General features: G+C 44.8%; 56 protein-coding genes (1 of these 56 running past the window's edge). 34 read left to right on the forward strand and 22 right to left on the reverse strand.

Annotated features, from left to right (window positions below; all coding sequences use genetic code 11):
- Positions 1–1,193: the 5' portion of an MFS transporter gene (locus IM753_RS00265; RefSeq protein WP_194108370.1), read on the reverse strand. The gene continues 328 nt to the left of window position 1, outside the view; only the first 1,193 of its 1,521 coding nucleotides appear in the window; the start codon lies at positions 1,191–1,193; its stop codon lies off the left edge, out of view.
- Positions 1,194–1,490: 297 nt separating this feature from the next.
- Between IM753_RS00265 and IM753_RS00270 the strand changes: the two genes are divergently transcribed.
- A complete protein-coding gene (locus IM753_RS00270) occupies positions 1,491–1,889 on the forward strand; it encodes a type II toxin-antitoxin system HicB family antitoxin (protein WP_062499086.1) in 399 nt (132 codons plus the stop codon).
- A 136-nt stretch (positions 1,890–2,025) separates the two neighbouring features.
- Positions 2,026–2,970, forward strand: a complete 945-nt coding sequence (locus IM753_RS00275) for a LysR substrate-binding domain-containing protein (RefSeq protein WP_194108371.1) — start codon at positions 2,026–2,028, stop codon at positions 2,968–2,970.
- A gap of 94 nt (positions 2,971–3,064) precedes the next feature.
- On the opposite strand, the gene IM753_RS00280 is transcribed toward IM753_RS00275, so the two are convergent.
- Positions 3,065–3,370 (reverse strand): HU family DNA-binding protein, encoded by a 306-nt coding sequence (locus tag IM753_RS00280; RefSeq protein WP_065255596.1) that lies wholly within the window; start codon positions 3,368–3,370, stop codon positions 3,065–3,067.
- 344 nt (positions 3,371–3,714) lie between these two features.
- On the opposite strand from IM753_RS00280, the gene IM753_RS00285 reads away from it, so the two are divergent.
- From IM753_RS00285 to IM753_RS00335, 11 genes are all read left to right on the forward strand, one after another.
- Complete coding sequence (locus IM753_RS00285) at positions 3,715–4,413, forward strand: hypothetical protein (protein WP_227713029.1); 699 nt, start codon at positions 3,715–3,717, stop codon at positions 4,411–4,413.
- Between the two features lie 376 nt (positions 4,414–4,789).
- The gene (locus IM753_RS00290) at positions 4,790–5,317 is read left to right on the forward strand and encodes an Rrf2 family transcriptional regulator (RefSeq protein WP_194108372.1); all 528 of its coding nucleotides are present in this window, start codon (positions 4,790–4,792) and stop codon (positions 5,315–5,317) included.
- Positions 5,314–6,537, forward strand: coding sequence for an IscS subfamily cysteine desulfurase (locus tag IM753_RS00295; protein WP_194108373.1), 1,224 nt, complete (start codon positions 5,314–5,316; stop codon positions 6,535–6,537). Before IM753_RS00290 ends, IM753_RS00295 begins: the two co-directional genes overlap by 4 nt.
- 3 nt (positions 6,538–6,540) lie before the next feature.
- Positions 6,541–6,867 carry a hypothetical protein gene (locus IM753_RS00300; protein WP_194108374.1) on the forward strand — a complete coding sequence of 109 codons (327 nt, stop codon included), beginning with the start codon at positions 6,541–6,543 and terminating at the stop codon, positions 6,865–6,867.
- A 210-nt stretch (positions 6,868–7,077) separates the two neighbouring features.
- Positions 7,078–7,464, forward strand: coding sequence for a Fe-S cluster assembly scaffold IscU (gene iscU / locus IM753_RS00305; protein ID WP_194108375.1), 387 nt, complete (start codon positions 7,078–7,080; stop codon positions 7,462–7,464).
- Positions 7,465–7,496: 32 nt separating this feature from the next.
- Positions 7,497–7,817: an iron-sulfur cluster assembly protein IscA gene (iscA, locus tag IM753_RS00310; RefSeq protein WP_065255601.1), complete on the forward strand. Its 321-nt coding sequence runs from the start codon at positions 7,497–7,499 to the stop codon at positions 7,815–7,817.
- A gap of 3 nt (positions 7,818–7,820) precedes the next feature.
- On the forward strand, positions 7,821–8,363 hold the full coding sequence (gene hscB / locus IM753_RS00315; RefSeq protein ID WP_194108376.1) for a Fe-S protein assembly co-chaperone HscB: 543 nt from the start codon (positions 7,821–7,823) through the stop codon (positions 8,361–8,363).
- Positions 8,364–8,630: 267 nt separating this feature from the next.
- The gene (hscA, locus tag IM753_RS00320; protein ID WP_065255603.1) at positions 8,631–10,502 is read left to right on the forward strand and encodes a Fe-S protein assembly chaperone HscA; all 1,872 of its coding nucleotides are present in this window, start codon (positions 8,631–8,633) and stop codon (positions 10,500–10,502) included.
- Between the two features lie 127 nt (positions 10,503–10,629).
- Positions 10,630–10,971 carry an ISC system 2Fe-2S type ferredoxin gene (fdx, locus tag IM753_RS00325; RefSeq protein WP_062499074.1) on the forward strand — a complete coding sequence of 114 codons (342 nt, stop codon included), beginning with the start codon at positions 10,630–10,632 and terminating at the stop codon, positions 10,969–10,971.
- Positions 10,972–11,171: 200 nt separating this feature from the next.
- Complete coding sequence (locus IM753_RS00330; RefSeq protein ID WP_065255604.1) at positions 11,172–12,338, forward strand: hypothetical protein; 1,167 nt, start codon at positions 11,172–11,174, stop codon at positions 12,336–12,338.
- A gap of 23 nt (positions 12,339–12,361) precedes the next feature.
- On the forward strand, positions 12,362–12,553 hold the full coding sequence (locus IM753_RS00335; protein ID WP_062501566.1) for a hypothetical protein: 192 nt from the start codon (positions 12,362–12,364) through the stop codon (positions 12,551–12,553).
- Positions 12,554–12,594: 41 nt separating this feature from the next.
- Here IM753_RS00335 and IM753_RS13150 read toward each other — a convergent pair whose 3' ends face one another.
- Positions 12,595–12,900 carry a transporter substrate-binding domain-containing protein gene (locus IM753_RS13150; RefSeq protein ID WP_194092844.1) on the reverse strand — a complete coding sequence of 102 codons (306 nt, stop codon included), beginning with the start codon at positions 12,898–12,900 and terminating at the stop codon, positions 12,595–12,597.
- Positions 12,869–13,483 carry an ABC transporter substrate-binding protein gene (locus IM753_RS13155; protein WP_194108377.1) on the reverse strand — a complete coding sequence of 205 codons (615 nt, stop codon included), beginning with the start codon at positions 13,481–13,483 and terminating at the stop codon, positions 12,869–12,871. The genes IM753_RS13150 and IM753_RS13155 overlap by 32 nt, the downstream gene beginning before the upstream one ends.
- Positions 13,484–13,854: 371 nt before the next feature.
- Between IM753_RS13155 and fba the strand changes: the two genes are divergently transcribed.
- Complete coding sequence (gene fba, locus IM753_RS00350; RefSeq protein WP_062500626.1) at positions 13,855–14,892, forward strand: class II fructose-bisphosphate aldolase; 1,038 nt, start codon at positions 13,855–13,857, stop codon at positions 14,890–14,892.
- A 63-nt stretch (positions 14,893–14,955) separates the two neighbouring features.
- A complete protein-coding gene (ruvA, locus tag IM753_RS00355; RefSeq protein ID WP_062500624.1) occupies positions 14,956–15,582 on the forward strand; it encodes a Holliday junction branch migration protein RuvA in 627 nt (208 codons plus the stop codon).
- 43 nt (positions 15,583–15,625) lie between these two features.
- Here the strand turns inward: ruvA and IM753_RS00360 are convergent, their stop codons facing one another.
- Both IM753_RS00360 and tsaA read right to left on the reverse strand, forming a co-directional pair.
- Complete coding sequence (locus IM753_RS00360) at positions 15,626–16,177, reverse strand: DUF2059 domain-containing protein (protein ID WP_065255609.1); 552 nt, start codon at positions 16,175–16,177, stop codon at positions 15,626–15,628.
- Between the two features lie 58 nt (positions 16,178–16,235).
- Positions 16,236–16,940 (reverse strand): tRNA (N6-threonylcarbamoyladenosine(37)-N6)-methyltransferase TrmO, encoded by a 705-nt coding sequence (gene tsaA / locus IM753_RS00365; protein ID WP_194108378.1) that lies wholly within the window; start codon positions 16,938–16,940, stop codon positions 16,236–16,238.
- A gap of 151 nt (positions 16,941–17,091) precedes the next feature.
- On the opposite strand from tsaA, the gene IM753_RS00370 reads away from it, so the two are divergent.
- The 3 genes from IM753_RS00370 (at position 17,092) to IM753_RS00380 (ending at position 19,082) form a co-directional block, all read left to right on the forward strand.
- Positions 17,092–17,865 carry a ferredoxin--NADP reductase gene (locus IM753_RS00370; protein ID WP_065255611.1) on the forward strand — a complete coding sequence of 258 codons (774 nt, stop codon included), beginning with the start codon at positions 17,092–17,094 and terminating at the stop codon, positions 17,863–17,865.
- Positions 17,866–17,939: 74 nt separating this feature from the next.
- Complete coding sequence (locus IM753_RS00375; RefSeq protein WP_065255612.1) at positions 17,940–18,368, forward strand: hypothetical protein; 429 nt, start codon at positions 17,940–17,942, stop codon at positions 18,366–18,368.
- Between the two features lie 126 nt (positions 18,369–18,494).
- Positions 18,495–19,082, forward strand: coding sequence for a murein L,D-transpeptidase family protein (locus IM753_RS00380; RefSeq protein WP_065255613.1), 588 nt, complete (start codon positions 18,495–18,497; stop codon positions 19,080–19,082).
- 18 nt (positions 19,083–19,100) lie between these two features.
- On the opposite strand, the gene IM753_RS00385 is transcribed toward IM753_RS00380, so the two are convergent.
- Positions 19,101–19,580, reverse strand: coding sequence for a pyrimidine dimer DNA glycosylase/endonuclease V (locus tag IM753_RS00385; RefSeq protein WP_065255614.1), 480 nt, complete (start codon positions 19,578–19,580; stop codon positions 19,101–19,103).
- 6 nt (positions 19,581–19,586) lie between these two features.
- On the reverse strand, positions 19,587–20,009 hold the full coding sequence (locus IM753_RS00390; protein ID WP_065255615.1) for an HIT family protein: 423 nt from the start codon (positions 20,007–20,009) through the stop codon (positions 19,587–19,589).
- Between the two features lie 401 nt (positions 20,010–20,410).
- Between IM753_RS00390 and IM753_RS00395 the strand changes: the two genes are divergently transcribed.
- Positions 20,411–20,863: a thioesterase family protein gene (locus IM753_RS00395; RefSeq protein WP_065255616.1), complete on the forward strand. Its 453-nt coding sequence runs from the start codon at positions 20,411–20,413 to the stop codon at positions 20,861–20,863.
- A gap of 94 nt (positions 20,864–20,957) precedes the next feature.
- Here the strand turns inward: IM753_RS00395 and hemE are convergent, their stop codons facing one another.
- From hemE to IM753_RS00435, 8 genes are all read right to left on the reverse strand, one after another.
- On the reverse strand, positions 20,958–22,064 hold the full coding sequence (hemE, locus tag IM753_RS00400; RefSeq protein ID WP_194108379.1) for a uroporphyrinogen decarboxylase: 1,107 nt from the start codon (positions 22,062–22,064) through the stop codon (positions 20,958–20,960).
- A gap of 61 nt (positions 22,065–22,125) precedes the next feature.
- A complete protein-coding gene (proB, locus tag IM753_RS00405; protein ID WP_194108380.1) occupies positions 22,126–23,241 on the reverse strand; it encodes a glutamate 5-kinase in 1,116 nt (371 codons plus the stop codon).
- Positions 23,242–23,266: 25 nt separating this feature from the next.
- Positions 23,267–24,481: an Obg family GTPase CgtA gene (cgtA, locus tag IM753_RS00410; RefSeq protein WP_065255619.1), complete on the reverse strand. Its 1,215-nt coding sequence runs from the start codon at positions 24,479–24,481 to the stop codon at positions 23,267–23,269.
- A gap of 290 nt (positions 24,482–24,771) precedes the next feature.
- A complete protein-coding gene (gene rpmA, locus IM753_RS00415; RefSeq protein ID WP_065255620.1) occupies positions 24,772–25,029 on the reverse strand; it encodes a 50S ribosomal protein L27 in 258 nt (85 codons plus the stop codon).
- Positions 25,030–25,069: 40 nt separating this feature from the next.
- Positions 25,070–25,381: a 50S ribosomal protein L21 gene (gene rplU, locus IM753_RS00420; protein ID WP_194108381.1), complete on the reverse strand. Its 312-nt coding sequence runs from the start codon at positions 25,379–25,381 to the stop codon at positions 25,070–25,072.
- Positions 25,382–25,497: 116 nt separating this feature from the next.
- Positions 25,498–26,364: a dihydropteroate synthase gene (gene folP, locus IM753_RS00425; protein ID WP_194108382.1), complete on the reverse strand. Its 867-nt coding sequence runs from the start codon at positions 26,362–26,364 to the stop codon at positions 25,498–25,500.
- 13 nt (positions 26,365–26,377) lie between these two features.
- A complete protein-coding gene (locus IM753_RS00430; RefSeq protein WP_065255623.1) occupies positions 26,378–26,779 on the reverse strand; it encodes a type II toxin-antitoxin system VapC family toxin in 402 nt (133 codons plus the stop codon).
- The gene (locus IM753_RS00435) at positions 26,779–27,030 is read right to left on the reverse strand and encodes a type II toxin-antitoxin system Phd/YefM family antitoxin (protein ID WP_194108383.1); all 252 of its coding nucleotides are present in this window, start codon (positions 27,028–27,030) and stop codon (positions 26,779–26,781) included. The genes IM753_RS00430 and IM753_RS00435 overlap by 1 nt, the downstream gene beginning before the upstream one ends.
- Before the next feature lie 152 nt (positions 27,031–27,182).
- On the opposite strand from IM753_RS00435, the gene hflX reads away from it, so the two are divergent.
- Positions 27,183–28,568, forward strand: coding sequence for a ribosome rescue GTPase HflX (hflX, locus tag IM753_RS00440; RefSeq protein ID WP_194108384.1), 1,386 nt, complete (start codon positions 27,183–27,185; stop codon positions 28,566–28,568).
- A gap of 571 nt (positions 28,569–29,139) precedes the next feature.
- On the opposite strand, the gene IM753_RS00450 is transcribed toward hflX, so the two are convergent.
- The 3 genes from IM753_RS00450 to hrpA all read right to left on the reverse strand — a co-directional run bounded on the left by IM753_RS00450 (position 29,140) and on the right by hrpA (position 34,051).
- Positions 29,140–29,343: a hypothetical protein gene (locus tag IM753_RS00450; protein ID WP_194108385.1), complete on the reverse strand. Its 204-nt coding sequence runs from the start codon at positions 29,341–29,343 to the stop codon at positions 29,140–29,142.
- On the reverse strand, positions 29,340–29,708 hold the full coding sequence (locus tag IM753_RS00455; protein ID WP_194108386.1) for a hypothetical protein: 369 nt from the start codon (positions 29,706–29,708) through the stop codon (positions 29,340–29,342). The genes IM753_RS00450 and IM753_RS00455 overlap by 4 nt, the downstream gene beginning before the upstream one ends.
- Positions 29,709–29,836: 128 nt before the next feature.
- Positions 29,837–34,051, reverse strand: coding sequence for an ATP-dependent RNA helicase HrpA (hrpA, locus tag IM753_RS00460; protein ID WP_194108387.1), 4,215 nt, complete (start codon positions 34,049–34,051; stop codon positions 29,837–29,839).
- A 188-nt stretch (positions 34,052–34,239) separates the two neighbouring features.
- On the opposite strand from hrpA, the gene tolQ reads away from it, so the two are divergent.
- From tolQ to IM753_RS00490, 6 genes are read left to right on the forward strand one after another with little or no spacing between them, the layout of a single operon-like run.
- Positions 34,240–34,929 (forward strand): protein TolQ, encoded by a 690-nt coding sequence (gene tolQ, locus IM753_RS00465; protein ID WP_065255640.1) that lies wholly within the window; start codon positions 34,240–34,242, stop codon positions 34,927–34,929.
- An 8-nt stretch (positions 34,930–34,937) separates the two neighbouring features.
- The gene (gene tolR / locus IM753_RS00470; protein ID WP_083108354.1) at positions 34,938–35,405 is read left to right on the forward strand and encodes a protein TolR; all 468 of its coding nucleotides are present in this window, start codon (positions 34,938–34,940) and stop codon (positions 35,403–35,405) included.
- Between the two features lie 17 nt (positions 35,406–35,422).
- Entirely contained in the window at positions 35,423–36,367 is a 945-nt protein-coding gene (locus tag IM753_RS00475; protein WP_115247485.1) for a hypothetical protein, read from the forward strand.
- A 47-nt stretch (positions 36,368–36,414) separates the two neighbouring features.
- A complete protein-coding gene (locus tag IM753_RS00480; RefSeq protein ID WP_194108388.1) occupies positions 36,415–37,725 on the forward strand; it encodes a PD40 domain-containing protein in 1,311 nt (436 codons plus the stop codon).
- Complete coding sequence (locus IM753_RS00485; RefSeq protein WP_194108389.1) at positions 37,691–38,071, forward strand: hypothetical protein; 381 nt, start codon at positions 37,691–37,693, stop codon at positions 38,069–38,071. Before IM753_RS00480 ends, IM753_RS00485 begins: the two co-directional genes overlap by 35 nt.
- 27 nt (positions 38,072–38,098) lie before the next feature.
- A complete protein-coding gene (locus tag IM753_RS00490; RefSeq protein WP_065255630.1) occupies positions 38,099–38,467 on the forward strand; it encodes a hypothetical protein in 369 nt (122 codons plus the stop codon).
- A gap of 54 nt (positions 38,468–38,521) precedes the next feature.
- On the opposite strand, the gene IM753_RS13160 is transcribed toward IM753_RS00490, so the two are convergent.
- A complete protein-coding gene (locus IM753_RS13160) occupies positions 38,522–38,644 on the reverse strand; it encodes a hypothetical protein (RefSeq protein ID WP_255518610.1) in 123 nt (40 codons plus the stop codon).
- A gap of 257 nt (positions 38,645–38,901) precedes the next feature.
- Here IM753_RS13160 and IM753_RS00495 point away from each other — a divergent pair, with 257 nt between their 5' ends.
- The 5 genes from IM753_RS00495 (at position 38,902) to IM753_RS00515 (ending at position 42,233) form a co-directional block, all read left to right on the forward strand.
- Positions 38,902–39,114: a hypothetical protein gene (locus tag IM753_RS00495; protein ID WP_156065051.1), complete on the forward strand. Its 213-nt coding sequence runs from the start codon at positions 38,902–38,904 to the stop codon at positions 39,112–39,114.
- A 252-nt stretch (positions 39,115–39,366) separates the two neighbouring features.
- Positions 39,367–40,287 (forward strand): transaldolase, encoded by a 921-nt coding sequence (locus IM753_RS00500; protein WP_065255641.1) that lies wholly within the window; start codon positions 39,367–39,369, stop codon positions 40,285–40,287.
- Positions 40,288–40,397: 110 nt separating this feature from the next.
- A complete protein-coding gene (locus IM753_RS00505) occupies positions 40,398–40,562 on the forward strand; it encodes a rubredoxin (protein WP_029102102.1) in 165 nt (54 codons plus the stop codon).
- Between the two features lie 6 nt (positions 40,563–40,568).
- Entirely contained in the window at positions 40,569–41,573 is a 1,005-nt protein-coding gene (locus IM753_RS00510) for an alpha/beta fold hydrolase (RefSeq protein ID WP_065255632.1), read from the forward strand.
- 57 nt (positions 41,574–41,630) lie between these two features.
- Complete coding sequence (locus IM753_RS00515; protein WP_065255633.1) at positions 41,631–42,233, forward strand: fumarylacetoacetate hydrolase family protein; 603 nt, start codon at positions 41,631–41,633, stop codon at positions 42,231–42,233.
- A gap of 31 nt (positions 42,234–42,264) precedes the next feature.
- Here the strand turns inward: IM753_RS00515 and IM753_RS00520 are convergent, their stop codons facing one another.
- Positions 42,265–43,476: an NADH:flavin oxidoreductase/NADH oxidase family protein gene (locus IM753_RS00520; protein ID WP_194108390.1), complete on the reverse strand. Its 1,212-nt coding sequence runs from the start codon at positions 43,474–43,476 to the stop codon at positions 42,265–42,267.
- A 143-nt stretch (positions 43,477–43,619) separates the two neighbouring features.
- Between IM753_RS00520 and IM753_RS00525 the strand changes: the two genes are divergently transcribed.
- A complete protein-coding gene (locus tag IM753_RS00525) occupies positions 43,620–44,528 on the forward strand; it encodes an AAA family ATPase (RefSeq protein ID WP_065255635.1) in 909 nt (302 codons plus the stop codon).
- Positions 44,525–45,508 (forward strand): hypothetical protein, encoded by a 984-nt coding sequence (locus IM753_RS00530; protein WP_065255636.1) that lies wholly within the window; start codon positions 44,525–44,527, stop codon positions 45,506–45,508. The genes IM753_RS00525 and IM753_RS00530 overlap by 4 nt, the downstream gene beginning before the upstream one ends.
- A gap of 1 nt (position 45,509) precedes the next feature.
- Here IM753_RS00530 and IM753_RS00535 read toward each other — a convergent pair whose 3' ends face one another.
- Positions 45,510–45,860, reverse strand: a complete 351-nt coding sequence (locus IM753_RS00535) for a helix-turn-helix transcriptional regulator (protein ID WP_227514670.1) — start codon at positions 45,858–45,860, stop codon at positions 45,510–45,512.
- 118 nt (positions 45,861–45,978) lie between these two features.
- Between IM753_RS00535 and IM753_RS00540 the strand changes: the two genes are divergently transcribed.
- A complete protein-coding gene (locus tag IM753_RS00540; RefSeq protein ID WP_065255637.1) occupies positions 45,979–46,572 on the forward strand; it encodes a glutathione S-transferase N-terminal domain-containing protein in 594 nt (197 codons plus the stop codon).
- Positions 46,573–46,693: the final 121 nt, after the last annotated feature.

Below are 46,693 nucleotides of genomic sequence, written 5' to 3' on the forward strand. Positions count from 1 at the left end.
ATAAATAACAGGTTCGTGGCACACGCCAGTATCGCCCCCACCATCATCGCTCGCATGACCCCCATCTGCTGAGCCACCCAGCCCCCAACAAAGCCACCGCCAATACTGGCAATCACGCCCACCACTTTGACCGCATTGGCGATTTGAATTTTAGTAAAGCCCAAATCTTGATAAAATAGGTTGGAGATGTTCCCTGCCACGATGTCCGAGATGCGATACAAGCCAATGAGTGCCAGTAGCAACATCGCCTTTTTGCCATAGCGAGTAAAGAAATCGGTTATCGGAGCAATCCATGTTGCTTGTGCCATCTCTTGGCTGACCATATTTGATGACACCAAAGCATATCCAGTCCCACCCATGGCGATTGCACTGCTGATAAACTGCACACAGCCAAGCAAAAAAGCAACAATCACACTTTTAGACTCTGGCAATATTCCACCCATCAGCCGATAAGTCATGACAAAGGCAAGAACCGAGATAACAAACACCACGCACAGTCTTATATGATCTTCGGTTTTGGCAGTCATAGACCTAACTTGCCTGATGGGTTCACAGATAAGCAAGGTAGTTGCCACACCGATAAGCATGACAGTTGCCATGATAAGATAAGTTTTCTGCCATGCCACATACTGATACATGCCCTCTTGGGAGCCAAACAATTCTGCCAAATACAACGCCCCTGCCCCAGAGACAATCATACCAATGCGATAGCCTGCCACATAACTTGCCGACAGTGCCGTTTGCATCTCACTGGGGGCAGACTCGATACGATAGGCATCTATCACGATGTCTTGGGTCGCCGCCGAAAAGCCGAGCAACACCGCCCCCACCGCCATCACGGACGGGGCAACCTGAGCGGGGTCAGTCATCGCCATCATAATAATGGCAGTAATGATAAACACCTGACATAGTAGTAGCCACGAACGGCGATGACCGAGCATTTTACCAAGCACAGGCAAGGGCAAAGCATCCACCAATGGCGACCAAATAAACTTAAACGAATAACCCAACGCCGCCCAGCTAAACATCGTCACCGTACTGCGGTCAATGCCTGCCTCTCTTAGCCACAAGCCCAAACTAGAAAAAATCAGCAAAATAGGCACGCCTGCGGCAAAACCCAAAAATAGCATGGATAAAGCTTGACGATTAAAATAAGCCGTCTTAAATGCCGAAAAATCAAATTGTTGTATCATTGTATTATATGAGTGCAAAAATCATTTGCCATTTTAGACTATTTTTGGTTATTTTACAAAAAGTTATTGTGATATTTTTAAAATCAGACATGTCCATGCTCACATGTCCACCCCACACATCAAGTCAAATACACCCACCGATAGAAACTATGCCATCTAAATTGCAATATCCACATAAGATACGTTTGGTGAACAAATCAACCATTTAACCTTTTAAAGTTACCGCCAGTCTTAACATATTGCCATTTTATTATAATTATGACAAAATAAAAATCCCTTTTAGCACATCAATCCATCATGAAACTTTTTAGCGTTGCCATTAGACAAGAAGATGATACTTTTTATGCTCAAGTACCTGATTTACCAGAAATTCACGTAATTGGCGACAGCATCGCCGATACGATTGATAAAGTACGTTCTACCTTGATTGGGCATTTACAAAAACTGGCAGATGATGGCAGTGATCTGCCCCAACCTGAGAACATCACCAATCATCTAACCAACCCCAAATTTGCAGGGCAAACATGGGCAATGATTAGCTTAAATTCCATGCTCTTTAACAGCAAGCAAAAATCCTTTAACCTGCACTTGCCCCGTGCCTTACTTACCCAAATCCAAACACAAATCGGCTATGACGAACACGACATTGAAGCCTTTATTTTAAAAGCCATAGAGCATGAACTTGCCAATGCTTAGCGGATAATCTCCATCTTTGTACCGCACAAATGCCGATATTCCCAATCGGCATTTGTTTTTTCTTTTTGGGTATTTTCTTTTTTGGTGGTGGCTTTTATAATGACAGCACTTTATAAATCAGATTAAGGGGCGTATCATGGCGATAGATGTGGTCATCAACCAAAAGCATTTACAAATTCAGCTCAAACAGCTAGAAACCGTCTGGCATACGGTCGTCAATGGCTATAACCTATCCCAAGCCGCCGAACTGCTCCACACCAGTCAGTCCAGCCTATCCAAACAAATCGCTGCCCTAGAAAATCAGCTCAAAGCGGACGTGTTTACCCGTCAAGGCAAACGCCTAACAGGACTTACCCCCATCGGCAAATCGCTACTGCCCCACATCGAAGCGATTTTTGCCGAGATACGCACCATCGAAAATCTAAGCCTTGATTTTAATAACGCCCAAGAAGGCACGCTGACCGTTGCCACCACCCACACCCAAGCCCGCTATGTTTTGCCCAGCATTGTCAAGGTTTTTTTACAAAAATTTCCTAAGGTTAATCTGGTGCTACAACAAGCCGACCCCGAGACCATCGCCCAAATGGTCATTCGTGGTCAAGCCGACATTGGTATTGCCACCGAGAGCCTACTCAATAATGCGGTATTGCGTTGTCATCGCTATTATGATTGGTCGCACGTGGTCATCGCCCCCAAAGACCATGAGCTGGCAGAGCTGGCAGACGTGATGGATGGCGTGGATTTGCCTGAGCTGGCAAGTTTTCCGATTGTTACTTATCATGGCGGTTTTACAGGGCGTGGCACCATTGATAGAACCTTTGAACAGGCGGGGCTAACCCCCAACATCGTGCTTGCCGCCCTAGACTCGGACGTGATTAGCACCTATGTGTCGGCAGGTCTGGGCGTGGGTATCATTGCTGAAATGGCGTACGAGCCTGCCAACTACCCTGACCTTATTGCCATTCCTATCAGTCATTTTGGGCGGTTTACCAGTTGGATTGCGGTGCGTGATGACAGCGACATTCGCAAGTTTGGCGGTGAGTTTATTAAACTGTGTCAAGGTCAATTTGATAAACGCTAAAACTTAAAGAACCAATAAAAAACGCACCGAATAGGGGTGCGTTTTTTCATTTTAAACATTCTAAACAACGTTAAAACTGTTAAAATTGTTAAAATTATTTTTTGCCTTTTTTGGCAGCTTTTTCGGCAGGGTTTACCGCATCTTTTAGACCTTTACCTGCTTTAAAGCCGGGTACTTTGCTGGCAGCGATTTGTAGTGGTGCACCAGTCTTAGGGTTGCGACCGGTACGGGCAGCACGCTCTTTGACGCTAAATGTGCCAAAACCGACCAATACCACGTCATCACCACGCTCTAAGGCACCTTGTACGCTAGAAGTGAAAGCGTTAATGGCTTTGGTGGCTTGTTCTTTGGTAAGACCTGCTTCGCTGGCAACAGCATCTACTAATTCTGATTTATTCATGATTTGTCCTCATGGTGTTGATGATAAGAATGTGAAATGAATTTACATTTTGCCCCATCTTACAATACCGATGAAGCTGGCAAAAGCAAATTCTAAGCCCACAACACACGCTTGGGCTTATTTTGAGTGCATTGTATAAGGGTATTGCCCATTTTACAAGGGGTATGGCAAAATATTTTTATCTTTTTTACAAAAATACCCCATCAAAGGCGGGATATTTACGATAAAAGCCTACTTTTATCCTTTATTTGCCAAAAAATCACGCATTAGTTACATTAAGGTGGTTTACTTTTTTTGGATATCATCTTATCATTAGCATTATTTTGTGAATTGATAATATCTGTATGACCGACCAGCCGACCCATAGCCCCAAGCCTAGCGACCCACAGCCAACCTATCGCACCGATGACAGCGATAATGGCGGTGTCTCTCGTGGACTGTTAAATGTTCTATTGGTGTTTTTAGAATCAGCCATTACTCTAATTCTTCGCTTTGACCCCAAACTGCGGCAGCTTGCCTACCCGCTTGCCGAACGTGGTACGGTGGTCTGCATTCGCACCTACCTGCCCCATGTGCAGTTTTATGCCACGTTTGGCTATCGTGGCGTACTGCTCGATGACCGCCTACCCAATGACAAGACCACGCCTGACATGACGGTCAATGCGTATAGTTTTCAGCTGATTAATGCCATCACCACGCACAAGAGTAGCAATGTTGAATCCTTACAAATTCGTGGCAGTCATGAAGATGTGCATGATTTTAAGGCATTTTTGGTGCAGTTGGGCGTGGGCGGTGTCATTCAAAACTTACTGGGCAAAGTCAAAGGCAAACCTGCTCCCACCCCCGAACAAAAAGCCGAAAAACAAGAAAATTACAAAGCCAAAATCGCCGAGCAGTCTGCTCGCATTGATGAGCTAACCTTACATAACCACAAGCTAAATACCGCTCTCATCGAACTACAAGGCAAACAAAAAAGCACCTTTATCGCTCTTGTTGTGGTGGGGGTCATCGCACTGATTGCCATCATCATGAACTTTGTTTGATTGTTTTTTACCCATAAAAAGGCGAGCTTTCCCGCCTTTTTGTTCATTTTATGGGTTATTTATTTTATTGGCTTGATTTTTGCCCTAACGCCAAACATTCAATTCCTACCCCCCTAGTCGGATTGCAAACCACGTCTGTCATGCTATGATAGCCATGCTATGACAACTATCAATTTTTGGCTTGATTTGGACTATATTTAACAGTTCATTCAAAAGATAAATTTATGATGAATTTTATCAATGGCAAAAATCAATTACTTTGATAAAAAATAATCTTGACTGGATTACTAGGAATTATTATAATAGTCACATATTATTTACCCACGCCTAGCTTAGTTGCCATCAACGTTAGGCTAGGCAATTTGGAAACCATATTATGCGATTGACAACACGTGGACGCTATGCGGTGACCGCCCTACTTGATTTGGCGGTACAAGAAAGTCGCCATCAAGGGGCGGTGTCCTTGTCTGACATTGCAAAGCGTCAATCTATCTCTATCTCTTATCTTGAACAACTTTTCTCAAAGCTACGCAAAAAAGGCTTGGTCAGCAGTACTCGTGGGGCGTCTGGCGGTTATCATCTTGCCAAACCCTTAGACGAGATTGACATCATGAGCATCATCACCGCCGTTGATGAATCCATTAATGCCATGCAGTGTGGTGGTAAGGGCGACTGCCGAGATGGCGAGATGTGCCTTACACACGACTTATGGCACGATTTATCCAATCATATTGAAGCGTATTTAAGCAATGTTAGCCTAGCCCAGCTCCTAGAATCCAAGCACACAGGAGACATTGCTGACCGCCAACAAAAAATCGCCGACGAAAAAGGCGACGAATCCAATTCAATCCATACAATTAACAATTCAATCCATACAATTAACTTAGGGGTCAATCCAGCATGAGCCAATCATCACTTATTTATTTAGATTATGCCGCCACCACGCCAGTCGCCCAAGAGGTTGCTGACAAAATGGTCAAATACATGACTTTTGATGGGGTATTTGGCAATCCTGCCAGTCGTAGCCATGGTTTTGGTTGGCAAGCCGAGGAAGCGGTGGAAAATGCCCGCATGCAGATTGCTGAGACAGTCGGTGCTGACCCTCGTGAGATTGTCTTTACCAGTGGTGCAACCGAGTCGGACAACCTTGCCCTAAAAGGTGTGGCTCATTTTTATCATCAAAAAGGCAAACACATCATCACATCTAAAATTGAGCATAAAGCCATCCTAGATACTTGCCGTCAATTAGAAGAAGAGGGCTTTGAGGTTACTTATCTTATCCCCCAAGAAGCCACAGGCATCATTACACCCAAGCAGGTAGAAGAGGTCATTCGCCCCGATACAATTTTAGTCAGTCTCATGGCGGTAAATAATGAACTGGGCACGGTAACAGATATTGCCAGCATTGGTGAGATTACCCGTGCCAAGGGCGTGCTATTCCATGTGGACGCTGCCCAAGCCGTTGGCAAAATTAAGATTAACCTAGAAGAGCTAAAAGTGGATTTGATGAGTTTTTCAGGACACAAAATCTACGGTCCAAAAGGCATCGGTGCGTTGTATGTTCGCCGTAAGCCTCGTGTGCGTATCAAAGCCGAACAGCATGGCGGTGGGCATGAACGTGGTATGCGTTCTGGTACGCTTGCTACGCACCAAATTGTCGGCATGGGTGAAGCGTTTGCCTTATCAACCATCCGTTTTGATGAAGACCACGCCCACATCACTCGCCTACGTGATAAACTGTGGAATGGTTTGCAGGGCATTGAAGAGATTTATCTTAACGGCAGTTTTGAACAAGGCGTCCCAAACATCCTAAACGTCAGCTTTAACTTCATAGAAGGCGAAAGTCTGATGATGAGCCTAAAAGATTTGGCGGTATCATCTGGTTCAGCGTGTACCTCAGCTACCTTAGAGCCATCTTATGTCCTGCGTGCCATTGGGCGTCCCGATGAACTGGCTCACTCGTCCATTCGTTTTAGTATCGGTCGCTATACCACCGATGAGGACATTGACCATGTTCTTGCCCAAATCACCGATGCGGTAAATAAACTGCGTGAGTTGTCGCCTCTTTGGGACATGTTTAAAGAAGGCGTGGATTTTAGCAAGGTTGAATGGCAGGAGCATTGATATATGAACAAGAAATATTTTTTAAGAAAAACTATCTCGGAGTTATATAATACCCAAAAAGACACTTGTATTAATGCAAAACTATTGTCGGAATTAGAGCAACAAGATATTGAAGAGTTAGATGCTTTTCATGCCCAAGATGTAGTTATGCTTGAATTGCCAGATGAATATTTCTGTGGCATAAGAGCTGACCATTTTGTCATTGAATTTGGTTGGAGCGAACTATTTTATCATGATGAAGGTGAAAATCCAGTTGCTCAAATTTTAATTACAGCAAACCATAAAGGCAAGCGAGCATTAACACTTCTCCATTGCCCAAAAGGCTTTTGATTTTTGATTTAAAATTTTAAGTAATTTACCCCATTCTCAACTTTATACAATGATTGATTTACCAAGGGCGAGTTGCAATTGGTCCCTACAATTCAAAAATCATTATTGAATAATCAATAAGTTGCTAGTTTAAGTTGAGAACGAAGTATAATTTGATTATTCCAAGCCTAACATGCAAGGCAATAATCCCCAAAAACAGAGAGAAAAACCATGGCATACTCAGACAAGGTCATTGACCATTACGAAAACCCCCGCAACGTGGGCAACCTAGACAAAAACGCCAAAAATGTTGGCACAGGCATGGTCGGAGCCCCCGCCTGTGGCGATGTCATGCGTTTACAAATTCAGGTAAGCGATGACGGCATTATTGAAGATGCCAAATTCAAAACCTATGGCTGTGGCTCAGCGATTGCATCAAGCTCACTTGTTACCGAATGGCTAAAAGGCAAAACCATTGATGAAGCTCGCACCATTAAAAACCTAGACATCGCCCAAGAGCTTGCCCTACCTCCTGTTAAAGTGCATTGCTCTGTGTTGGCAGAAGATGCGATTAAGGCGGCGATTGAAGATTATCAAGCAAAATCAGTCATTGCCTAATTTTTAGTAAATTTATCACATAGGAAAGACTTATGATTACTCTAACAAACAAAGCGGTAACACATGTCAAAGACTTTTTGGCAAATCGGGGCAGCGGCGTTGGCATTCGTGTGGGTGTACGAACGGCAGGGTGTTCAGGTCTTGCCTATGTGCTTGAATTTGTAGACGAGCCAAACGATACCGATGAGCGTTTTGATAATGATGGCGTGGGTGTGTTTGTAGACCCAAAAAGCCTTGTTTATTTGGACGGTCTGCAAATGGACTACGTAACCGAAGGGCTAAATTCTGGCTTTAAATTCACCAACCCCAACCAAACAGGCGAATGCGGTTGTGGCGAATCCTTTACGGTGTAACTCATGGCTTTAATAACCAATAATTTTTTTGAATTGTTTGGCTTGCCTGTGGCGTTTGGCATTGACAAATCCGCCCTAAAAGCGACCTTTTTGAACCTGCAAAAACAGCACCACCCCGACAATGCCGACAATATCGCCCAAGCCGAGCAAAACACCGCCTTGATTAACCACGCTTTTGACACCCTAAACCGTGATGACAGCCGTGCAATCTATTTGCTTGAATTATCAGGCGTGGCATTTGATTCAGACAAAACCATTGCCGATGAGCCGTTTTTGATGCAGATGATGAGCCATCGCATGGATTTGGAGGATGCCATGATGGATGGTGATAAGAGTGCAATCAGTCAAATTACAAATGGCGTCCATGCGTTAATGACTCAAACAGCAGATGAATTTAGCAGAGCATACCAAACAAAAGATTGGCAAAATGCTCAAATCATCGCCCAAAAATTGCGTTTTTTGGGTAAATTGCATGATGACATGACAACCGCCTTATCCAAATCATCAAGCCCAAATGATGGGCAAGATGATGATTTATATGTGTGATTTTTAATTGTTTGCCCCATTCTCAACTTTATATAAATGATTGATTTATCAAGGGCGAATTGCAATTCGCCCCTACAACTTGGAAATAGTTATTGAATAATCAATAAGTTATAATTTTAAGTTGAGAGCGAAGTATTATTTTTAAAAATTTAAAAGATTTAAACAACCCATAAAACGCCAAAAATTTTAACACCCAATTTATCCCAAATGAGTAAAACCATGTTAAAATTTTAGCCAACTTGTAAAACCATAAAATACCATAATACCATGTCTCTACTTCAAATCAGCGAACCCAACCAATCCGCCAAACCCCACCAGCACCGCTACGCCTTAGGCATAGACTTGGGGACGACTCATTCGCTTGTGGGCGTGGTACGCTCAGGACGGGCGGACGTGTTGCCCTTTGGCGATAGTCCCCTATTGCCGAGTGTGGTATATTATGGCGACAAGGCAGACACCCCCATTGTCGGCAAGCACGCCTTGACTTACAACGACCCCAAAAATACCATTATCTCCGCCAAACGCTTTATGGGGCGGTCTTTGGCAGACATTAAATTTAGCCACCCTTATGAATTGGTTGGGGGCGACAACGCCATGCCAGCGTTCGTTACCGCACAAGGTGACAAATCGCCCGTTGAAACGTCCGCCCATATCCTAGCCAAGCTCCACAACCACGCCAAGGCAAGCCTACCGCCTGATAGCATACAAGGGGCGGTGATTACCGTGCCTGCCTATTTTGACGAAGCCCAACGCCAAGCCACCAAAGACGCAGGGGCAAGCATCGGGCTTAACGTATTACGCCTATTAAATGAGCCGACCGCCGCCGCCATTGCCTATGGGCTTGACAAATCCGCCAAGACAGGCACTTATCTGATTTACGACCTAGGCGGGGGGACGTTTGATGTGTCGGTGTTGTCCCTAAAAGACGGGGTGTTTGAAGTCTTAGCCACGGGCGGAAATTCGGCTTTGGGCGGAGATGACATTGACCGTTTGATTGCCAATTTCTTTATCAAATCGGCAGGACATGACCCCAAAAACGTGGACAACGCCCAAAAAAGCACCCTTGCCAACCTTGCCAAAAGCTACAAGCAAAAACTCTCCGAGCGTCAAGCGGTGTCGGTAGACGTTGAGATTGACGGTGTGCCATTTAGCACGCTACTAAACCGAGACACGCTCGCCCAAATCTGTGAGCCTGTGATTCGTAGAACGTTGCAACTATGCGAACAAGTGCTAACTGATGCACGCCTTGACAAAACCGCCATTGATGAAGTGGTGCTGGTCGGCGGCTCTACTCGTATGCCAATTGTGCAAAATGCGGTACAGGCGTTTTTTGATAAAAAACCCTTATGCTCTATCAATCCTGACGAAGTCGTGGCACTTGGGGCGACACGGCTTGCTCATCAGCTCATCAACAAACAAGACGATAACCTACTCCTACTGGACGTAACGCCCCTATCGCTTGGGCTTGAAACCATGGGCGGACTGACCGAAGTCATCATTCCACGCAACACCCCCATTCCTGTGGCACGCAGACAGACCTTTACCACGCACACGGACGCTCAGACGGGTATGGTAATTCATGTGGTGCAAGGCGAGCGTGAGACCGTGGCGGATTGTCGCACTTTGGCGAATTTTACGCTAACAGGCATTCCACCCATGAAAGCAGGGCTTGCCCGTGTGGAAGTTACCTTTGCCATTGACGCTAACGGACAGCTGACCGTATCGGCAATGGAGACGACCACCAAAGTCGCCAGTAAAATTGATGTCGTGCCAAGCTATGGGCTGACCGAAGAGCAACAAGAAGAACTTTTAAAAGCAGGTTTCATCCACGCCAAAGCTGACAAAGAAAAGCGTATGCTCATCGAGACCAAAGTAGAAGCCGAGCGTGAGATTTTGGCATTGCAATCGGCATTGGCAGAATTTGGCGACTTACTTGATGACAACGACAAAGCCAAATTAAGCGAAAAAATGACCGCCGTCAAATCCGCCATTGACACCGCCCAAACTGCCGATGATAAGACAATGCTGGATAAGGCGGTGAGCGAATTAAAACCTTTGTCGGATAATTTTGCGTCCGTCATCATGAACCAAAATGTCAAACAGGCATTGGCAGGGACAAAGGCAAGCGATTGGAAATGATTGCATTTCTATCAAGCAGGGGCAATTGCAATTACTCAACCCAGTCCCTAATTGTTAAAAAATTAACCCTTAAAAATCCGTAGGTTGGACAGTTGTCCAAAACCCATTAAAAATAAAAGTGAGTATCATGGTAACAATCACCGTACTTCCCCACCACGAAATCTGCCCAGACGGGGCGACTGTTGAGCTAAACTCAGGCGAAAACCTGCTTGAAGGCTTGCATGAACACGGCATTAACATTGAACACGCTTGCGACTGCTCCAAGGCGTGTACCACTTGCCATGTGGTTGTCCGTGAAGGTTTTGACAGCCTAGAAGAAATGGACGACATAGAAGCTGACCTGCTTGACCGTGCGTGGGGCTTAGAGCCAAACTCTCGCCTATCGTGCCAATGCGTGGTTGCTGACGAAAACTTAACTGTCTATATCCCCAAACACACGCTAAACCACGCCAAAGAAGGTCATCATTGATTAAATTTACAAATAACAACCGCTTTTATACAGATAAAGGCGGTTTTTTTATGTGCTTTTATGTATAATTCCAAACATAATTTACTTATCCATATCTATCATTTTGACATATCCCACCAAAAATCACGCATTTATCATAAAAAATTTCCAAAAAATCCAAGAGTTGGTATAATAAACCTTTTTATGCAGTAGGCATTATTATGGCGACTTTATATTATATCAGCACCAAAAATCTACTCAAACTTGACAACGGCAAAGAGTCCACCATTTCTTGCCAAGCCATCAATCAATACACCAAAAATATCAAACAAATCAAAGACAGAAGAGCATGGAAAACCGAAGGTGCTGGGGCAATGTTTATGGGTACAGCACAAGCAGAACAGGATGATTTTGACGCAATTTACCCCACCGCCATTGCTTTTATGGACGACAACACCTATGTCTATAGTGCCAGATTGCAAGAAGGTACAGCGATTCAGTCCAAACCAATCGGTAGCGACACGGCAAGCGAGGAGCTGATTTTACGCAAGAGCGATTTTCAGGTATTTGATTTGTGCTATGATTCAACGAATAAGCGAATTATCGCCTCGGCAAGCGACACCTCTTACGCCAGTCCTTATGGTGAGCGACATTTGTGCGTATTATCGCTTGACAGTGCTCGCACGCAGTTTGTTACCGAAGGCGAATGCCAAGACAAAAACCCAAGCGTAGACCCCAATAACAGCACTGTGATTTATTATGATTCTTGTGGACTTGCGTACACCCAAGATAACGTTGTGTTTAGTCCCCGTCAAGTCAATCGCTTAGACCTCGCCACGGGTGAACTTGAGACGGTACTGGCAGACGATAAATTTGACTATTTTGCACCCATTATGGACACCCAAGGCAACCTTTATGCCATCAGACGACCCTACCGTGAGCATGATAGCACCGACCCTGTGGGTACTGCCAAAGACCTGCTCACAGCACCTTTTAAAATCCTAAAAGCCATCGTGGGCTGGCTGGACTTTTTTACCAAACGCTATTCAGGCGAATCTTTAAAAACGTCAGGTGCTAACCCCGCTCGCACCAAACCCAAGAGCGAAGAAGAGCTGTTTATTGAGGGAAATCTTGTCAAAGCGGATAAAAATTTGCTAAAAAATCAAGCGGACGGCGAGAAGTTTGCAGGCTTTATTTCCAAAAGTTGGGAGCTGATAAATTGCCTGCCCACAGGTGAGATACAAATCATCAAAAAAGGCGTTATGGCGTATTGTCTTGCAGATGATGATGTTGTCATCTCCAACGGCAAATCAATCGTCAAAATCACTAACGGTCAAGAAGAGCTGATTGCTCATGCTCCCAAAGTTGCCAAACTGATGTGGGTGTAAATTTGCAAAACAAAGGAAAACTTATGGCGATTCAATCCCCTAATTTTAAAGACAAACCCCTAACTTTCATCTTTACAAATTTCCAATGGCTTTTGACGTTGGTTATCCTATCGGGCGTGTTTGGCTCGGTGGTGGGTGTTGGGGCGTGGGTTGGGGTTTGGGCGGTGGTTTTATTAACTCCCATCCTTTTGCTTTTTTACAAACCTTATCAATGAAAAAAGACTTGGAAATACCAAGTCTTTTTAAGCAATTTAACCTATTTTGTGGCAGGTAATCGCTCTGGTGCCACATCAAACCATTTTTCATGAATTTTGGCATAAGTGCCATCGGCGACAATGTTGGCAAGTCCTGCATTGATTTTTTCCATCAACTCGTTTTCAGACTTTGGTGTGATGATAACCATGTCGTAATGCTCAAAAGCCTCACCCTCACCGACGATTTTAAAGTCAACCTCAGGGAACTGCTTGGCATAGTAACGTAGCACACCTTCATCTGCCAATACCGCCTCAGCATTGCCTGTCGCCAATTCTTTAAAAGCTAAGGAATGCGGATGGCTTTCCAATAATACTAGGATTACCTTGACCAATCTCTTCTTCCAATTGCGGAATGTAGGGGCTATCAGCCAATGTTGCAACTTTCTTGCCATTTAAATCTTTTAAGTTTTTGATACTGTTGTTTTCTGCGGAAACAGCAAGTGCATCTCGTCCCCATGCGTAGGTATTAGAAAGTAAGTATTTTGCTTCTCGCTCATCGTTTCTTGAAAAACCTGACATGACAATATGGCTTTGGGCATTATCCAAGCCTTTGACAAGCACTTCCCAATCCTGAGAAATGACATCCACGCCAAAGCCTTGATTTTCAGCGATGGCTTTGATGATGTCCACGTCAAAACCTTGGGCGTTACCATTTTCATCCTTAAAATCATAAGGAGGATAGTTAGCATCGATACCGACCACATAACTTTGAGCGTTGGGTGCAGTGGCACTCGCACTGGCTTGCTCACCCGTGGTCGGGGCTGTTGCGGTAGGTGCTGGCTCGCTCTTAGGCTCACTGGCGGTTTCGGGGGCTTTATCGCTACATGCCATTAATGCCGACAACATCAATGGTAAAATGGCATACTTTGCCTTGGTGCTAAATTTTTTCATCAAGGTGTCCTATAATTAAACAAATGAATTATCCAATCATTTATTGGGTTTTATGATAATACCATGTTCACATGTTTCAAGATAGCCTTGTGGCGACTTTTATTAAATCTCTTTCCAAACTAAAAATAAACCCTTATAAGTATTGGGGTTGAAGTTTTTAAAAATCCATAAAAATCAGGGTTTGGAAAGAAGTCTATTACATTTTATTACAAATAATTTGTTTTAAAAATAATGATTATTGATAAATTTTTATTTGATTTGTTTTTGGTATCCAGAAAATTAACAATAACTGCGTGATTTGATACAAAATACCATGATTTTCACGTTTTTTTTTGATATAATTTGACAAATTTAATCATTTTGGAGCTATCATGGCACTTGTATCCTTACGCCAACTTCTTGACCACGCAGGCGAACACGCTTACGGTTTGCCCGCCTTTAACGTAAACAACCTAGAACAAATGCGTGCCATCATGATGGCAGCAGACGAGACCGACTCGCCTGTCATCGTACAAGCATCGGCAGGAGCCAGAAAATACGCAGGAGCTCCCTTTTTACGTCATTTGATTTTGTCCGCCATTGAAGAGTGGCCACACATTCCTGTCGTCATGCACCAAGATCATGGCACAAGCCCTGCTGTCTGCCAACGCTCCATTCAGCTTGGATTTAGCTCTGTCATGATGGACGGCTCATTGAAAGAAGACGGCAAAACTCCTGCCGATTATGATTATAACGTGGGCGTAACCCGTGAAGTCGTCAAAATGGCTCATGCGTGTGGCGTGTCAGTCGAAGGCGAAATCGGCTGTTTGGGTAGCTTAGAGACTGGTATGGCAGGCGAAGAAGACGGCGTGGGTGCAGAAGGCGTGCTTGACCATAGCCAACTTTTGACATCAGTTGAAGAAGCTCGTCAATTTGTCGCCGATACCAACGTGGACGCTCTTGCCATTGCGGTGGGGACTTCACACGGTGCGTACAAATTCACCCGTCCGCCTACTGGCGATATTTTGGCGATTGACCGCATCAAAGAGATTCACGAAGCCCTGCCAAACACTCACCTTGTCATGCACGGCTCATCAAGCGTTCCCCAAGAGTGGCTAAAAATCATCAACGAAAATGGCGGTAACATTGGCGAGACTTATGGTGTGCCAGTGGAACAGCTTGTAGAAGCGATTAAGCACGGTGTTCGTAAAATCAACATTGACACCGATTTGCGTTTGGCAAGCACAGGAGCGATTCGTAAATTTATGAATGACAATCCTGCTGAATTTGACCCACGCAAATACTTACAAGCAAGCATGAATGCCATGAAAGACATCTGTGTGGCTCGCTATGAAGCCTTTGGTTCGGCAGGTCATGCCAGCAAAATTCGTCCAATCTCATTAGAGAAAATGGTGGAATATTATAAATAATCGATATAAATCGTACATAAGGACGAAGAGATTCGTCCTTATTTGTATTTTAAAGGAAAAACAATGATTGGTATGATTACAGGGCAAGTCGCCCATCTATCCGCCCCTGTCGCTTGTGTCATGACATCAGGCGGAATTGGCTATGAGATAGAAATGCCCATTGGTGGGTTTTGTACGCTGTCTGTCGGCATGAACGTTACGCTTTATACGCAACTGGTCGTGCGTGAAGACGCTCATCTGCTGTTTGGTTTTACTGACAAGTCTGAGCGAGAAATTTTTAAAAAACTCATCAAAATCAATGGCGTGGGGGCAAAAATGGCACTTGCCATACTCTCAACCTTACCGCCTAGCGAACTACACCAAGCGGTAGAATATGGCGATGAGCCCGCCTTAACCCGCGTGGCAGGCATTGGCAAAAAAACCGCCCAACGGCTTATCATTGAATTAAAAGGCAAATTAGACGGCACATCGGACGATTTATTTACCCCAACCACCACCCAAGATGAGCCAACACACACCGCCAACCCCATGCACGCCATATATGAAACCGAAAGTGCATTGGTGAGCTTAGGCTATAAAGAAAAGGAAGCCCAATCCGCCATTAAGACCGCCAAACAGTCGCTGTCCGATGATGAGCTGACCACATCAAACCTGTTAAAGGCAAGTTTAAAGATTTTATCGGGGTTTTAAGTCATTCGCAAAAAAACACCGTCATCACAACGGTGTTCATCAGTCATTCTGCAAAAATCCGCTCTATCTCTTTTTCAATATCTTGTTGCATTTTTTCATTATCGAGATTGGGGTTGTCAATCAGCATTTGCACAACCAACTTTTGTAACTCGTCCATGTATTCAGGTGTCATTATGTTGGTTTTTTGAACAACGCTTTTGCCAATGGGCGTGCTTAGAAATTCATTATAAGCATCAATCTCTTCTTGGGTGTAGTATTTTTTGGCGACATCAATAAAGATTTGGTTTATTTTTTGACGACTTTGCGGTGTTATCACTTGACCTGTAACTTGATTCACATATTTTTCAAATACCATGCCTACTTGTTTGGCTTGCTCTGGAGTTACACCTTCCTTTTGAGCGATTTGGGCTTCAAAAACCTGTCTCTGTGCGTCCAAACTGCCTTTCATGCCAAGATCAAAGGCTTTATCCATCTCTGATAATTGCATGAATTTTATCAACGATTCATCAGACGGCACTTGGGCGGTGGCGTTCATGGTAAAGGTTAGAGATATGCCAAGTAGCATGGCGGTGAGTGATTTTTTCATGAGTTTCATGGGATTGTCCTTAGCTAAAAAATCTTATTTTAAATAAATCTCATTTATTTTTCAAGCCCTAAATCACTCGCACCCCACTCACCACCATCACGCCCTGCTCATTCATCACAAAATCCACGTCCACCGCCCCATATCGCATGGCACACACCACTCCGATTTCAGACTGGCGGTAGGCAGGGCGTGGGTCTTGGGCGATAAGCTCGCCAATGACGGCTTTATCATCAGTGGTTAATAAACCCGATTTTATCAACACATTAAATTCATCATTTGCCTTATTATCAAAGATAACATTCCGACTGGTCGGTTTATCAAACCCTGTCGCTCCACGCACGCCGTCCACATAGGGCAAATACGGCTTGATGTCTAGTATGGGCGTGCCGTCCACCATGTCCGTCCCTGTAATGTGCAAAATCACTTGATTATCAACCACTTCCACCTTATCAAGCCCCACCACTGACAACCCTACCCCAGACGGGCGGTACATACTGCGTGTGGCAAACACCCCAATTTTGTCGTTACCACCCAAGCGTGGCGGACGCACCTGCGGACGAAAATTGGCTTGTTCTTTGTTGTGATGAAATTGCCACAAAACCCACAAATGGCTATACTGCTCAATGCCGACAAAGGCATCAGGTGTGCCATAGGGAGCGACAAAGCGGATATGGCTTTTGACAGCGACCAGATTGGGCTGACGTGGAATGCCAAACTTTTGGGATAGGGGCGAGCGATGATAACCGATAGTCGGCAAAACGTGTGTGTTCATGGTATTTTTGGGTGGTTTATGCTAAAATGACAAATGGATATGCCAATTTTTAAGTAAAATTCGGCATAAAAAATCGCTATTATACACAAAATTTGCTATCATATCATTGTATTTCAATGTAATAATCGATTCTTAATAAGTGGATAATGTCATGTCAAAATTTATTACCGAAACCGTAACCTACGTCCATCACTGGACAGACCGCCTGTTTACCATTAAGACCACTCGTAGCGACAGCTTGCGTTTTAGAAGTGGCGAATTTGCCATGATTGGTATCGAAGTGGATGGCAAACCGCTTGTCCGTGCCTATTCTATCGCCAGCCCCGCTTGGGCAGAAGAGCTAGAATTTTTCTCTATCAAAGTCCAAGACGGCCCTTTGACTTCACGCCTGCAACACATCAAAGTGGGTGACACCCTGCTTGTCTCCAAAAAACCCACTGGCACGCTTGTGCTTGATGACCTACTACCCGCCAAACATCTGTATCTACTTGCCACAGGCACAGGGCTTGCTCCATTTTTGTCGCTCGTGCGTGAACCTGAAATGTACGAACGCTTTGAAAAAATCATTTTGGTACATGGCGTGCGTCATACCGAAGATTTGGCGTATCGGGACTTTTTTGAAAATGAATTGCCCAATGATGAGATTTTTGGCGAATGGGTGCGTGAAAAACTTATCTACTATCCCACCGTAACCCGTGATGAGTTCAAAAACCAAGGGCGTGTTACCGACATCATCAAATCAGGCAAACTCTTTGCCGACATCGGTCTACCCCCCATGAACAAAGACGATGACCGTGCGATGATTTGCGGTAGCATGGCGATGAATGCCGATATGTCTGCTATCTTAGATGACTTTGGTTTGACTGTATCGCCACGCATGGGCGTACCTGCTGATTATGTGGTCGAACGGGCGTTTGTGGGCTGATTTTGCCTAAAATAATCAAAAACTTGGGCTTATCTTAACAAGTCCAAGTTATTTTATTTTACCAAGGAATATTTATGAATATTGAATGTAACAGATGTCATGCTCACAATCATGTCGGTGATATTTTGATTGAATGCATGAATTGCCGTGCTGATTTGAGTGATGTTTATTTAAAGCAAGCTCGCTCCAAACAAGCATTTTTTAGCAACTTATTGAAAATCATCATTGTTGCATTCATTTCATCAGTTATCTCGTTGCTTGCTTACGAATTTTATTTTCAAGACAAAATATTTTCGCCAACGCCCAGACATTCTACAACCGCTGAATACTTAGCCATTAACGAATGTATGCAAAAAATTCAAGTGCCTAGCGGAAAATCACAAGAGCAATTAGACATTTGCTCAGAAGCATTGCAAAAATTACAAATAGAAAATCCCAATTTACAAGAAATTAACCCTAGAATGCTAGACGGTTATGCACAAGTGATTCTTTCACAGCAATAATCATAAATCACTAAACGTACTTTTATGGTGCGTTTTTTGTTTTTACAAAATCCACTTTTCATATTTTTTTCACAATTCATCAACTGTTGCCATGCTATGATAAAATTTTAAATATGGAAAATTTTGATGAAAAAACGCACTGTCTTGCCCTTATTTGCCACTATCATTTTATCCGCTTTTGGATTTAACTTTTATCAAAACTCGCCTGCCAATCCCACGGCACACGCCACCACCTTATCGCCCAGACAGCTTGAACTTGTCAATCAACCACCCCTAAGGGCAGGCACACAGATTGACAAACTCATCGTTTATAAATCAAAACGGGAAATGCACGCTTTACATCAAGGCAGTTTGGTAAAAATTTATCCGATATCGCTTGGCAAAAACCCGATAGGACACAAAGAATTTGAAGGCGACATGAAAACCCCCGAAGGGGTCTATACCATCAACGACCGTAATGCCAATAGTGGTTATCACAAAAATTTGGGCATTTCTTACCCCAACGAATCCGACATTGCCCACGCCAAAGCTCACGGCAAATCAGCAGGCGGAGCGATAAAAATCCACGGCATAAAAAACGGTCTTGGCGACATCATCGGGGCAAATCATCTACTAAAAGACTGGACGCATGGTTGTATCGCCGTAACTGACCGCCAGATAGACGAGCTGTTTATGGCGGTCGTGGAGAATGCGGTGATTGAGATTTTACCTTAATGCTTAAATTATAGCCACTTACAACCAATCAGGACTTGGACGACCCGTATACGCCAAAATATCCGCCTTGCCACAGCGATAATAGGCACGATAGGCACTAACGGTATCATCGACTTGATATTCATCAGGCATGACCTGCGGGGGTGCGATAAAAGGCGTGTCGGCAGAGATGGGGCAGTTTATCAGAATGTGGCGGAGCTTTTGGTCGGTCAGATGAACCTTGTCATAGCGGTGCGTATATTCATCGCACAGGGCTATAAACAGCCGATAAAGCCAGTCATAATGCGACTTTGAGTCACGCACCCACACCGCACATGGGTGGTTTTGGTGTGTGCATTTATACAGCACCGCCCGCTCATCATCGCTAAGGACGTTGTCACACAAATGATGAGCGGTACACAGTAGTTGGGCGTATTCCAATATCATCTTGACCACATGCTTATTACCATGAAAACTGGCACAGCGTATCGGGTCAGGGTCAAGGTAGAAAATATTCAAAACACCCTACTTACTGTCAATGACCGCACGGATTTTACTTGCCAGCTCTGTCAGCTCGTCTTGGTCTGCCATGACACTCTCGTGCTTGCCCAGCTCGTGAACGTGGGTTGGGATTAGGTGCATGTGATAGTGGAACACGCTTTGCCCTGCACTCGCGTGGTTAAGTTGCATTTGGACAATGCCATCCACGCCTAGGGCAGTGCGTTGGGCGGTGATGACTTTTTGGGCGGTTTTGAACACCGCACAGGCATATTCGCACGGCAAATCAGACAGCTCCACCGCTTCACATTTTGGAATGACCAGCACATGACCTGTTGCCTGTGGCATGACATCCATAAAGGCAAGGGTTTTGTCATCTTCATAAACCTTATGGCAAGGAATCTCGCCACGCAGGATTTTGGCGAAAATGTTGGTGTTGTCGTAAGTCATGGACTGCTCCTTTTACAAAAATAAATACCTACATTCTAACACAGACCATGTTAAAATGCCTTGATTTTTAAATTTTTAATAGAGCGTGCCTGCCTTTGATATTTGCAATAAAAATGAGAAAGGTCGCACGTTTTTCAAGGAAAAAACAAAGGCTATGAATTTTCTATCAGACAAGTTTTTATCCGACCATTTAATCGTGTAAATTTTAAGCATTTTACTTAATTTTTTAAATTAAGTGGCTGGATAGCCATTTTTCATGCAAAAACGATTGGTTTTTTCTAAAATATTTCTATATTGTAAATAGTGTTATAAAGGGCAGGCACGTCCTAAAGACACATCCTAAAAAAGATGATATTTTTTGTATTTCGGTGTACAATGGTTAAAAATCTTAGGAAAAGCACATGACCATTCAAACAGACCCTATTTTTAGCAACCATTACAAAGTCTATATCAACCACACAGACGCTGGTGGCATCGTCTATCATGCCAATCATCTGACCTTTTTTGAAAATTGCCGTCGGGATTGGCTGACATCACTCGGTTTTGACGGCTATTTTTTTGACACGGACGGGACGGCAGATGGCACAGACGGACAGCAAGGCAAGGTGCATTTTGTGGTCAGCCGTGCTGATTTGACTTATAAATTACCACTTTTGGTTGATGACAATCTTGTCGTTACCATTGCTGATGTGGTCAAAAAATCCGCCAGTCTCATCATGACTCAGCACATCTACCGCAGTGATGATGATTTTAACCATGGCAAGGTCGCCACCACAGGTGTGATTACCCTTGCCTGCGTGATGAACAGCGAACACGGCATTCGCCCTTGCCGTCTACCCATGGCGTTTCGCTAATGATTTGTCAAATAGCCAAATCACAAAAAATCATTTGACTTAATCATAAAAAACAGGAAGTATTTTCTTCCTGTTTTTATTTTTTTAAAGTAGCTTACAGTCTAAACTCATGCACACTATCCACAAATACCTTAGCGTGTTCGGGTTTGACCCATTGGGTGATGCCATGTCCAAAGTTTGCCACATAGCCCGTTTTGTCATTCACATAGGCATCTGATAGCATGTCATGCACTGCCTTTTTGATGTCGGCAGGCGAGCCATAAAGCGTGGCAGGGTCAAGATTGCCCTGAATGGCTTTTTGGTGTTGTAGCTTTTTATGCTTGACGGTCAAAGTTCTTTGAGCATCATTAAGCTCACGTCTTGCCTTATCTAGGGGCATTGTCCAGTCCAATCCCAAGCAGTCGGCTTGGCTGTCCGCCTGTATGTCAAGCCACAAGCCCCCGCCTTTGGTAAACATCACCACAGGCACATCAGGGTGCTTGGCTTTGAGCTTGGCGATAATTTCACGGTTGTAGTTGTGGCTAAATTCCACAAATTGACGATGACCCAACGCCCCGCCCCAACTGTCAAAAATCTGCACAATCTGAGCCCCTGCGTGTATTTGAGCATCTAAATAATCCACGACAGCGTCCGAGATTTTGGCAAGCAGAGCGTGCAAAAACTCGGGACGGGCGTACATCATCTCTTTGGTATGGCGAAACTCACGGCTAGAACCGCCCTCCACCATATAAGTGGCGAGCGTCCAAGGACTACCACTAAACCCAAACAGTGGCACTTGTCCGTTTAGCTCTTTACGGATATTGGTTACTGCTTTCATGACATAGTCAAGCTGACTATTAACGTCAATTTTTGGCAAGCGTTCAAGGTCGGTTGGGGTGCGGACGGTGTATTTAAACTTAGGTCCTTCACCTTCTTCAAAATACAGCCCAAGCCCAAACGCATCAGGGATTGTCAAAATATCACTGAACAAAATCGCCCCGTCAAGCTCAAAACGGCGTAACGGCTGAATGGTAACTTCGGTCGCCATATCAGTGTCTTTGCACAGACTCAAAAAATCGCCCGCTTTGGCACGCACTTCTTTATACTCTGGCAAATAACGCCCTGCTTGTCGCATCATCCACACAGGTGTGGTATCCACAGGTTCAAAACGCAAGGCACGCAGTAGGCGGTCATTTTTTAAGGGGGCAAATTGCTGGGTCATGGTCATTCCACTGGTTAAGTTAATTTTTAGTTAAGTTAATTTTTAAAATTTCAAATATCTATCATAAAACCGCCATGTCATCACGGTGTACCATAATGGCTTTGTCGTTGTCGCTTAGGTTTAGGATTTGTAGGACTTCATCGGTGTGTTTTTGGGTGATTTGTTTGGCTTGACTGCTATCAAAGCCGATTTGACCCACCGCCAACCGTACTTTTTGGGTGTTTACAATCTCCACCACATCGCCCATGTCAAAATCGCCTTGTACGTCTAGCACACCCACAGGCAATAGCGATTTGTGCTGTTCGGTAATCGCCTTGACCGCTCCGTCATCGATGATGAGCGTGCCTGCCATACGAATGTGCGTGGCAAGCCATTGCTTTTTGGCAATAAGGCGGTCGGCATGGTCGGTCGTGAGCCGTGTACCGATAGACTCGCCGTCCGCCAGTCGCACGATGACATTTTCCACTTTGCCATTGGCGATAATGGTCGGGCAGTTCGCCATGGCGGTCAATCGCCCTGCACGGATTTTGGTGAGCATACCGCCCGACCCCCATTTACCCCCGTCCCCTGCCACGTCAAACAGATAATCCGCCATGGCTCGCTCGCTCGTGATGAGCTTGGCGTTGGGATTGGTGCGTGGGTTGTCGGTAAATACGCCGTCTTGGTCGGTTAGGATAATGTACAAATCCGCCCCTATCATGGTCGCACTCATCGCCCCAAGCGTGTCATTATCGCCAAATTTTATCTCGCCATAGCTGACGGTATCATTTTCGTTAATGACAGGCACGACCCGCCAATCCACCAACTGATTAATGGTTTGGCTAATGTTCAGATAGCGTGAGCGATGAGCTAGGTCGTCATGGGTAAGTAGGATTTGAGATGACTGCACGCCTTTTTGGATTAACGCCTGCCACCATGTCTCAATCAGTCCCATTTGCCCAATGGACGCACAGGCTTGCAAGGCAGGTAATTTTTTTGGGCGTTCTGGCAAATTCATGCGAACCACGCCTTCGGCAACCGCCCCACTCGACACCAGCACCACTTCAATCCCACGAGCGTGCAACGTGGCGATTTGTCTTGCCCATTCATAAATGGCGGTGCGGTCAAGCCCCCGACCATTATTAGTCAAAAGCGATGAGCCGATTTTTACCACGATACGTTTTGGCGAATTATCCATGCTATTTCCTTATATCAGCTCATCATCAGTACGGAGCGTATTCCACCGCCACATCGTAGTCGTCATCATTCCAATCATCATCGTCATCGTCCGATAGCCCTTCACGCTCGGCTTTACGCTTAGCACGGTAGGCTTCTTTTTGGATTTCGGTGTTATGGCGAACTTCTTCTTCTAGACGGGCAAACCGCTCAGCTTGGGCTTTGGCAAACTCTTCATCGTCCGCTTCACGCTCTTGCTCTTCTTCGATTTCGTTCATGAGATGATATTTAATCTCGTCCACGCCTTGTCCGCTAATGGTAGACGTGCGAAACACTTCGCCCTGCCAGTCTAGCTCTTTGACGATATTGTTACAAACTTCATCAATCTCATCATCTTCTAATTGGTCAATTTTGTTTAATACCAAAATTTGGGGCAATTTGGATAATTCGGCAGAGAATTTTTCAAGCTCATTTAGGATAATCCGTGCATTCTCCACAGGATTTGACTCATCAATGGGTTTTACGTCCACGATATGAAGTAGCCGTCTGGTGCGAGCAACGTGCTTTAAAAAGCGAATGCCAAGCCCTGCCCCGTCTGATGCCCCTTCAATCAAACCCGGAATATCCGCCATCACAAAGGATTGGTGCGTCCCCACGTCCACCACGCCTAAGTTTGGTACAAGCGTGGTAAAGGGATAATCCGCCACTTTTGGGCGAGCGGACGACACTTGACGGATAAAGGTAGATTTACCTGCATTCGGCAAGCCAATCAGTCCCACGTCCGCCACGACTTTTAGCTCTAATTTTAAATTTTTGGCTTCGCCAGCAAAACCGGGGATTGCTTTACGGGGGGCTTGGTTGGTGGACGTTTTAAAGCGGGTATTACCAAACCCACCATCTCCACCTTTGGCAACCAGCACCACTTGCCCCACTTCGGTCAAATCGCCAATCACGACATCAAGGTCGGTATCAATAATGGTCGTCCCCACAGGCACTTTTAGATACACATCGTCCGCCCCTTTGCCTGAGCAGTTTTTTGAGCGACCATTTTCGCCCCGTTTGGCCTCAAATTTACGAGTATAGCGAAAATCCACAAGCGTGTTGGTGTTGTCATCGGCAATCACATAGACATCGCCACCCTTGCCACCGTCTCCGCCGTCTGGCCCGCCTTTTGGGACGAATTTTTCACGGCGAAAGCTCACGATACCATTACCACCATCGCCTGCTTTTACGCTGATTACAGCTTCATCAATAAAACGCATAATTTCTCAAAATATTTTTAAATTAACTGGCAATTATATCACATTTTTGTTATTTTAACGAGTGGCAAATCTTAAATTGACATAGGGCAAATTGCAATTTGCCCCTACAATCATACCCCAATCATCATCAATCAAAACCAATTGGCAAATAATATCCGCCCCATACTTACAAAATTTCAAATTTTTTTAAACAATAATACCAAATTAGGATTATGTTAAATAAATTTTCCAAGCAAAACAAAAACCCCACAAGCTTTCACTTATGGGATTTTGAACTGTTTTAACAAAAATTATTTTGCAACAACAGACACATAACGGCGGTTAAATTGACCTTTGGTCTCAAATTTTACCACGCCTTCGGTTAGGGCAAATAGGGTGTGATCACGACCCATACCTACGCCTTCACCTGCGTGAAACTCTGTGCCACGCTGACGAACGATAATGTTACCTGCAATAACGTCTTGACCGCCAAAGATTTTTACGCCAAGCATTTTTGGGTTAGAATCGCGACCGTTTTTGGTGGAACCACCAGCTTTTTTAGTTGCCATGAGAATATCTCCTGTGAATACTTTTTATAAAGTATATAAATTAACCATTGATTGCGTTGATTTTAAGCTCGGTGTACCATTGACGATGACCTTGCTCTTTGTGGTAGTGCTTACGGCGACGGTGCTTAACGATACGCACTTTTTTGCCACGACCGTGAGAAACCACTTCTGCAACCACGCTGGCACCAGCAACCACAGGCTGACCGATTTTTACATCAGAGCCATTCACAACCATTAGCACATCTTCGATGTTTAGGGTTGCACCCACTTCTGCTTTTAGAAGCTCAACTTTCAAAGTCTCGCCAACGCTAACACGGTGCTGTTTGCCACCGCTTTTGATAACTGCGTACATCGCATTCTCCAATAAACCTGTGTGCCGTGGCTATCCCTTGATAGCACTTACTAACGAACACGACTAGGACAAAAATAAGGCGGTATTTTACCTTATATCAGCCCACTTTGCAAGGGTTATTTTAGCATTTGCCACATCTTTATCGCCTGTGCCATGTGAGCGACATCATGCACCCGTACAATGCTCGCCCCCTTTTGAATGGCAAATAGGTGAGCAACCGTGCCTATCACATCTCTGTCGGTTGGGGCGTGGTCTTGGGCAGGGACAAATGTACTTAAAATCTCGCCTAAAAAGCGTTTGCGAGACACACCAAACAGCATGGGCAAGCCAAAATGAGCAATGATAGTATCCAAATGTTGCATCAGCGTGATGTGATGAGCGTGATTTTTGGCAAAGCCCATACCCACATCTATCACGATGTTTTCACGTCTGACCCCTGCATTTAGGGCGTTTTGAATGTCTCTATCCAGCTCGCTTATGACTTCACGCACCACATCATCATAATTGGCAAGGCTGTTCATCGTCTGGGTCATCGTATCAGGCTCGCCCCGTGAGTGCATGATAACCACAGGGCAATCAAGGCGAGCGACCACATCGCACACCCCGTCTCGGCGAAGTCCACGCACGTCATTGACCATGTCCGCCCCTGCACGAACGCCTTGTTCCATGACAGCAGGACTACTCGTGTCAAGTGATAGCCACACATCTTTGCCAAACTCCGCTCGCAACGCCTCTACCACAGGGATAACCCTATCAAGCTCGGTATCAGTTGCCACACTTGGGGCGTTGAGGCGGGTGGACTCTCCGCCAATGTCAATAATATCCACGCCCCAGCGTATCATCTCATCAGCATGGCGTAAGGCGGTGTCTATGCTGTTAAAACGTCCGCCGTCTGAGAATGAATCAGGCGTTACGTTTAGCACGCCCATGATTTTTGGGGTGGATAGGGATAGGGTTTTGTTGTTAAAAAATAGGGTGTTCATGTTTAAATTAAGATTACAAACTTTGGGTATTTAAAATAAAAGATTTGTCATATTGCAAAATGGCGTTATCTGCCGTTAAAAGTTTTAAATTTTCAAGTTCGGCTTGGACAATCAGCAAACGGTCAAAAGGGTCTTTGTGGATTTTGGGTAAATTACCAATTTCAAACAAATGTGAAAATTCAATTTCCAAACAATCAAATCCCAATCTCAATAACTCTTGGGTAATTTGTTTGGGATTATAATCAAAATCAGGCTTACCCAAACTGTATTTAATGCTAATTTCCCAAATGCTTGCTTTACTAAAATATAGGCGGTTATTTTCGTCAAGCAAAATCCTTTGGCAATTATCCGACATTTTTTCACAATTTGCGGTCAAAAACCACAATAAAACGTGTGTATCCAACAAATAACTCATCATTCACCTGCAAACATATCCGCAATTTCATCAGCAAAAGCACTGTCAAAATTATCAGGAATGCTAATTTTGCCTTTTAATGTTCCCATTTGACGTTTGGCTTTTGTGTGTGTAATTGGCACAATCATCACTTTTGGCGTGCCTGCTTTGGCAATGGTAATCGGCTTGCCTGTATTTGCCACTTCATCAATGAGACGTGATAAATGAGTTTTTGCATAATGAATATTAAAATGCTCGGCGGTGGTTTGCATGATTTTCCCCAAATAAAAAGCCAAACTTAGTTTATAAGTTTAGCTAATTTTATAAAACTTGTCAAAATAAAACAACACGCCACGTCCAACCCTTGAAATTCAAAACAAATACCGCTACTATAATGGCATTTATCCCATTTTAAGGACTTTTCTTGCAACATTTTGACCGAGCAGACGGCACAGAAAACGCCATTTTGGTACACCTTGACATTCGTGAGATGATTGACCCCGATGATTTAGAAGAGTTTCGCTTGCTGGTGCATTCGGCAGGGGCAAACGAGCTTGACATCATCACAGGCACACGGGATAAACCGCACGCCAAATACTTTGTCGGCACAGGCAAAGCCGAAGAGATTGCCCAAAAAGTTGCCGAGACGAGTGCCGATATTGTGCTTTTTAATCATAAACTTACGCCAAGCCAAGAACGCAATTTGGAAAAAATCTTGCAATGCAGGGTTGTTGACCGCATGGGGCTGATTTTGGATATTTTTGCCAAGCGAGCAAGGACTTATGAAGGCAAATTGCAGGTAGAATTGGCACAGCTTACCCATTTGTCATCAAGGCTCGTGCGTGGTTATGCTCATCTTGGTCAGCAAAAAGGCGGTATCGGACTTCGGGGGCCGGGCGAAACCCAGCTTGAAACCGACAGACGATTGCTCCAAGTTCGTGTCAATCAACTAAAAGCCAAACTTGCCAAAGTCAAACAAACCCGCTTACAAGGACGTGCCAAACGCCAAAAATCGGACACGCCCACCGTGTCGCTTGTCGGCTACACCAACGCTGGCAAATCCACGCTCTTTAACCGCCTTGCCAATGACAACGTCTATGCCGCCGACCAACTGTTCGCCACGCTAGACCCCACACTTCGCCGTGTCAAATGGGCAGGCGTGGGTAATGTCGTGCTTGCCGATACGGTGGGCTTTGTGCGTCATCTGCCCCATGAGCTTGTTGAGAGCTTTCACGCCACACTAGAAGAGACCCTAGAAGCCGACCTACTTTTGCACGTCATTGACAGCAGTAGCCCTGATATGCATGAGCAGATTGATGCGGTAAATACGGTGCTTGATGAGATTGGGGCGAGCGCTCCTGTGCTACTGGTGCATAACAAAATTGACCGTACCGATGAGATACCGACCATTCACTACAAAGAACTAGGCGTGCCACACCGTGTCTATGTGTCCGCTCGTGAAAACTTAGGCATGGACAAACTCGCCCAAGCCGTGCAAGAGCTACTGGTGGGCGGACTGTCCGACTTTACGCTCACCCTACCCTATCACGCAGGGCAATTTAAAAATACCTTGCATGAGCTTGGGGTCATCACCCATAGCGAATTTGACGATACAGGGCATGAGATACTCACCGTTCGCCTTGCCAAAGCCAAATTAAAAGAATTGCTTGGCAGGTATCATCTGAATGCCTTTGACGTATTACCGCCACACGAGGCGAGCCAATTTGTGCCAGAATTGGAAGAGTTTAAAAAGGTGGCGATTAAGGTAAATGATGATAAAGATGAGGATTTAGACCCGTTTTGTTTGTAAATAAAAATACTCCAATCATGTAAGCCAAAATCACAAAGTAAAATGAATAAATTTTCCCCAATTATCATCGTAGAATATGTATTTTTATTGCTATTATTTTTTATGATAATGGGTGATTGGGAATGGGATAGATTTTATCAATTTATAAAATCATCAAATGTTGATATAATTTTTGGTCTGATTATTGGATTTTTATTTATCATTTTTAGTAATTTTTTAAATGATAAAATCATTGATTGTTTAAAAAAACGTTGGAATATCAAAACATCATACTCCATTAAATTTTTATTAAAAATTTCTATCCTATGGTTAATTTGCAAAATATATGCTTATTGTGCGTGGCTTATTATGGTAACATCATTTTTAAAAAGACGGTTTGTAGCCACTTGCGACACGCTAACAAATGATGATAAGTAGTAATGTGCATCGCCCAATGACAAACTTTTTTTTAAAAAAATCAATACTTTAAAATAAGTTAAAAACAAAAACCAATCCCATTTTAATAAAAACCTACAAATTTCAACACAAAAGGGCAAGTTTAAACCCGCCCTTAAAGTCTTAAAATCAATCATCAATAAAAATCATGTCTTTTAACAAGCCAATTGCCATTGCCATATTCATCGAGCATTTCCACATGCCTAGTAACTGTTTCGCCTGAAACATCGGACGAATACACCACTTTAAATTTCAAAGAATTTTTGGCAGGTTGAGACCAAGAACCGATATTTTGCACTGTCATACATTGGCTTTTTGGGTGGTAGGTGGTGGATGTCATGGCAGAGACCATGAAAGTGGAACTTGCTTGCGGAGACTGCATGCTCCCGCTTCAAGCTCGATAGATGTCGCACAACCCCCAAGGAGCAACACCTGAGCAATGTTTGGACTTGCTTTGGCAATCACGCTATCCAAAGCGGTATTGGTGGGTTGATTGACCGCATTGACAATCTTTTGCATTTGTGCGTCCGTGGCATTGGCAAAATGACTGGTGGTGGCTTGGGTGCTTGGGGCAGTCGTCCCTGTGGCAACGCTCAACACTTTGTTTACACCACCTAACGCATTATTTACTTTATCTAAAAAATTGGCGTGTGCGGTGGTGGCGGTAAAAGCCATTACTGTGGCAAACAAAACGGTGTGTTTCATCTTTTTAAATCCTCTTTAAATCAAAACAGACGTTCTTATTTTAAAGCAACACTTATCCAAAAGCAAGCATATCATTCCTATTGGAATAACGACCCACTCCACACCCCCCCCCACAACTCGCCAGCAACCTACCTAGTCATCACACTCGCCCACACCTTATCGAGTCGTTTTGCCGAGACAGGCACTGCCGTTTTCATGGGTTGGGCGAACAGTTGTATGCGGTATTCTTCCACGAGCCAACGATATTCGGCAATCTTGGGGTCATGCACACGGTTTGCCAGTCGCTCCATATGCTCATCAAGCAGATACACCGCATCGGTGTCGCCGTCTAGGTTGTTTGGCAGTCTGTCAAGGCGGATTTTTAGGGCATTAAGATAGCGTGGATAGGCTTGCCACACCGCAAAATCGGTGCGATAAATAAAGTCATGAAGCGACAAATCATCAAGCTGGTCTTCAATGTCGTCAATGCTCTCGCCAAAAATCTCACGGTCAAGCATGAGCAGTTGCCCACGCACGCTTTGCCATGTGGTATAAATCTCTTTTAGCACCTTTAACATCTCTTGCCCCACCGTCAAAAACTGCCCGCTTATCACGTCTTTGACCGCCCCAAACTCGCCTGCATTTAGGGGCAATTTGTCAAGCAAATCCCCCATACGCTCATCACGCACAAAGCCTGCCACCTTTTCACGCACATGGCTATCAAAGGGCTTGGCGTATTTATCAAAAGTCGCTTGCAATGTTGCGTCCACCAGCACGCTTTTTAATTTTTCCAAATCGCCAAGCGGAGCAAATGCCATTTTAAAGGCTTTATCAATTTGCGACGTGAGCTGTTTTTGTTTTGCCCCAAGCGTCATCTTGACAAGCGATAGCACGCCTTTTTTGTGCATGGCTAACGCCCCTGCCAAGTCGCCAAACTCCACCACCGCCACCTTGCCCGTCTCATCAGGACTTAGGGCAAAAAAGGCTTGCGTTACCATGCCCTTATGATGACGGGTTTTGATGAATTCAAAATGCTCGGGGAACGTATCATGAATGCCTTCGGACACGGTTTGTACTTGGGCGTGTGTGCGGTACTTGGCTTGCAATTTTTCCAAATCTCGCCCTTTTTCAATCACTCGCCCCTTGTCATCAAGCACGCAAATCAAGGGCTGTAAATATTTATCAATCTCATGAATCTTAAAATCGTCCGCCCCAACTTTTACGCCCATTCTAAGCAGATTATGACAAAGCTGGTCAAGCAGTCCCACGCCATTGCCCTGCGTGAGCTTGTCCATAAGGGCGTGGGCGGTGTCAGGAATGGGGACGATTTTTCGGCGAATGTCTTTTGGCAAGGTTTTTAATAGCCCTGCGACAAGCTCAAATCGCCACCCTGCCACGCCCCACAATAAATCCACGCTGTCAAGCTGAGACAACGCCCCTGCCCCCACTTTTACGCTCACGCCGTCATCGTCCGAACTTGGGTCAAAGACATAGGACAAGGGGAATTTGACCGCCCCCACTTGCCAAAATTTGGGAAATTCTTGTCCGACATTGACGACATCGTTCACGACATCTTCATCTTTGAATTTTAAAAAGTCATCATCGCCCATTTTGCCAAGCCAATCTTCAAACGCCTTAGCGGACGCAATGTGGGGCGGAATTTTGTCATCATAAAACTCATACAGTCGCTCTTCGTCCACGAGTAAATCTCGCCGTCTTAGCTTGTCTTCGGTGTCGCCCACGTCTTTGATTTTTTGGCGATTGTGAGTCAAAAACGGCAAGGCTTTGGGGTATCGCTCGTCCGCTTGATTGTCCTGCACGCCCCCCACCAGAGCATCACGGATAAATATCTCACGGCTGGCTGGCAGGTCAATGCTTTCATAATTGACCAATTGTTTGTGAACAATAATCAGCCCAAACAGGCTAATTTGAGCATAGGCTTGCACTCGCCCTGCTTTTTTTGACCAATGCGGTTCAAAATAATGGTATTTTAAGAGATTTTTGCCCGCCGACAATATCCATTCAGGTTCAATCTTGGCAAGTGTACGCATATACACTTGTGAAGTTTCCACCACTTCAAAGGCAAGCACCCAATCTGTGCCTTTTTTGTGCAAGGTACTGGCAGGGAAAATGCGTGCCTTTTGGTTTTTGGTCATCAGATACTCGCCCACCGTGTCGGTTTTGTGAGCGACAAAGGATAACAGAGCGGTCAATAACGCCCGATGAATGCTGGTATAATCTTCGCTAAATTGCGGTTTGGTTTTGCCTTGTTCTTTTAGGCTTGCCAAAATGGCACTGTTTCCCACCTTGGCTTTTTTACCGCCTTTTAAGCCAATGCGACCTTTTGGGGTGTCTTTTTTATCATCAGCTTTTTTATCATTGGCTTTATTGTCAAGATTATCATTGTTATTATCGGCAATCTGATAACCCAAATCCGCCACCATTTGGGCAAGCTGTTCATGCGTTTTTTGCCATTCTTTGATACGGGGAAAGGACAAATAATGCTTTTTGGCAAAATTCTTGCGTCCGTTGCCCGTGAGCTTATCGCCCCCGTGCATTTCATGGGTGCTAAACAGTACGTTAAACAGTTCTACATAAAACAAAAAGTCCGAATTATCACGGCGGAACAAGGCGTGCTTTTGGTCAGCTTGCGACTGCTTGTCGGCAGGTCGCTCACGCACATCTTGCACAGCAAGGGCGGAGACGATGACAAGCATTTTGTCAAGGCAGGCAAATTCATGCCCTGCGATGAGCATACGGGCAAGGCGTGGGTCTATCGGCATACGAGCCATTTTTTTGCCAATGTCGGTGAGAGCGGAGTGTTTTTGTTTGCTCGTTTGTCCTTTTAGGGCTTTTTTAAAGGCGGTTTTGGTTGGCACATCGGACAACGCCCCAAGCTCGTGCAAGAGCTTGCGACCGTCATTGACAAGGCGTAAATCAGGCGGTGTGATAAAGTCAAAATCCGCCACATCGCCTAAGCCCAAATGCTCCATTTGCAAAATCACGCTTGCCAAATTGGTACGCAAAATCTCAGGCTCGGTAAAAGGCGGACGACTGTCAAAATCTTCTTTTGAGTACAAGCGTATGCACACACCGTCCCCAATCCGTCCGCACCGCCCTTGGCGTTGGTTCGCCGCCGCTTGGCTAATCGCTTCAATGGGGAGTCTTTGAATGCGTGAGCGGTAATTATAACGGCTCACCCGAGCAAAGCCCAAATCTATCACATAGCGGATATTCGGCACGGTAAGAGCGGTCTCGGCAACGTTGGTTGAGATGATGATTCTGCGACCGCCTGTGGGGTTAAAAATTCGCTGTTGTTCGGCAAAACTTTGGCGAGCAAACAGGGGCAAAATCTGGGTATGGGGCGGTGCGTGAGCGGTCAAAATCTCCTGTATCTCACGAATCTCAGCTTCGGTACTGGCAAAGATGAGAATGTCTGACTGCGTGGGGTGTCCTTTGGTGCGTGCGTCTTCAAAACACTCGGCAACGGCAGACGTTAAGGCTCGGGGCAGTTTGTCTTCCATGTCGTCAAAAGCGTCATCGTCATGGCTTTTGACAATCTCATCAATGAGCGGACGGTAGCGGGTCTCCACAGGATAGCTTCGCCCTTGTACATTGATAATCGGCACATCGCCTTTGACCGCACTTTTAAAATACTCGGCAAAGCGGGCGGTGTCTAGGGTTGCTGACGTGATGATGACCTTTAAATCAGGGCGTTTTGGCAGTAGACGTTTTAGATAGCCCAAAATAAAGTCAATATTTAGACTACGCTCGTGGGCTTCGTCAATGATAATGGTGTCATAGTGTGTCAAAAATTTATCCGAACCCAGCTCGGCAAGCAAAATACCGTCCGTCATGAGCTTGATAAGGCTATCACGACTGCCCTGCTCGGTAAATCGCACCTTAAAACTCACCGTCTGCCCCAAGCTCTCGCCAAGCTCGTCTGCAATCCGCATGGCGACACTTCTCGCCGCCAAACGGCGTGGCTGAGTGTGTCCGATTTGCCCTGTCATGCCACGCCCTGCTAACATGGCAAGTTTGGGGAGCTGAGTGGTTTTGCCTGAGCCTGTCTCGCCTGCCACGATGATGACTTGATTGTCTTGTATCGCACGGATAATCTCGTCCGCTCGGGCGGTAACGGGCAAATCGGCGTTTAGCCTATCTTTTAAATCAGACGGCACGCTGTCCATGCGAGCTTGTACCGCTTGGGTAGAACGCTCTATGATAGTATCAAGCTGGGCTTGTTTTTTGGCTTTAATGTCGGCAGGGAAATTGCCACGCAATTCACGTTCTAAGCGATGAGCGATGTGGCGGTCTTTGGCGAGAAGTTGGGGGGTGTTGGGATTTTGGGTTGTATTTGGCATGAGTTTTGGCATTGTTGTGTTATCATCAATGATTCTAAAAATCAGATAAATGGGGCTTATGCAAGGATTTACAAGCCGTGCCACTGGCATTAAGGATAATTGTCATACCGTTTGTAAACTTAGGCACACTTTTTGGTGTGGTTTTTAAAAAAATCGGCTATAATAAGCCATTTTTGGCAAAATTTTATATGATGAGCGAACTTAACGTTTTAGATTTGATTTTAGAAGCCAGTTTGCTTGTGCAACTGGTCATGGGATTGCTACTGCTCCTATCATTGATTGGTTGGGGGCTGATTTTTCGCCTATCCGCCAAACTCGGCAGTGCCAAACGCTTTGATAGCGATTTTGAAGCGTGGCTATGGTCAGGCAACACCCTTGCCAAACAGTATAGCTCAGTCGCCAATGAGCCTGAACGCACCGGCTTAGAGCAGGTATTTTTTGTCGGTTATGGCGAATTTTTAAAAGCCCAAAAATCAGGGGCAGTGCGAGCCGACACCCTAGACAGTGTTGAGCGTAAATTTAAAGTCGCCATTGGCAAACAACAAGCTGTATTAGAGCAGGGCTTGGCAACCTTAGCCAGTATCGCTTCGGTGTCGCCTTACATCGGACTGTTTGGCACGGTGTGGGGGATTATGACCGCTTTTATTGGGCTATCTAGTGCCGAGAGTGTGAGCCTTGCCACAGTCGCCCCTGGTATTGCCGAAGCCTTGATTGCTACCGCCATGGGGTTATTTGCCGCCATTCCTGCCAGTCTTGCCTTTAACCATTTTAGTGCCAAGGCAGGGGCGTTGTATGAGTCTCGGGCGTTGTTTTGTGAAGAGCTGACAGGGGTATTTGCTCATGAATACACCATGGCACAGCGTACTGGTCAGAGTTAGGCGACATCATGAAAAACAGCTACGCACGTGCCAAAAAGCCCCTAAACAGCGAGATGAATGTCGTCCCTTACATTGATGTCATGCTCGTGCTACTCATCATCTTTATGGTAACCGCCCCCATGCTCACCACAGGGGTAGAAGTCAATCTGCCAAGCAAGAAAACCAGTAACATCACCAAAAGTGAGCTAACCCCTGTCATCGTCTCACTCACCAAAGACGGCGAGCTGTTTGTCAGTCATGAGCGAGCCATTGACCAAGCCATTAGTGAGAGTGAGTTGTCCGCCCTGCTTGCCGACATGGCACAGGCAAACATGGGAGACAGTGGCAGTCAGCTCCAAGTACTGATTAATGCCGACAAGGACAACGCCTATGAAGCGGTCATGCACGTCATGGCACTGGTGCAAGGGACAGGTGTTACCAAAGTTGGACTGTTAAGCGGTCGAAGTAGCACAAGCAAGCAATCCACCAAAAAATAAAAAAATAACAACCTATCATGAACCAGCAAACCGCACGCCTAGACTTAGACAACATCGGCACCAAAGAGCCTAATCCCCTACTCTCGCTCGTGGGTAGCGTCGTGGTGCATGGGCTGATTGTGGCAGGGGTGCTGTTTGCCTACACCCAACAAAAACCCTTACCCGAGACCATCTCCTTAGAAGCAAGTCTAGTTACAGGGGACGACCTAGCAGGGGCGGAGTATGCCATTGCCACCGCCTTTGCCGAGCATCAAGCCCAGTCCCAAGCCCAAGCTGACACCCAAAGCACCGACACCACCCAAGAGAGTAATCGCAGTGCTCAGCTAGAAGCCTATTATGATGACCTTGCCGAGCGTGAACGTGCTTACCAAGCTCAAATGGCAGAGTACGCCAAAAGCCTAGATGAAGAGATACTCTCCGAAATAGAAATGCAAAGGCAAGCCATGGAAAACGAGAGACGTGAACGTGAGCAAGCGGTGGCAGAGCTACGAGAACGGGAGCGGAGCAACGATGAGATTGCTCGTGAAAACAGTCAAGCACTCAATGAAGTGCGTGAACGCCAATTACAAGAACTATCAAAACAAAACCAAGTCACCCAAAAAAGCCTAAGCGAAGGCGAACAGCTCATCAAGGACACCCCCACCACCCCCACCGTAGGACGTGGCGGGGCAGTCAGTGGGGGTAGTAGCAGTGGGGGCAGCAGACGAAGCAGTAACCGTAACGAAGTCATCTCTGCCTTACAAAACCATATCCGCTCGCATTGGCGAGCTACTGGTAAAAACCAAACTTTGCAAGTCAAACTCAAAGTGGATGGCAGTGGCAACGTGCTAAACGTGCAAGTCTCGGGCGGTGATGAATATTTGCGTGAACAACTCAAAGACACCATTAACCGAGCCAGCCCACTCACACCCATTGTTGGCACCAATTATCGTGACTTGAATTTTAATTTTAAAATCAATTAGAATATATATCCCAAATATCATATTTTAAACATTTTTAAGGATACCCCATGAACATCAAAACCCCCTTATCATACCTAGCCCTAGCTGTCGCCCTGGTCGTGGCAAGCCCTGCTTTTGCAGTGGGTTACGGTTCTTTGAACAGTACAAGTAGCGACAGCGAGCTTAACTTTGACATCGACGTTGATGGTGTACAAAACCCCTATCAAATCGCCTTTATTCCCTTTGCTGGCGACAGCATGGTCAGCAACACCGTCATCAATAACCTAAGCCACACCGAACTAAAAACCACCAGCCAAAACCTACCCCAACGTGCCTACTCATCTGCCGAGATTAGCCAAAACCTATCACATTGGCAAAACACTGGCTTTAACTATGTCGTGGTCGGACACGCCCAAAGTGCCACAGGGGGCAAAATCGCCATCGTCTTTGAAGTCATCGAAGTCGCCACAGGGCGTGTCATGCAAGGCTTGCAGACCCGATACAGCGACAACAACCCCAGTGCCTTACGCCACACCGCCCATGTCGTGAGCGATAAAATTTATGAAATCATCACAGGCGAACCGGGGGACTTTACAGGGCGTATCGCCTATGTCGAAGAGACGGGCGACCCACGCAACAAAACATCCACCCTAAAAGTCATGGATGCTGACGGACAAAACGTCCGCATCCTATTTAGCACGCAGGGTTCTATTTTTAGTCCTGCTTGGTCGCCTGACGGTCAGCGTATCGCCTACTCGGTACAAAAACCCAACGGCTTGCCAGTCATTCATCTGCAAAATGCCAACAGCAGTGGTGGCGGTCAAGTCATTACACCATTTCGTGGCAACAATCTGGGAGCATCATTCTCGCCTGATGGCACGAGCATTCTTTTCTCAGGCAGTCATGAAAATAACGACCCGTCCATCTATGAGCTACACATCGCATCAGGACAACTAAAACGCCTAACCAACATGACGGGGGCGGAGAACTCACCGCAGTATACCCCTGATGGGCGTTCGTTTATCTTTACTGCCGACAACGGCTCACGCACGCCACGCCTATATCGCTACAACATGAACACAGGACAAGCATCAGCCATTGGCGGTGCAGGGGCAATCCCCCGAGTCAGTCCAGACGGCAGTAAAATCGCCTACGTCTCAGGGCGTAGCCTAGTGGTGACAGGTGTCGGCACGATTGACACGACAGGCATTGATGAGTCAGCGAGCTTCTCGCCCAATGGCAATCGTATTGTCTATTCATCCTACAAAGGCGGGCGTGGACAGATGACCATCCGCTCTTTAAAAACAGGGCAGTCTTTTACCCTACAAACCCAAGGCACCGTGCGTGAACCAACATGGTCACGTGGCGGTATCAACTGATTTGGACTTGCCAATCACCCCAAAAAAACGCACGACTTATCTGCTCGTGCGTTTTGGCTTGGTGTTACTTTGTGGCATGCTCAGTGCCTGCCAACACATCCAGTGGGTGGACAGCCCCCTGCCCGTCACCCTAAACCCGAACCTTAACCCCAACACTCCCGAACACACGCCCAACCTACGACAAAAGCACCTGCCCATCCACCCTTATTATGACAGAGCAATGTGCGATGACATTAGCTTTGCCAAAAATCCTGCCATCAAAAATCGCCTAGCTCCCAAGCCATGCACCCCCAAAGAAGCCAAGCGTTATGAAAAGCCGTTCTTTTTGTTGGAAGATTGGTTTTAGAAGATGGGTTTTGATGTTGGATAAAGGATGAATGTTGTGGCATTGATGGGTTCTGGTTTTATTCGTCATTTTGATAAAATTTTTAAGGTTTATGCTGTCATCTTACTTACCATCGGATTGGTTGCTGAATTTTTTATGTTCGGTTTCTCGGCGACAACCTTTTATTTTGCCATTACTTTTATATACATATTTATCAATATCGGTAAATATAAAAACAACCCAAAACAAAATACAGAGATTTATTGCCTGCTTGCTTTTCTATGCTTGTTCTCTTTTCATGCCTTACAACCAGTTTTTCACAATGTAGAATTTACACATAATAAAGACCGATTATACAAAACAACAGGCATTATCCCCCAACACCACGATAAAGTGTCTTTTGGTCGTAATAATTAGGGCGTGTTGAACATTGATAACATTTTTATAAAATAAGATGAAAGTTTGACAATTTCAATCAATTTTTGCATGAAAAATGGCTAAATCTTGTTTTTCATCGTCAAAAACTTGGCTGATAGAACGACTATCAGCCTGTGTTTTTTCCTTGAAAAACGTGCGATTTTTCTCATTTTTCATTGCAAATACCAAAGTTCAACACGCCCTATAAATATTTTTTAAATTTTAATGGCGTTTATTTATCATGTGGTATCAACATTGGACATAATCCTTGTGATTTGATTTATGATTATCATGGTCAAACAGCCACGATTTATTGGCAACCCATAGGGGAGTATGAGAAATATCATAATTTGGCTTATGAAGTCACGGTAAATGACCAAATAATCTATCAATTTGACAAACAGCTGTCCTATTTTATTAGCGAACAGAAGCTCATGAAACAACAAGCGTATTGGTTTTTGAGTTTTTACATTTTTCCTTTATTATTGCTTTTAATTATTATCATCATAAATAATCGCAAAATAAAAACCCTTAATCAAAACACAGATGACATATCGCCATTACAAGAAGAATTTTTGATGTCACTTGTTGGTATCGTGCCTATTTTTATCCTTGCTCTTTTAGTATGGTATTTCATGAATTTTTAGAACATGTCTATTTTGGTGTTGTTAAATAAAAATAGGAAAATCGCCTGTTTTCAAGGGAAACATCGTTGGATGGTTGTTATTTTACCAGACAAGTTTTTAACATAAAAATTGATTGGGACGTGTTGAATATTGGTATTTGCAATGAAAAATGAGAAAAACCAATCAGCACAAACCCCAACTTTTCCCAACAAACATTTTGCCAAACGCTCACATTTATGGTATGTTAAAGCACTTTTATCATCAAGGATACCCATGAACGCCCTAACCGCTCTCGCCCGACACACCACCATCGTTGCCGACACAGGCGACTTATCCGCCATCGCTCGCTTGCGTCCACAGGATGCCACCACCAACCCCAGCCTAGTCACATCCGCCCTACTCTCAGGCGAGCATGATGAGCTCATCCACCAAATCAAAGGCTTGGGACTGTCTGATGATGACACCATCGACCGTCTCACTGCCGAGCTTGGCAAGCAGATACTATCACACATCGATGGACGGGTCTCCACCGAAGTAGATGCACGCCACTCCTTTGACACCGACAAGACCGTGCAAAATGCCCTAGCATTCATCGAACTCTATGACAAACTGGGCGTGGACACCAGTCGCATTCTCATCAAAATCGCATCCACATGGCAAGGCATTAAGTCCGCCGAAATCCTAGAAAAGCAAGGCATTCACTGCAATCTTACCCTACTCTTTACCAACACCCAGGCCCGTGCGTGTGCCGACGCTGGCGTACAGCTCATCTCGCCATTTGTGGGGCGACTGACCGACTGGCAAAAAGCACATGAAAACCGCCAAAACATTGACATCAATGATGATTTGGGCGTAAACTCAGTCAAGAATATTTATGAGTTTTATAAATCACACGGCTACCCCACCGAAATCATGGGGGCAAGTTTCCGCTCCACCGCCCAAATCCTTGCCCTAGCAGGGTGCGACTTACTCACCATCTCGCCTGCCTTGCTTGATGAACTTGCCAGCATGAATACAGACGTTATCCGCCAATTAAGCCCAAGCGACACCATCCTAGACCGCCCCACACCCCTTGATGAGCAAGGCTTTAAAACATTACAAGACAACACCCCTGTCAATGAACTGCTGTTAAAAGGTATTGACGGCTTTGTCAAGGCTCGGGCGGATTTGCAAAAGCAGTTATTTGAAAAATAATTGAAAAATAACACTAAAAAAATACGATTGATTTTTCAAATCAAAAAAGGCTTTACAAAATGGGCGTATGAGTGTAAACTGTACGCCCATTTATCAATGAAGCTGTCGCCATGAAAAAATATCAATGTATCGTCTGCGGTTGGATTTATGATGAAGCCTTAGGCTGTCCCGAAGAAGGCTTACCCGCTGGCACACGCTGGGAAGACATCCCAAATGACTGGACATGCCCCGACTGTGGCGTGAGCAAAGAAGACTTTGAAATGGTTGAGATTTAATCATTCATGACCCATTTGCCACCGCCCATCGCCCACACACCACCGCCAAGCTGGGATAAGTTCAATCAAGACTGGCGAGCGTCCGACCTGTCGCCCCATTTTTATCAAAGCATGGTTGATGTCGGGCGTGGCATTACGCTGTGTGTCGAAGCAGGGGGCAATCCTGACCATCCGCCTTTACTGTTCATCACAGGCTTTGGCTCGCAAATGCTGTTTTGGTCGGATACTTTTTTAAAAAGATTTATGGATGCCGGGTTTTTTGTCATCCGATTTGACAATCGTGATACCGGTCTTTCCACCAAAATCAAGCACCTAACCAAACTGCCCCACACCAACATCCTAAAAATGATTGCCAAAAACCAAATTGGCTTATCCAACGCCCGTGAAAAAGTCGCCTACACCCTACCCGACATGGCGGACGATGTCGCAGGACTAATCGGTGCGATGAATCTAGGCAAAACACATCTGGTCGGGGCGAGCATGGGCGGTATGATTGCCCAAATCGTCTGTGCCAAATACCCCCATTATGCCGACAGGCTCGCCCTGCTGTTTAGTAGCACCAACCACCCCTTTTTGGTGCCACCCAAACCCAAAGAATTCTCCACCTTTTTTAAAAAAGCCCAAAGCAACAGCGAACGGGACATGCTCCGTCATGCGGTGTGGTTCATGACAGCGGTCGGCTCCCCCGGTCACTTAGACATCAAAGGCACTCGCCACATCGCGTCAATCCGCTACCATCGCTGTCATCATCCGCTTGGCATGGCACAGCAGATGAATGCCATCCTTGCCACAGGCTCGATTTTCCAGTATACTCGTCAAGTGACCGCCCCCACACTCGTCATTCACGGCAACAAAGACGGGCTACTGCACCAAAGCCACGGCAAACACATCGCCAAAATCATCCCAAACAGCCGATTCGTGGCGGTGGACGGCATGGCACACGACCTGCCGGTGTATTATCAGCCGTATTTGGCAAGTTTGATAGTGGGGCATTTGTCATCACAAGCCTAAGCTCCTAGCCCCGTCGGCTACGTTTTACTACTTTTGCCCCACTTTTTGGAATTTATCATGACCACTGTCTTTATCAACAAGCAAGCCTACCCCATCAACACCATTTACTGTGTCGGACGTAGCTATGTGGAACATATCCATGAGCTTAACAACGAAATCCCTGCCGAACCATTGGTGTTTTTAAAGCCCAACAGCAGTATCATAACAGGCGATACGCTCACGTTGCCCGATTTTTCGCAGAATGTCCATCACGAGACCGAACTTGTGCTACTCATCGGCGAAAACAAACAAATCATCGCCTACACGGTGGGGCTTGATTTGACCGCCAGAGACGTACAGAGCATCTGCAAAACCAAGGGCTTGCCGTGGCTCAAAGCCAAAGGCTTTAAAGGGGCGTGCTGGCTTGGGGAATTTAAGCCCTTTATCCAAAAACAGTATCATTTATCCTTAGCCATCAATGGCGAGATTCGCCAAGACGACAGCACCGAAAAGATGATGTATTCGTTTGAGTATTTGGTGGATTATTTGGATAATCTGTACGGCATACAAGCAGGCGACATCATCATGACCGGGTCACCAAAGGGCGTGGGAAAACTAGAACGTGGCGATGGCTTGATGGTAGGGATAGATGATGATAGGTATGAGCTGAGCGTTCAGTAATATTAAATCAGTCCCTATGGACTTAATTTTCTTAACTTCTCCCCGTACTTAGCCCCGCCTTGCCATTCTCCCAAATCGTCTTAGCAAGCACACGCCATGCCGACAGTTTCGGATTGGGCGATTTGCCTTGTCCGATAAGTGCCATCTGGCTCATGTACCAGTCCATTTCTAGCACCGAGCCGATTTTGCTATCAAGCGGTTTAACGCCCGTTTTAATCCGCTCGGTCTGTACCGTCTTATAAGTGCCGTTTTGGATTTGATTGGGTAAATCAGGCACAAGAGCAAAGGGACGAGCCACGCCTACCATGTCCAAATGTCCGCTTAACAGTGCGTCATTCATCGCCTGCTTAGAGCGAAATCCGCCTGTGATGATAAGTGGCACAGAGCAGACCTTGCGAGCCTTTTCAGCATAGTCCAAGAAAAAGGCTTCACGCTCCTTCGTGCTTGGTTTTGCCGTCAGCATTTGCGGGCTTTCATAATTACCGCCAGAGATTTCAATAAAATCAATGCCCAGCTCAGACAAGGCTTGCACCACGGCAATGCTCTCGCTTTCATCAAATCCGCCCTTTTGAAAATCAGCCGAATTTAATTTCACCCCCACCAAAAAATCCGCTCCGACATTCGCCCGAATGCCCTCATAAATTTTTAATAAAAAATTCATACGGTTAGCAAGACTTCCGCCCCATTCATCATCACGGCGGTTGTGGTGTGGCGATAAAAATTGGCTAATCAAATAACCATGAGCCGAATGAATCTGCACGCCATGAAAGCCTGCTTGCTCGGCAAGTTTGGCGGTGTTGATAAATGCTTGAATCAACTCATGAATTTCAGAATTTTGCAACTCTCGTGGCGGATTGATAAAGCCGTCCATGCCGACAAGTGGCACGGCACTTGGGGCGACAGGCACGGCATTGACCGCTTTGGGCGACTGTTTGCCTGCGTGGTTGATTTGCATGATGATGAGCGTGTCGTTTTGTTTGCCAGCATTTGCCCATTTTTTGAGCATGGGCAAACTGCTCTCATCGTCCGCCACCACGTCATTGACCGAGCCTTTGCCCTGCTTGTTTACCATGACGTTGCCCGTAACGAGTACGCCCGCCCCGCCCTTTGCCCAGGTGTCATATAGGCGGACAAGCGTGTCGGTTGGCTTGCTGTCGTGGGCGAGCTGTTCTTCCATTGCCGATTTGAAAAAGCGGTTTTTGGCGGTCGTGCCGTTTGGGAAAGTAAAAGGCTGAAATAGCATAAAAGGTCTCTTTTAAGTTGATATGTTTAAAAACTTAAACCTATTATAAGCGATTTTTTGGGGAAGTCAAGGGGTTGATAGGCTTTATTTTTAGGTGGGTTTTTGTTAAAATATCACACAAAATCAAACTCTCAGAGTACAAAATGAAAATTCAAGAAGTGCAAATTGAAGGTCTATTTGGCAAAAAAGACATACTTTGGAAACTCAATCCCCAAGTAAATGTTTTGGTTGGGGAAAATGGGAGTGGGAAATCTACAATTTTGTCTATCATTAGATGTGTATTATCTAACGATTTAGACTTTTATGATAGATTTCTCAAAAACTACTGTACTCACGGAATGCTAATCTTTGAATATGGGGTAAAAAACATCATTTTTCAGCACAATATTGACTTTGAAAATATAACAAGACTAGAAGCATCTACACCAGAAGAACTATTAGATTTGGCGAGGCAATACATAAAAGAAAAGACTACTTCTATGCAAATTGCAGGAGAAGTTCCAAACCACCCCACAAAAGAAGAAAATCTATATATTGACATTATTGAAGCTAATCTAACAAATTCCAACGCCAACCATATTATCCAAAAAAGCAATCAAGAAACAACCAATGCTTTGGATATGGAGATTCGTGAAACTATTTATGAATTAAATAAAATTCAATCCAAAGAAGTGATTGATAGATTGATTTTAAGTTTAAATGTCTTTTTTAACCAAATTGGTAAAAATGTTATTTATCAGGATAATGAGCTAATTTATACCGATATTCAATTGCAAAAACAACTTAATTATTCTGATTTATCATCAGGTGAACGCCAACTGATTTATATTTTATTGCGTGTGGCATTAAGTAACCAAGACAAAAATAAAACCGCCATTATTTTAATGGACGAACCAGAGATTTCTTTACATGTAAATTGGCAAGCGGATTTTATTAAACAATTAACTTTATTAAATCCAGATGCTCAATTTATCATTGTTACACACAGTCCCGCCATTATTATGAATGGCTGGAATGATGTTTATGTCAATATGGAAGAAATCACACAATGAATGTAACATTTTTTGAAAAATATTCACAAGCCTATAACGAGCTATTAGCAGAGTTTGAAAGTAATGACAAAAGCAAATTAGGCGTGATTTACATTGAAGACATTACCGATAAGCAATTTTGGCAAAAAATAGCGACAAAACATGAAGTTAAATTATATTCTGAAAATGGCACGACCATTACAGGAAAATCAAAATTATTGCAAATTTGTAGTAAAAATCAACTGATAGCAATTGACAGCGATTTTGATTATTTATGCCCCAATCACAGAGATAAAAGTTTATTAATCAATAACAGTCCTTTTGTTTTGCAAACTTACGCACATGGGCGAGAAAATATTGTATTTTCACCTGATTGCCTAGGTCAAATATTAGATGAAAAATTCCAATTATATTTAGACAATCATAACAATGAGATTGTCAATATTTTTCAGCAATTATCCGAAATTTGGTTTGAGCCTTATCAAAAATTTTTATATTTATTTAATCTAAATAAATACGAGCATGATTACTGGGTAGAAAACATTAGATTGAAAGGTAAGGAATGTCAAAACATCACCTTAAACCTTGATTTTTCAGATTATAAAGCTAGAATGTTAGCACTAGATACACAATTAAATCAACAAATTGACAATCAAGATGAATTTAATGATTTTTGTAAAGAACTAACCAAAAAATCTTTTGAAAAATACAACGTTTGGGCATTTATTCGCTGTCATAACTTTAAAGATAATTTTGTTATACCCTTACTAAAAACAATCATTAAGCACAGACAGGATAAAGAACTTGGCGACGTACAGAATAATTATGCACAAAATGAAATCTCTGACAGGAGAAAAGGGGTTACCAATTATTTTAAAGATATTAACAGTATAGAAACGGTGCTACACCATTATTTTTATGATGTCTATTTTAAAAAAGAAAAGCAAAATCATCAGTTTGTCAGCAAGATTATTAGCGACTATGATGCCATTATTAAATGAGTTACACCCCACCACTCGGACAATACACTCTCATCAGCTCCACCAATTCCCCCAGTCGTTCAATTTCATCTTTCATCGCCAAACTGTAAAACCGCTCTTTGCCAATCTGCTCCACGCTAACAGCATTGGCGGACAGCATGATTTTTAGATGATGAGACACCGCAGGGCGAGATAGGTGCAGATTGTCAGTGAGTTGATTGACGTTCATTTTGCCATTATCCAGTAGCAGTTTTAAAATCAAATGGCGGTTTTCGTCCGCCAGCACCGTAAAAATGGGAATGCAGTCTTTCATGACGGACATGGCATGGTCGGGGCTTGGTTTGGGGGTCGGCTTAATATTTGATTGGGTCATGGGTGTTGTTTTTGGTTTAAGAGTTTCAACGCATTATAAAGCGGACTTGGCGATAATTCAATGATTTATTTGCCAAAACCATGCTATACTAAACCCACACCCACAAAAAGGACACCCCATGCAAACCCTATATATCAGCACCACATCGCCTTATACTCGTATGCTTCTTATGATTGCATACACCAAAAACATTGAGCTTGCCCTGCGGTTTGTCGTGCCGTGGGAGAACCCAAGCGAGCTTGTCGCCGTCAATTCATTTAGCCAAGTTCCTGCGTTGGCGTGGCAAAATGGCGATGTCATCACCGAAACCCCGCTCATCATTCAGGCACTCGCCCCCGATGTGTACACGGACAACTCCGCCTACAACCTGCCACGCATTGCCAAGGCGTTAGGCATTACCGCACAAGGCGTGCGAGCCTATTCCACTCAAATTTTTGGCAAAGATACGCCCCACCCTTTTGTGGCACGCTCCACCGATATTTTGACCAGCACTTTGCCTGCCTTGCCTACGCTTTCGGCGGATAGCGATGAATGGGGCGATAAGCTTTTGCTTTGTTCGCTGATTTGGATTGGCATTCGCCTACCCCATGTCTTTGATACGCTAAGCGATGACAATAAAAAAGCGGTGTCGGCATTTAGCCAAACACCACTTATGCAAAAACTCACCACCGAAATGCTAGAAAATATGCCAAAAACGGTGCAGGAGTTGTGATTTAAAAAAATGCAGGGAAAATAGTCGCCCTGCATTTTATTTTTGGGTTTTGGCTCAAAAAGTATGCCACAAGAAAAACCGTTCGTGGTGAGCTTGTCGAACCATGAAAAGGTTTTCTTTC

The sequence above is a fragment of the Moraxella sp. K127 genome (assembly GCF_015223095.1).
Classification (GTDB): Bacteria; Pseudomonadota; Gammaproteobacteria; order Pseudomonadales; family Moraxellaceae; genus Moraxella.

Excerpts from the sequence above, each read along its gene's own strand:
- IM753_RS00270 (WP_062499086.1), top strand. The coding sequence starts at position 1,491 with ATGAAACTTTTTAGCGTTGCCATTAGACAAGAAGATGATACTTTTTAT.
- IM753_RS00275 (WP_194108371.1), top strand. The coding sequence starts at position 2,026 with ATGGCGATAGATGTGGTCATCAACCAAAAGCATTTACAAATTCAGCTC.
- IM753_RS00280 (WP_065255596.1), bottom strand. The coding sequence starts at position 3,370 with ATGAATAAATCAGAATTAGTAGATGCTGTTGCCAGCGAAGCAGGTCTT.
- IM753_RS00285 (WP_227713029.1), top strand. The coding sequence starts at position 3,715 with ATGACCGACCAGCCGACCCATAGCCCCAAGCCTAGCGACCCACAGCCA.
- IM753_RS00290 (WP_194108372.1), top strand. The coding sequence starts at position 4,790 with ATGCGATTGACAACACGTGGACGCTATGCGGTGACCGCCCTACTTGAT.
- IM753_RS00295 (WP_194108373.1), top strand. The coding sequence starts at position 5,314 with ATGAGCCAATCATCACTTATTTATTTAGATTATGCCGCCACCACGCCA.
- IM753_RS00300 (WP_194108374.1), top strand. The coding sequence starts at position 6,541 with ATGAACAAGAAATATTTTTTAAGAAAAACTATCTCGGAGTTATATAAT.
- iscU (WP_194108375.1), top strand. The coding sequence starts at position 7,078 with ATGGCATACTCAGACAAGGTCATTGACCATTACGAAAACCCCCGCAAC.
- iscA (WP_065255601.1), top strand. The coding sequence starts at position 7,497 with ATGATTACTCTAACAAACAAAGCGGTAACACATGTCAAAGACTTTTTG.
- hscB (WP_194108376.1), top strand. The coding sequence starts at position 7,821 with ATGGCTTTAATAACCAATAATTTTTTTGAATTGTTTGGCTTGCCTGTG.
- hscA (WP_065255603.1), top strand. The coding sequence starts at position 8,631 with ATGTCTCTACTTCAAATCAGCGAACCCAACCAATCCGCCAAACCCCAC.
- fdx (WP_062499074.1), top strand. The coding sequence starts at position 10,630 with ATGGTAACAATCACCGTACTTCCCCACCACGAAATCTGCCCAGACGGG.
- IM753_RS00330 (WP_065255604.1), top strand. The coding sequence starts at position 11,172 with ATGGCGACTTTATATTATATCAGCACCAAAAATCTACTCAAACTTGAC.
- IM753_RS00335 (WP_062501566.1), top strand. The coding sequence starts at position 12,362 with ATGGCGATTCAATCCCCTAATTTTAAAGACAAACCCCTAACTTTCATC.
- IM753_RS13155 (WP_194108377.1), bottom strand. The coding sequence starts at position 13,483 with ATGAAAAAATTTAGCACCAAGGCAAAGTATGCCATTTTACCATTGATG.
- fba (WP_062500626.1), top strand. The coding sequence starts at position 13,855 with ATGGCACTTGTATCCTTACGCCAACTTCTTGACCACGCAGGCGAACAC.
- ruvA (WP_062500624.1), top strand. The coding sequence starts at position 14,956 with ATGATTGGTATGATTACAGGGCAAGTCGCCCATCTATCCGCCCCTGTC.
- IM753_RS00360 (WP_065255609.1), bottom strand. The coding sequence starts at position 16,177 with ATGAAACTCATGAAAAAATCACTCACCGCCATGCTACTTGGCATATCT.
- tsaA (WP_194108378.1), bottom strand. The coding sequence starts at position 16,940 with ATGAACACACACGTTTTGCCGACTATCGGTTATCATCGCTCGCCCCTA.
- IM753_RS00370 (WP_065255611.1), top strand. The coding sequence starts at position 17,092 with ATGTCAAAATTTATTACCGAAACCGTAACCTACGTCCATCACTGGACA.
- IM753_RS00375 (WP_065255612.1), top strand. The coding sequence starts at position 17,940 with ATGAATATTGAATGTAACAGATGTCATGCTCACAATCATGTCGGTGAT.
- IM753_RS00380 (WP_065255613.1), top strand. The coding sequence starts at position 18,495 with ATGAAAAAACGCACTGTCTTGCCCTTATTTGCCACTATCATTTTATCC.
- IM753_RS00390 (WP_065255615.1), bottom strand. The coding sequence starts at position 20,009 with ATGACTTACGACAACACCAACATTTTCGCCAAAATCCTGCGTGGCGAG.
- IM753_RS00395 (WP_065255616.1), top strand. The coding sequence starts at position 20,411 with ATGACCATTCAAACAGACCCTATTTTTAGCAACCATTACAAAGTCTAT.
- hemE (WP_194108379.1), bottom strand. The coding sequence starts at position 22,064 with ATGACCCAGCAATTTGCCCCCTTAAAAAATGACCGCCTACTGCGTGCC.
- proB (WP_194108380.1), bottom strand. The coding sequence starts at position 23,241 with ATGGATAATTCGCCAAAACGTATCGTGGTAAAAATCGGCTCATCGCTT.
- cgtA (WP_065255619.1), bottom strand. The coding sequence starts at position 24,481 with ATGCGTTTTATTGATGAAGCTGTAATCAGCGTAAAAGCAGGCGATGGT.
- rpmA (WP_065255620.1), bottom strand. The coding sequence starts at position 25,029 with ATGGCAACTAAAAAAGCTGGTGGTTCCACCAAAAACGGTCGCGATTCT.
- rplU (WP_194108381.1), bottom strand. The coding sequence starts at position 25,381 with ATGTACGCAGTTATCAAAAGCGGTGGCAAACAGCACCGTGTTAGCGTT.
- folP (WP_194108382.1), bottom strand. The coding sequence starts at position 26,364 with ATGAACACCCTATTTTTTAACAACAAAACCCTATCCCTATCCACCCCA.
- IM753_RS00430 (WP_065255623.1), bottom strand. The coding sequence starts at position 26,779 with ATGAGTTATTTGTTGGATACACACGTTTTATTGTGGTTTTTGACCGCA.
- IM753_RS00435 (WP_194108383.1), bottom strand. The coding sequence starts at position 27,030 with ATGCAAACCACCGCCGAGCATTTTAATATTCATTATGCAAAAACTCAT.
- IM753_RS00450 (WP_194108385.1), bottom strand. The coding sequence starts at position 29,343 with ATGACATCCACCACCTACCACCCAAAAAGCCAATGTATGACAGTGCAA.
- IM753_RS00455 (WP_194108386.1), bottom strand. The coding sequence starts at position 29,708 with ATGAAACACACCGTTTTGTTTGCCACAGTAATGGCTTTTACCGCCACC.
- hrpA (WP_194108387.1), bottom strand. The coding sequence starts at position 34,051 with ATGCCAAATACAACCCAAAATCCCAACACCCCCCAACTTCTCGCCAAA.
- tolQ (WP_065255640.1), top strand. The coding sequence starts at position 34,240 with ATGATGAGCGAACTTAACGTTTTAGATTTGATTTTAGAAGCCAGTTTG.
- tolR (WP_083108354.1), top strand. The coding sequence starts at position 34,938 with ATGAAAAACAGCTACGCACGTGCCAAAAAGCCCCTAAACAGCGAGATG.
- IM753_RS00475 (WP_115247485.1), top strand. The coding sequence starts at position 35,423 with ATGAACCAGCAAACCGCACGCCTAGACTTAGACAACATCGGCACCAAA.
- IM753_RS00480 (WP_194108388.1), top strand. The coding sequence starts at position 36,415 with ATGAACATCAAAACCCCCTTATCATACCTAGCCCTAGCTGTCGCCCTG.
- IM753_RS00490 (WP_065255630.1), top strand. The coding sequence starts at position 38,099 with ATGAATGTTGTGGCATTGATGGGTTCTGGTTTTATTCGTCATTTTGAT.
- IM753_RS13160 (WP_255518610.1), bottom strand. The coding sequence starts at position 38,644 with ATGAAAAATGAGAAAAATCGCACGTTTTTCAAGGAAAAAACACAGGCT.
- IM753_RS00495 (WP_156065051.1), top strand. The coding sequence starts at position 38,902 with ATGAAACAACAAGCGTATTGGTTTTTGAGTTTTTACATTTTTCCTTTA.
- IM753_RS00500 (WP_065255641.1), top strand. The coding sequence starts at position 39,367 with ATGAACGCCCTAACCGCTCTCGCCCGACACACCACCATCGTTGCCGAC.
- IM753_RS00505 (WP_029102102.1), top strand. The coding sequence starts at position 40,398 with ATGAAAAAATATCAATGTATCGTCTGCGGTTGGATTTATGATGAAGCC.
- IM753_RS00510 (WP_065255632.1), top strand. The coding sequence starts at position 40,569 with ATGACCCATTTGCCACCGCCCATCGCCCACACACCACCGCCAAGCTGG.
- IM753_RS00515 (WP_065255633.1), top strand. The coding sequence starts at position 41,631 with ATGACCACTGTCTTTATCAACAAGCAAGCCTACCCCATCAACACCATT.
- IM753_RS00520 (WP_194108390.1), bottom strand. The coding sequence starts at position 43,476 with ATGCTATTTCAGCCTTTTACTTTCCCAAACGGCACGACCGCCAAAAAC.
- IM753_RS00525 (WP_065255635.1), top strand. The coding sequence starts at position 43,620 with ATGAAAATTCAAGAAGTGCAAATTGAAGGTCTATTTGGCAAAAAAGAC.
- IM753_RS00530 (WP_065255636.1), top strand. The coding sequence starts at position 44,525 with ATGAATGTAACATTTTTTGAAAAATATTCACAAGCCTATAACGAGCTA.
- IM753_RS00535 (WP_227514670.1), bottom strand. The coding sequence starts at position 45,860 with ATGACCCAATCAAATATTAAGCCGACCCCCAAACCAAGCCCCGACCAT.
- IM753_RS00540 (WP_065255637.1), top strand. The coding sequence starts at position 45,979 with ATGCAAACCCTATATATCAGCACCACATCGCCTTATACTCGTATGCTT.